General features: G+C 38.1%; 51 protein-coding genes (2 of these 51 running past the window's edge). 33 read left to right on the forward strand and 18 right to left on the reverse strand.

The genetic code is table 11. From position 1 onward, the window contains the following. The 4 genes from BUA72_RS09450 to BUA72_RS09465 form a co-directional block, all read left to right on the forward strand. On the forward strand, positions 1 to 680 hold the 3' portion of the coding sequence (locus BUA72_RS09450) for a prolyl oligopeptidase family serine peptidase (RefSeq protein WP_072922736.1). Its footprint begins 1,507 nt before the window's first position; only the last 680 of its 2,187 coding nucleotides appear in the window; its start codon lies off the left edge, out of view; its stop codon occupies positions 678 to 680. After that, positions 681 to 2,891 carry a lantibiotic dehydratase family protein gene (locus BUA72_RS09455; RefSeq protein ID WP_072922737.1) on the forward strand — a complete coding sequence of 737 codons (2,211 nt, stop codon included), beginning with the start codon at positions 681 to 683 and terminating at the stop codon, positions 2,889 to 2,891. Continuing rightward, a complete protein-coding gene (locus BUA72_RS09460) occupies positions 2,881 to 3,747 on the forward strand; it encodes a thiopeptide-type bacteriocin biosynthesis protein (RefSeq protein ID WP_072922738.1) in 867 nt (288 codons plus the stop codon). The genes BUA72_RS09455 and BUA72_RS09460 overlap by 11 nt, the downstream gene beginning before the upstream one ends. A 144-nt stretch (positions 3,748 to 3,891) precedes the next feature. Beyond that, positions 3,892 to 4,719: an XAC2610-related protein gene (locus tag BUA72_RS09465; RefSeq protein WP_072922739.1), complete on the forward strand. Its 828-nt coding sequence runs from the start codon at positions 3,892 to 3,894 to the stop codon at positions 4,717 to 4,719. Between the two features lie 499 nt (positions 4,720 to 5,218). Here BUA72_RS09465 and BUA72_RS09470 read toward each other — a convergent pair whose 3' ends face one another. Beyond that, entirely contained in the window at positions 5,219 to 5,605 is a 387-nt protein-coding gene (locus tag BUA72_RS09470) for a hypothetical protein (protein WP_072922740.1), read from the reverse strand. A 160-nt stretch (positions 5,606 to 5,765) separates the two neighbouring features. Between BUA72_RS09470 and BUA72_RS09475 the strand changes: the two genes are divergently transcribed. Then, positions 5,766 to 6,524 carry a response regulator transcription factor gene (locus tag BUA72_RS09475; RefSeq protein WP_072922741.1) on the forward strand — a complete coding sequence of 253 codons (759 nt, stop codon included), beginning with the start codon at positions 5,766 to 5,768 and terminating at the stop codon, positions 6,522 to 6,524. Positions 6,525 to 6,637: 113 nt separating this feature from the next. Further along, the gene (locus tag BUA72_RS09480) at positions 6,638 to 7,672 is read left to right on the forward strand and encodes a L,D-transpeptidase (protein WP_052202622.1); all 1,035 of its coding nucleotides are present in this window, start codon (positions 6,638 to 6,640) and stop codon (positions 7,670 to 7,672) included. Here the strand turns inward: BUA72_RS09480 and BUA72_RS09485 are convergent. The 3 genes from BUA72_RS09485 to BUA72_RS09495 form a co-directional block, all read right to left on the reverse strand. Further along, on the reverse strand, positions 7,665 to 8,192 hold the full coding sequence (locus tag BUA72_RS09485) for a hypothetical protein (protein WP_072922742.1): 528 nt from the start codon (positions 8,190 to 8,192) through the stop codon (positions 7,665 to 7,667). The two genes, BUA72_RS09480 and BUA72_RS09485, sit on opposite strands and share 8 nt — an antisense overlap. A gap of 3 nt (positions 8,193 to 8,195) precedes the next feature. Then, entirely contained in the window at positions 8,196 to 9,518 is a 1,323-nt protein-coding gene (locus BUA72_RS09490; RefSeq protein ID WP_072922743.1) for an aspartyl protease family protein, read from the reverse strand. A gap of 123 nt (positions 9,519 to 9,641) precedes the next feature. After that, positions 9,642 to 10,280: an alpha/beta hydrolase gene (locus BUA72_RS09495; protein WP_047456300.1), complete on the reverse strand. Its 639-nt coding sequence runs from the start codon at positions 10,278 to 10,280 to the stop codon at positions 9,642 to 9,644. A 225-nt stretch (positions 10,281 to 10,505) separates the two neighbouring features. Here BUA72_RS09495 and BUA72_RS09500 point away from each other — a divergent pair, with 225 nt between their 5' ends. Continuing rightward, on the forward strand, positions 10,506 to 10,928 hold the full coding sequence (locus tag BUA72_RS09500; protein WP_034730009.1) for a hypothetical protein: 423 nt from the start codon (positions 10,506 to 10,508) through the stop codon (positions 10,926 to 10,928). A gap of 233 nt (positions 10,929 to 11,161) precedes the next feature. Here the strand turns inward: BUA72_RS09500 and BUA72_RS09505 are convergent, their stop codons facing one another. Together BUA72_RS09505 and BUA72_RS09510 are read right to left on the reverse strand one after the other, a co-directional pair. Continuing rightward, complete coding sequence (locus BUA72_RS09505; protein ID WP_047456302.1) at positions 11,162 to 11,800, reverse strand: response regulator; 639 nt, start codon at positions 11,798 to 11,800, stop codon at positions 11,162 to 11,164. Next, a complete protein-coding gene (locus BUA72_RS09510; RefSeq protein WP_072922744.1) occupies positions 11,790 to 13,787 on the reverse strand; it encodes a sensor histidine kinase in 1,998 nt (665 codons plus the stop codon). The genes BUA72_RS09505 and BUA72_RS09510 overlap by 11 nt, the downstream gene beginning before the upstream one ends. A gap of 174 nt (positions 13,788 to 13,961) precedes the next feature. Here BUA72_RS09510 and BUA72_RS09515 point away from each other — a divergent pair, with 174 nt between their 5' ends. After that, a complete protein-coding gene (locus BUA72_RS09515; protein WP_072922745.1) occupies positions 13,962 to 14,468 on the forward strand; it encodes an outer membrane protein in 507 nt (168 codons plus the stop codon). 24 nt (positions 14,469 to 14,492) lie between these two features. After that, complete coding sequence (locus BUA72_RS09520) at positions 14,493 to 14,906, forward strand: hypothetical protein (protein ID WP_072922746.1); 414 nt, start codon at positions 14,493 to 14,495, stop codon at positions 14,904 to 14,906. Between the two features lie 285 nt (positions 14,907 to 15,191). Here BUA72_RS09520 and tyrS read toward each other — a convergent pair whose 3' ends face one another. Further along, positions 15,192 to 16,487, reverse strand: a complete 1,296-nt coding sequence (gene tyrS, locus BUA72_RS09525) for a tyrosine--tRNA ligase (RefSeq protein WP_034729997.1) — start codon at positions 16,485 to 16,487, stop codon at positions 15,192 to 15,194. Between the two features lie 145 nt (positions 16,488 to 16,632). Between tyrS and BUA72_RS09530 the strand changes: the two genes are divergently transcribed. Then, a complete protein-coding gene (locus tag BUA72_RS09530; RefSeq protein WP_034729995.1) occupies positions 16,633 to 17,193 on the forward strand; it encodes an RNA polymerase sigma factor in 561 nt (186 codons plus the stop codon). An 86-nt stretch (positions 17,194 to 17,279) separates the two neighbouring features. Here BUA72_RS09530 and BUA72_RS09535 read toward each other — a convergent pair whose 3' ends face one another. Continuing rightward, entirely contained in the window at positions 17,280 to 17,912 is a 633-nt protein-coding gene (locus BUA72_RS09535) for a hypothetical protein (protein ID WP_072922747.1), read from the reverse strand. Positions 17,913 to 18,196: 284 nt separating this feature from the next. Between BUA72_RS09535 and lipA the strand changes: the two genes are divergently transcribed. Beyond that, complete coding sequence (gene lipA / locus BUA72_RS09540) at positions 18,197 to 19,063, forward strand: lipoyl synthase (protein ID WP_034729990.1); 867 nt, start codon at positions 18,197 to 18,199, stop codon at positions 19,061 to 19,063. Positions 19,064 to 19,567: 504 nt separating this feature from the next. Here the strand turns inward: lipA and BUA72_RS09545 are convergent. Continuing rightward, complete coding sequence (locus tag BUA72_RS09545; protein WP_072922748.1) at positions 19,568 to 20,428, reverse strand: AraC family transcriptional regulator; 861 nt, start codon at positions 20,426 to 20,428, stop codon at positions 19,568 to 19,570. A 195-nt stretch (positions 20,429 to 20,623) separates the two neighbouring features. Here BUA72_RS09545 and BUA72_RS09550 point away from each other — a divergent pair, with 195 nt between their 5' ends. Then, positions 20,624 to 21,826 carry an MFS transporter gene (locus BUA72_RS09550; protein WP_175548877.1) on the forward strand — a complete coding sequence of 401 codons (1,203 nt, stop codon included), beginning with the start codon at positions 20,624 to 20,626 and terminating at the stop codon, positions 21,824 to 21,826. 504 nt (positions 21,827 to 22,330) lie between these two features. On the opposite strand, the gene BUA72_RS09555 is transcribed toward BUA72_RS09550, so the two are convergent. Then, positions 22,331 to 22,711, reverse strand: coding sequence for a SpoIIAA family protein (locus BUA72_RS09555; RefSeq protein WP_034730960.1), 381 nt, complete (start codon positions 22,709 to 22,711; stop codon positions 22,331 to 22,333). Positions 22,712 to 22,827: 116 nt separating this feature from the next. On the opposite strand from BUA72_RS09555, the gene BUA72_RS09560 reads away from it, so the two are divergent. Further along, positions 22,828 to 24,033 (forward strand): NAD(P)/FAD-dependent oxidoreductase, encoded by a 1,206-nt coding sequence (locus BUA72_RS09560; protein WP_072922749.1) that lies wholly within the window; start codon positions 22,828 to 22,830, stop codon positions 24,031 to 24,033. 226 nt (positions 24,034 to 24,259) lie between these two features. Here the strand turns inward: BUA72_RS09560 and BUA72_RS09565 are convergent, their stop codons facing one another. The 4 genes from BUA72_RS09565 to BUA72_RS09580 form a co-directional block, all read right to left on the reverse strand. Continuing rightward, positions 24,260 to 25,456, reverse strand: a complete 1,197-nt coding sequence (locus BUA72_RS09565) for a vWA domain-containing protein (RefSeq protein ID WP_072922750.1) — start codon at positions 25,454 to 25,456, stop codon at positions 24,260 to 24,262. A gap of 18 nt (positions 25,457 to 25,474) precedes the next feature. Next, positions 25,475 to 27,076 carry a DUF4139 domain-containing protein gene (locus tag BUA72_RS09570; RefSeq protein WP_072922751.1) on the reverse strand — a complete coding sequence of 534 codons (1,602 nt, stop codon included), beginning with the start codon at positions 27,074 to 27,076 and terminating at the stop codon, positions 25,475 to 25,477. A 154-nt stretch (positions 27,077 to 27,230) separates the two neighbouring features. After that, a complete protein-coding gene (locus BUA72_RS09575) occupies positions 27,231 to 27,905 on the reverse strand; it encodes an SIMPL domain-containing protein (protein WP_072922752.1) in 675 nt (224 codons plus the stop codon). Between the two features lie 290 nt (positions 27,906 to 28,195). Then, positions 28,196 to 29,950, reverse strand: a complete 1,755-nt coding sequence (locus tag BUA72_RS09580) for an amidohydrolase family protein (RefSeq protein WP_072922753.1) — start codon at positions 29,948 to 29,950, stop codon at positions 28,196 to 28,198. A gap of 193 nt (positions 29,951 to 30,143) precedes the next feature. On the opposite strand from BUA72_RS09580, the gene BUA72_RS09585 reads away from it, so the two are divergent. The 6 genes from BUA72_RS09585 to BUA72_RS09610 all read left to right on the forward strand — a co-directional run bounded on the left by BUA72_RS09585 (position 30,144) and on the right by BUA72_RS09610 (position 35,371). Beyond that, positions 30,144 to 31,931 carry a histidine kinase gene (locus tag BUA72_RS09585; protein ID WP_072922754.1) on the forward strand — a complete coding sequence of 596 codons (1,788 nt, stop codon included), beginning with the start codon at positions 30,144 to 30,146 and terminating at the stop codon, positions 31,929 to 31,931. 86 nt (positions 31,932 to 32,017) lie between these two features. Continuing rightward, the gene (locus BUA72_RS09590; RefSeq protein ID WP_072922755.1) at positions 32,018 to 32,725 is read left to right on the forward strand and encodes a DUF4386 domain-containing protein; all 708 of its coding nucleotides are present in this window, start codon (positions 32,018 to 32,020) and stop codon (positions 32,723 to 32,725) included. A gap of 19 nt (positions 32,726 to 32,744) precedes the next feature. Beyond that, positions 32,745 to 33,161, forward strand: a complete 417-nt coding sequence (locus BUA72_RS09595) for a DUF6326 family protein (RefSeq protein ID WP_072922756.1) — start codon at positions 32,745 to 32,747, stop codon at positions 33,159 to 33,161. A gap of 101 nt (positions 33,162 to 33,262) precedes the next feature. Continuing rightward, positions 33,263 to 33,982, forward strand: a complete 720-nt coding sequence (locus tag BUA72_RS09600; protein WP_139259582.1) for a PA3715 family protein — start codon at positions 33,263 to 33,265, stop codon at positions 33,980 to 33,982. A gap of 40 nt (positions 33,983 to 34,022) precedes the next feature. Next, positions 34,023 to 34,757, forward strand: coding sequence for a LytR/AlgR family response regulator transcription factor (locus BUA72_RS09605; RefSeq protein WP_072922758.1), 735 nt, complete (start codon positions 34,023 to 34,025; stop codon positions 34,755 to 34,757). 74 nt (positions 34,758 to 34,831) lie between these two features. Continuing rightward, complete coding sequence (locus tag BUA72_RS09610; protein WP_072922759.1) at positions 34,832 to 35,371, forward strand: lipocalin family protein; 540 nt, start codon at positions 34,832 to 34,834, stop codon at positions 35,369 to 35,371. A gap of 296 nt (positions 35,372 to 35,667) precedes the next feature. Here BUA72_RS09610 and BUA72_RS09615 read toward each other — a convergent pair whose 3' ends face one another. Continuing rightward, on the reverse strand, positions 35,668 to 36,147 hold the full coding sequence (locus BUA72_RS09615; RefSeq protein ID WP_072922760.1) for a DUF7832 domain-containing protein: 480 nt from the start codon (positions 36,145 to 36,147) through the stop codon (positions 35,668 to 35,670). Positions 36,148 to 36,264: 117 nt separating this feature from the next. Between BUA72_RS09615 and BUA72_RS09620 the strand changes: the two genes are divergently transcribed. The 4 genes from BUA72_RS09620 to BUA72_RS09635 all read left to right on the forward strand — a co-directional run bounded on the left by BUA72_RS09620 (position 36,265) and on the right by BUA72_RS09635 (position 45,493). Further along, positions 36,265 to 37,515, forward strand: a complete 1,251-nt coding sequence (locus BUA72_RS09620; protein WP_072922761.1) for a CinA family nicotinamide mononucleotide deamidase-related protein — start codon at positions 36,265 to 36,267, stop codon at positions 37,513 to 37,515. A gap of 86 nt (positions 37,516 to 37,601) precedes the next feature. Beyond that, complete coding sequence (locus tag BUA72_RS09625; RefSeq protein ID WP_072922762.1) at positions 37,602 to 41,000, forward strand: polysaccharide deacetylase family protein; 3,399 nt, start codon at positions 37,602 to 37,604, stop codon at positions 40,998 to 41,000. Positions 41,001 to 41,072: 72 nt separating this feature from the next. Continuing rightward, positions 41,073 to 43,130 (forward strand): M13 family metallopeptidase, encoded by a 2,058-nt coding sequence (locus BUA72_RS09630; protein ID WP_072922763.1) that lies wholly within the window; start codon positions 41,073 to 41,075, stop codon positions 43,128 to 43,130. A 266-nt stretch (positions 43,131 to 43,396) separates the two neighbouring features. Further along, the gene (locus BUA72_RS09635; RefSeq protein WP_072922764.1) at positions 43,397 to 45,493 is read left to right on the forward strand and encodes a M13 family metallopeptidase; all 2,097 of its coding nucleotides are present in this window, start codon (positions 43,397 to 43,399) and stop codon (positions 45,491 to 45,493) included. A 66-nt stretch (positions 45,494 to 45,559) separates the two neighbouring features. Here the strand turns inward: BUA72_RS09635 and BUA72_RS09640 are convergent, their stop codons facing one another. Next, the gene (locus tag BUA72_RS09640; protein ID WP_034730899.1) at positions 45,560 to 46,606 is read right to left on the reverse strand and encodes a hypothetical protein; all 1,047 of its coding nucleotides are present in this window, start codon (positions 46,604 to 46,606) and stop codon (positions 45,560 to 45,562) included. A gap of 536 nt (positions 46,607 to 47,142) precedes the next feature. On the opposite strand from BUA72_RS09640, the gene BUA72_RS09645 reads away from it, so the two are divergent. From BUA72_RS09645 to BUA72_RS09690, 10 genes are all read left to right on the forward strand, one after another. Beyond that, positions 47,143 to 47,589: a type VI secretion system contractile sheath small subunit gene (locus BUA72_RS09645; protein ID WP_034730993.1), complete on the forward strand. Its 447-nt coding sequence runs from the start codon at positions 47,143 to 47,145 to the stop codon at positions 47,587 to 47,589. Positions 47,590 to 47,610: 21 nt separating this feature from the next. Beyond that, positions 47,611 to 48,972: a DUF5458 family protein gene (locus BUA72_RS09650; RefSeq protein ID WP_034730895.1), complete on the forward strand. Its 1,362-nt coding sequence runs from the start codon at positions 47,611 to 47,613 to the stop codon at positions 48,970 to 48,972. 30 nt (positions 48,973 to 49,002) lie between these two features. Then, positions 49,003 to 49,512, forward strand: a complete 510-nt coding sequence (locus BUA72_RS09655; RefSeq protein ID WP_072922765.1) for a hypothetical protein — start codon at positions 49,003 to 49,005, stop codon at positions 49,510 to 49,512. Positions 49,513 to 49,631: 119 nt separating this feature from the next. Next, the gene (gene mutY / locus BUA72_RS09660) at positions 49,632 to 50,678 is read left to right on the forward strand and encodes an A/G-specific adenine glycosylase (protein ID WP_047449205.1); all 1,047 of its coding nucleotides are present in this window, start codon (positions 49,632 to 49,634) and stop codon (positions 50,676 to 50,678) included. Between the two features lie 44 nt (positions 50,679 to 50,722). Beyond that, the gene (gene gldD / locus BUA72_RS09665; protein ID WP_072922766.1) at positions 50,723 to 51,280 is read left to right on the forward strand and encodes a gliding motility lipoprotein GldD; all 558 of its coding nucleotides are present in this window, start codon (positions 50,723 to 50,725) and stop codon (positions 51,278 to 51,280) included. 27 nt (positions 51,281 to 51,307) lie between these two features. Continuing rightward, positions 51,308 to 52,231, forward strand: coding sequence for a PfkB family carbohydrate kinase (locus tag BUA72_RS09670; protein ID WP_034730885.1), 924 nt, complete (start codon positions 51,308 to 51,310; stop codon positions 52,229 to 52,231). 87 nt (positions 52,232 to 52,318) lie between these two features. Continuing rightward, a complete protein-coding gene (locus tag BUA72_RS09675; RefSeq protein WP_072922767.1) occupies positions 52,319 to 53,683 on the forward strand; it encodes a peptidylprolyl isomerase in 1,365 nt (454 codons plus the stop codon). Positions 53,684 to 53,764: 81 nt separating this feature from the next. Further along, positions 53,765 to 54,268, forward strand: a complete 504-nt coding sequence (locus BUA72_RS09680) for a hypothetical protein (protein WP_072922768.1) — start codon at positions 53,765 to 53,767, stop codon at positions 54,266 to 54,268. Between the two features lie 166 nt (positions 54,269 to 54,434). After that, the gene (locus BUA72_RS09685) at positions 54,435 to 55,424 is read left to right on the forward strand and encodes an NAD(P)H-dependent flavin oxidoreductase (RefSeq protein ID WP_228407858.1); all 990 of its coding nucleotides are present in this window, start codon (positions 54,435 to 54,437) and stop codon (positions 55,422 to 55,424) included. Positions 55,425 to 55,440: 16 nt separating this feature from the next. Beyond that, positions 55,441 to 56,211, forward strand: a complete 771-nt coding sequence (locus tag BUA72_RS09690; protein WP_083544197.1) for an alpha/beta fold hydrolase — start codon at positions 55,441 to 55,443, stop codon at positions 56,209 to 56,211. A 744-nt stretch (positions 56,212 to 56,955) separates the two neighbouring features. Here BUA72_RS09690 and BUA72_RS09700 read toward each other — a convergent pair. Together BUA72_RS09700 and BUA72_RS09705 are read right to left on the reverse strand one after the other, a co-directional pair. Then, positions 56,956 to 57,573, reverse strand: coding sequence for an HD domain-containing protein (locus BUA72_RS09700; RefSeq protein WP_047449000.1), 618 nt, complete (start codon positions 57,571 to 57,573; stop codon positions 56,956 to 56,958). A 25-nt stretch (positions 57,574 to 57,598) separates the two neighbouring features. Further along, on the reverse strand, positions 57,599 to 57,671 hold the end of the coding sequence (locus tag BUA72_RS09705; protein WP_034730870.1) for a rhodanese-like domain-containing protein. The gene runs 227 nt beyond the window's last position; the window shows 73 of its 300 coding nt (coding positions 228-300); its start codon lies beyond the right edge, outside the window; its stop codon occupies positions 57,599 to 57,601.

Raw genomic sequence — 57,671 nt, forward strand, 5'->3', positions numbered from 1 at the left:
CACCCTTTTTTGCAAGAAGTTATCTCGTATGGGCCAGTGAGGGCGGAATTTTAGCCATTGCCCATGTAAGAGGTGGCGGAGAAAAAGGTGTTCAGTGGCATATGGACGGACAAAAAACCAAAAAATCCAACTCCTGGAAAGACCTGATCGCCTGTACAGAATATCTGATTGATAAAAAATATACCTCACCAAAGAAAATAGGAATCTGGGGAGCCAGTGCAGGAGGAATTACCACAGGAAGAGCAATGACTGAAAGACCGGACTTGTATGGTGCCGTAATCGTAGAAGCAGGGGTTCTGAATGCAACAAGATATGAAGGTATTGGAGAAACTGGTTTTAAGGAATATGGTAATCCGGCCATTGAGGAAGAATTTAAAGGCTTACTGGACATGGATGTCTTTCAACATGTTAAAAAAGGAGTGAAATATCCGGCGACGCTTATTACTTCAGGAGTAAATGACCCCAGAGTCGCTTCATGGGTTCCTACAAAATTTGCAGCTAAGCTCTTATCTCATAATGCTTCAAAAAATCCTGTTCTCTTAAAAATTGACTACGAAGGGGGCCATGGCAATGATATTCCTGTAGCACAGGCATATGCTAACCTGAGCGATATATTTGCTTTTGCATTTTGGCAACTGGGGCATCCTGATTATCAATTCAAAGAAAATAGTCAAAAATAAATGACACCAGTTTCTTATCAGTTTTTTAATGATTTTGTGATCCGGACGCCTTTGTTTTCTTTTCATAAGCTAAAAGAAATTCTTGAAGAGCCGGATACAATCATAAACGGAGTATATCATGATCCTTTATTTCTTGAAGCTCTTTATCTCGCTTCGCCTGATTTGTATGAAGCAGTTAAGAAATGGCAGGATGCTGAGGAGGATAATCCACTAAAGTCGAAAGCTATTCCGAAAGAGCTTTACAATACGCTCCTCAAGTATTTCATCCGAATGAGTACCCGCTGTACTCCTTTTGGCTTATTTTCCGGAGTTGATATCGGGCGGTTTTCAGAAACATCCCAAAAATCCGGTACTGAAGAAAAAAACACACATACATCTTATATACGCGATACCAGGCCGGATATGCATTTTCTGGTTGTTTTAGCAGATTATTTAGGCAGTCTTCCTCATATCAAAGAAAAGTTGCTCTATTATCCCAATAACAGTATTTATAAAGTAGGTGAAAAAATCCGTTATATAGAGTATCAGTATCATCAGGGTAAAAGAGAATACATTATTTCTTCTGCGCCATTATCTGCAGAACTGGCCACGATTATCAATGGACGCTGTGGAATGACCATTGGGCAGTTGAGCAGTCTTCTTACGAATGATGAAATTACCGGTGAAGATGCGAAAGAATTTATTGAAGAATTGATAGACAACCAGGTCATGGTGAATGAATTGGTTCCCAATGTATCCGGAAATGATTTCCTGGAAAACATCATGTCGGTCTTACAGAAAACCGGTGCTGAAACTGAATTTTCTAGGCTAAGTAAAATCAGTAAAAAAATTCATGAACTCGATGCTAAATTAGGAAACTCTATTGAAGAATATAAGGCCATAGAAGATCTAGTAAGCGGTTTTCCTATAGATTTTGACAGGAAATATTTACTTCAAACGGATCTGTATTACAGGAATACCAATGTTCTCAGCCATGTCTGGAGAAAAAAACTCGGAAAAGCATTAAAGTTTCTGAATATAATTACCGTACCTTCGGAAGATTCTCATTTTATACAGTTCAGGAAAGCCTTTTATGAGCGGTTTGAAATGCAGGAAGTTCCTCTGGCTTATGCCCTGGATACCGAAATAGGAATAGGATATTTACAGAATAGCCAAGCAAAAGGGATACACCCCTATCTTGATGACCTTACGATACCTGAACTGAAGGAAACCGAAAAGCATAATATTAAATTATCACCAGTCCAGCAGCTGCTCAACAGAAAAATACAGAAAGCAGGATTCTGTAAAGGAGGTATTATCCGGCTTAAAGATGAAGATTTTAAAGTTGATCATGAAAACTGGGAAAGCCTCCCGGACACGATCTCATTTATATCGGAAATAGCTGCTGAAGACGGAGTGGAGAAATTAATTATTAATGGCAGTGGAGGCGGCAGCGGGGCAAATCTTTTGGCCAGGTTTTGTACAGATAAACATGAAATAAGAAACCATGTCAAAACCATTATCCAAAAAGAAGAAGACCTGAATCCGGATGTTATTTTAGCAGAAATTGTGCATCTTCCACAGTCAAGAGCTGGGAATATATTAAGAAGACATATCCACAGAAAATATGAAATTTCTTATCTGGCAAAATCTTTACTACCGGACGAATATGTGATTTCTATAGACGATTTGTTCATCAGCATCAGGAGAGGCAGGATCATTTTGCGTTCGAAAAGACTGAATAAGGAAATACATCCTTACCTGACCAATGCCCACAATTATCCGGCATCTTCTCTGCCTGTTTATCATTTTTTATGTGATCTCAATACTCAGAACAAGCGCTCCGGTCTTTACTTTAACTGGGGAGATCTGGAGCATATCTATGACTTCCTGCCAAGAGTGGAATATGATGAGATTATTCTCTCAAAAGCAAAATGGAAAGTTGATCAGGAAGAGCTGAAGAAACTCTATTCATTCAAAGAAAACAGTACTGCCTTATTGGGTGAAATCAAAAAATGGCAGGAAAAAAGACATATCCCTGATTGGATTGTATGGGCAGTTTCCGATAATAAACTGGTCATTAATCTACAGAATTATGATATGGTTATCTTATTTCTAAACAGCGTAAAAGAAAATCAACCCGTAACGATAGAAGAGTTTTTACACTTCGATAATGAAGCTTTTATTCATGAGTATATCTTTACAGCCTACAAAAACAAGCATGAAAATTAAACGGAGTTTTTTGCCGGGAGACAATTGGGTTTATCTGAAAATTTATACCGGAATAAAAACAGCGGATCTTATCCTGGAGGAAGTAATATTGCCGCTTACGGATTTATTTCTGCAGGAACAGAAAGTGAACAACTGGTTTTTTATTCGTTACAAAGATCCTTCTTCTCATATAAGGTTGAGGCTGTCTCTCAGCACCCCGGAGTATTATCATCATATACTCACTCAACTGATTGCCGGCATGGAAAAATATGTAGATTCCGGCGAGATTTCTAATATCGTGAATGATACTTACATCAGAGAAATTGAAAGATATGGTGAGACTACAATTGCACATGCTGAAACATTATTTTGCCATAACAGTCTACTTACTCTTCAGTTTTTGTGGGCAGAGGATGAAGAAAAACTGATCATTATATTATTTTATATCGATCAGCTGCTTTCGAAAATGAGTCTGCCGGTCGCACAGAAATTAATATGGATAAAGGATTATAATCATTATTTTAAAAAAGAGTTCAGAGCGGATAAAAAGCTTAACAAGCAGTTGGATAAAAAATACAGGATTTTTTTTCCAAAGTTTTCTGAATTTTTGGAGTCATCAGAATTTACAGAGATCCGGGAACAGATTCTGAATAATATTGCTCTAAGTGAAGCGGAACTGGAGAAAATTGTTGACGAATTTGAAAACGGCCCGGAGCAGAAATCACTGCCAATTTTTTTTCAAAGCATCTTTCATATGGCCATAAACCGGTTGTTCATTTCAGAACAGCGTTTGTTTGAAATGGTCGTATACGATTATCTGCACAGGTATTATAAAACCTTAAACTATCACGATACAGCAGCTAAAAATGCTTATTAATGACAAAATATTATTAATGCGTTGAATGCCATTTAAAAAAAAGCATTTAAAGCATATATTTGATGAGTTGAAAATACCCAACCGTACAATATATAATAATAAATTATCGCAGATCTTTAGTGTGACGGGTTAAAAAATAATTTTATGAAAAAACTTTTTCTACTCATTGTAATTGCTATTTTCGGGACTTTTCTGCACGCCCAGCCTGTCACTTTGAAATACGTTACTGAAATGAAAGAACTCAGGCTGAAGCTGTATTATGGGAATGGCGGGAAAGGAGCTTTTATACAGTATGAAGGGAAGAAAGAAATTATTCCGTTAAAGGTCAAAAGTTACAAACTGGATACCATTTCGCAAGGCCCCGGTCAACCGGCCCATCATTATTTTGTATGGGATGAAATGGTTAACGGAAAACTTAACGGAACCTATAAAATGATGCAAATGAAGAATGTTATTGTAGATCCTTCTTACATCAGAATACGGGATTTCACACATTTTGACCTTGACCTTGTGGAAGAAGAAGGAGGTCCGGACGGCGATGATAAATACCTGCTGCATGATGCCATAATTTCTTTTAATCATTTTTATAATAATAGGCTGCTGATTCAATATCCTGACGGGAAAAAAATGAATGCAGAGCTCCCTTTTCCGGACAGCCCGGATGCAGCTCAGCAAAGCATCATTGATGATTATAATTTTGACGGATACGATGATCTTGCTTTCACCATTCCGGATGCAGGAATGGGTGTTTACAGTATGTTTACTATCTATCTTTATAACCCGAAAACGAAGCGTTTTGATCTGTTTAAAGAACCGGATTACTCCAAGTCAGCCTGTTCGTGCCTTTGTGATGTGTCTCTAGACAAAAAAAATAAACTGCTGTACACCGGATGCAGAGGAGGAGCTTCGTGGCATCAGGATGCTTACCGTTTTGATAAAAATGGAACTTTGAAGTGGATGGGGACAAGGTAGCAGGTAGTAGGGATTAGGGATTAGGGATTATGGATTATGGATTAGGGATTAGGGATTAGGGATTGTGCCGAAGGTTGAAAATAGGGAGCAAGAATGCCAATGTTGAATTTTGCTTCGCAAGTGAATGGTGAATGTGTATTGGAGAATCAATAACAAAGAAATAGACAGATTTCAGACACGAGACTTTAGATTGAGGCAGAGGCTGGAAATGTCAATGGTGAATTTTGCGTTGCAAGTGAATGGTGAATTTGAAAACCAGGAATCAAGAACCAAGATTTCAGATGCAGGACAATAATTCATTAGCTTAATGACTACCAACTAGCAACCAGCAACTGACAACCAAAATTCATCCTCAAACGCTCCAACCCTAAAACCGTCCGACGCTCAAATCCGCACCCGAACAAAAAAAATTACTGCCCAAAAAGACAGTAATAGATGAGGATCAGCTGATATGATGTTTCAAACAGTTTGTAGTTTTTTTTACAGAAAATGAATTCTGTTATAAGGGTAGCTGATCTCTAAGGGCTGCTTTAATTCGGTCGGTGTTATTTATTATTTTCAGTCTGAACAAGCCCTCATGGGCTGAATTATTTACGATAAAAACTTCACGGGCGAAATCTACTCTAACTTTGACCGAATCATTCTTGGGCAGCTCCTTTATTTCATGGTTATTGATTGCATATTGAAGATCGTCTTTCTGTGAAGGGTGATATAAAACCACTTCAGGAATCTCTTTCGACGAATTTTTGATTTTCAGATTTTTGTGAGCAGGAATTTTCCACTGATTGCGGTAAAGATGTCTGCCTTTGGTGATCTGGAAAGAGGACAGGAAAATAACAAGTACTGCAGAAAAAATAAATAGAGGATAAAAACAGATACTTTTCATCTTTGAGCTATTAATTTGTTTTTTAGGTACAGAACTGAGGTTATTTTCAACAAAAGTAGATCACAGTATTTTGATAAGCACTACACTTTTGTGTAGATTTGTATAAGTGATGTAAATACTACACTTTTGGGTAGTGATTTTGCTAATTTATTAAGGATGTATGGAAGAAATTAATAGATTTTTTAACAAAAAAAATGATGTCAGCACCAATGCTGAAATAGACCGCAGCCAGGTGGGGAACTATCTGGAAGCTATAAAGGCTTTTTCCAGACTCACTTATCAGAGTTTATATGTAATCGATTATCAGACCAGAGCTTTTGATTATGTCTCTGAAAATCCGCTGTTCCTGTGTGGGAAATCATCGGAAGAAGTGAAAGCTTTGGGCTATGCTTTTTATTTTCAGAATGTAAAACCTGACGATGTAGAGCTTTTAATAAAGATCAACGAAGCCGGATTTGAGTTTTATGAGAATATTCCTGTAGATGAACGGAAGCTGTATTCCATTTCGTATGATTTTTATCTGATCAACGGGAAAAAGAATAAGGTTCTTGTCAATCATAAACTCACACCCATTTTTCTTACCGAAGGAGGACAGATCTGGAAGGCATTGTGTATCGTTTCACTTTCGAACAATACTTCATCAGGGAATATCGTGATAAGCAAAGAGAGATCGGATGAGTTTTGGAAATATGATGTGGTAGCCAAAAGATGGGAGAAAGAAGAAAAAATAAAGCTTTCCCAGAGAGAATATGAGATACTAAGTTTGTATGCCAGTGGATTGACTATCAATGAAATTGGAGAAAAACTGTTTATTTCTGCCGATACTGTAAAATTTCACCGGAAAAAGCTCTTTGATAAAATTGGTGTCAATAACATTGCTGAAGCCCTTTCTTACGCTAAAACCAATAAACTGCTGTAAAACAATAAAGTCCAATACCGTTTTTTTACGGTATTTTTTACAATGTCTTTTGTGATTCAAATTTAGGTCTGATATTTGCAATGGGTAACCAAACTAAATGGCCTGTTTTATTTATGAAAAACATATCTGTGAAAAAAATATTTTTATATGCCTGCTTTAGCGCTGCAATGCTGGTTTCATGTAAGAAAGAAATTGAAAAAATAAGCGATACTTTTAAAGATACGGTTTCCTCATCAGAGACTCCGGCCGTAGAAAAAGATTCCATTAAAAAAGATTCTGTGGTACAGAAAGAATCCGTTCCGCCGGCCATGCAGGAAAACGGTTTCTATAACGCTTTTGTCCTTCCGAAGGATAAAAAGATGAGAGATTCTGTATACGCAGAATTCAGTAAAAAATACAGCGAAAAGGAACGCTATGCGATTTTAGCATTAAATAGGCTTGATTCTAAAAACAGATTCAATACGGATACCCTGGTGGTTCCTGCTAAAATAGATACTACACTGATGTCTTATTCACCATTCCCAATGCAGTTGGATGTATTAAGCGGCGTGAAAAAGTTTGTGATATTTTCTTATCCTATACAGGCTTACGGAGTATATTCTAATGGGAGTCTTGTAAAATGGGGACCAACCAGTATGGGTAAAAAAGCTGCACAGACAACGCGTGGACTTACTTTTGCCAATTGGAAAAAGAAACTATCCATCTCAACGGTGAGTACTGAATGGAAACTTCCTTATAACTTCAATATCCATAATATCGGAGGAATCGGATGGCACCAGTATGATCTTCCGGGTTATCCTGCATCACATTCATGTCTTCGTTTGTTAATGAAAGATGCACAGTGGCTATATTCATACGCAGATACCTGGATACTGAATCCCGGAGGGGCTACTACCAAAGCGAAAGGGACTGCAGTAATGGTTTTCGGAGATTACAAATGGGGCGGAAGAAAGCCTTGGAAAAAACTTTTGGATGATCCCAATGCCAATAATATTTCAGTAGAAGAAATGACCAAGCTTCTGGAACCTAACGTAGACAGAATGATAAAAGAACAGGACAACAGAGAAAAAGTAGCAGATTCCATTAAAACCGCTAAAGCAATGGCTCCGGTTCAAAGTGAGAAACCTGCAGAAGTTCCTGTTAATTAATTTTCTTTTCAAACTGTAAAGTAGATTCTTCAGCAAATCTTCTAAGCTTAAGCATCTCTTCCTTGCCTTTATGCTGCCCGAATCTGGCCGCCGCATATGTAAGAAGAATACAGAATAACATCATAAATGAAGCGCTCAGGGCCCACGGGAACTCAGCGCTTTTTATTTGTCTTTCCACATAATACATCGTGAAAAAGGTCATCCACAGAATGGAAAAGGAAAAATAAAGAAACATAAAGAACGTCCACACTGCAGAACTGGGCCCGAATACTCCACGTATGGTAATGTCATCATCTTCAATCTCTATTCTTAAAGACAGCCTGGGTTTCCAGTAGTTATCATATTTCGTTTCTACCCAGATAGTGGCCACTTCCTTGTTGATGTTTCCGGAGAATTCGTCTTTGTGCCCGGCGAGGTATTTTTTTAAGTTTTCCGCGTATTCTTCCTTGGTAAGATGGGTAAACATCTTAAATCTCGGGCGGGTTCTTATTTTATCTATTGTGCTTTCTTCGGTTTTCATAAGCTATTCTTGATAGGGTATAGGATCTTCCAGAACAAAATTAAAGGTCAGTTCCATATTTTTTCTCTGGACCACCATGGTGATGTTTCGTCCATCTTCAGATTTCATCAGTTCCATGATTTTTTCCATAGTCATCTCAGAAGTACGGCTTCCGTTAATAACCAGCACACGATCGTCTTTTTTCAGGCCTGCCTTAAAACCGGGTGAGTCTTTTCGTATTCCTGCGATGGAAAATATGGGTTTTAAAGTAAATTTATATTGAAAACTGCCATATGCTAAAATTTCATTATTGGCTTCAGATATTTTTTTCGGTTCAATTTTTACCCGGTCTTCATGCCATTCCAGTCCATCCTGCTTAAAATCTAATCCGCTCATATTAAAATGAAAAGGATCATCAAAATTTTTATTTCTTTTCAGGTATATCTTTCCGGCAGGGTAATCGAAAATAGTGGTAAACCTCCGGATGATTTCTCCGCCTACGGATCCTTTTCGGTCGGCAACCAAGTTCACGTGCTGGATGGAGTATTCATCGGGCATTGCGGTAAGAGGCATCTCGAATTTGAAGTCTCCAAGATAAAAATTATGGATTCTGCTTCTTTTACCATAAATATCTCCATTGAATCCGCGGCCCAGATAATCATCAATATTGGGTCTGTTGTACACAAAATCTTTGATCAGGGTAGGGAATAGCCAGATGGCATCACTGTTACCAAGATCGATCAGAAGCTTGGAGCTTTTCTTTTCATTCGTCATTTCTACATCAGCATTGATGTAAGGTTTGTCCTTTTCTATAGTCATGGGCAGCTCCGTGAACTTTCTAATCTTCCTTTTAAGAACATCAGTATCCTGATAAACCGTTATTTTTTTTGAAACATAATCTATCGATATCGGATGGTTTTTGAAAAAGTGCGACCCGATTACTCCGTTCACAGGAATTCCGATATGGGAGGAGATGTTGAACTCTTCGTCAATAACGATATACAGAAGCATCGTTGAATTGATAAGATGATCTCCTATTTTGGCAATATTGCGGTCCGATTTAAAACCGTCTATACTTACATTTCCACCAAGGCCGGAAAATTTTATTTTTTCGATATTTTCCAGCTTCACTTCCTTATTGTCAAGACTGAAAAGAATGGTTTCAGCGACACCGGTATCCAGCATAAATGTCAGTTCAGCACCATTGACGTTGATTGGGATAAAGATGAGATTGTTGATGAGTTTAAAAGGGATGACTACTTTTTTGGTATTAATGAGCTCGAAAGAGTTCTGGGCACTAAGAAAAATGCTAAAGAAAAATGCCAGTAAAAGAAGCTTAAGTTTCATTTACTGAATTTAGTGAAATTATCATTACTATGCATAAAAAAAACATTCCAAAGGCAGGAATGTTTATATAAACTGCATCAAGCAGCGGGTATTGATTAAATTTATGTAAAATAACGTCTGATGCTATTTTGAGTAAAATTCCATCAGATCCATATAGTTTTTCTGATTAACGCCGTGTCCACTCATATATTCTCTGAACGAAAAATAACAGCTCAGGTCATACAGAAGGTCTGCTGCCTTTCTTCCCCATTCAAGAGGAATAACTGCATCATCTGTTCCGTGGGAGATGAAGAAACGAAGTCTTTCCAGTTTCTTTTTGTCTTTAACGATACCGTCCAGAAGTTTTTCCTCAGGATAGCTGCTCAGACAAGCTACATAATTAAATAGTTCCGGATGCTTTAAAGCCAAAGCATAGCACAATATTCCACCCTGACTGAACCCGCACAAATGCACCTTCCCTTCAGTGATTCCATAATGATTGACTACCTTCAGGATGTTTTCCAGTACGCCATCCAAAGATTCTTTTGCCTGAGCAAGATCAATGAAATTTTCAGCGTTATTGAAATCTATGTCAAACCATGAGTACCCTTCAAACTGAGTATCTCTGGGTGCTCTGAAACTTACGATAAGCCAGTCAGCAGGAAGTGTTTCCCTGAAGCTGAAAAGATCCTGTTCGTTACTGCCATAGCCGTGCAGCATGAAAAGTACAGTAGTATCTGGGGTGATTTGTTCCGGTTCTCTTACTATATAATCTAAATTCATACGGCAAATATAATTAATAAATCACATTGTCAACTTCAAAACCGGAACACGTATATCTATATTTAATATTGACCGGATGAAAGGCGCAAATACGGGCCGATCCTGAAATTATGCTTTTTGCTGATTTGATATTATTTGGAAATCTTTATTGGAAATTTTTCATAAAAGTTATTTTTATATTAATAAAAAACTTATATTTGAAACATTAAAAATCTATTTGGAGAAATGAAGCAATTTTACAAATCAAAAAGTTTACTAAGACTTTCTTTTTTATTCGTTTTATTATTTTCTGTAATTACTGTGGTGAATTCTTGTAAAAAGGATAATGATGACGAGGAGTTTGCAGATCACGTTGTTCAGTTTGAAGTGAAAACAACAACCGGTGGTGTTATCAGAGCAATTGTAACACAGGTGGGAACCGTAAAGACTGATATTTTCGATCCTGTAGGGACAACCTGGACGAGCGGAGAGTTTTTCGTAAATTCAAGCCAGGCACAGTTGAATCTTGATGCTAAAGCAGATCTTCCTGATGCTACTTCCGAACTGGTGGTTAACCTTTGGATAGACGGGGAAATTGTAAAAACCAAAAAGATGGTTGGAGCAGGTCCTTTAGTAGCTTCTATTGACTACAGCTTCTTAGAATTATAAAATATATTTCTTATATATAAATAAAAACCGCTTTTTAAAAGCGGTTTTTTTGTTTTTTACTGGATCACGGACAAAATATATAGACTAAGCAAAAATCTGCATCATCTGATTAATCTGCTTGAATTTTTTAAATCTTAAAAAAAATATAAAGGCATATTTTAGAAAACGAAACCTAAGGTTTGATGGTATCTTATTCTTTTGACTTTTGCGTTTGATTTGAAAGACATTGTTTTTTATTCCTCAATCATATGATGCTGAGTGGCCCGGTTGATCAGCTCGGTAGAATTCCTGGCCTGGAATTTTTGCAGCAGATTCTTACGGTGCGTATCCACAGTAAGCGGGCTGAGGAAAAGCTCTTCCGCAATCATAGCACTTGTTTTTCCATGCGCCACCATTTGCAGAATTTGTTTCTCACGTTTCGTGAGCCTTGGAACTGGTAAGTCGTTTTGAGAAGGCCGGCTGATGATCTGTTTGGTTTCATTACAGAAAACAATATTTCCTGAAAGTGCCCCTTTGATGCAGACTACAAGCTCGTCTATCGAAATGTTTTTCAGAAGATAACCGCTGGCTCCATTTTGTATAGACTGCATGATAATGCTCCGCTCCGAACGGTTACTGAACATAATCACAGAAGTCTCCGGCGATATTTTTTTTATTTCCCGGCATAGTTCCGTTCCGTTGGCATCCGGCAGTGTGATATCCAGAAGAATGATATCCACCTGATGGGACCGGATAAAACTGATGATTTCCGATCCGGAAGTAAAACTTTCTGAAATGTTGAAAAAAGACTGACTTTTCAGCATCATTTTGAGTCCTTCTATGACGATAGGATGGTCGTCTACGATGACAATATTTATTTTTTCATTCACCATGGATGTTGAGTTCGATGTTAATTGTTGTGCCCTGGTTGTCTGAGCTTACTTCCATTTTTCCTTTAAGATAATTGACCCGGTTCTTCAGATTGTGAAAGCCCATGCTTTTCGATGGTTTCTCGATGTCTTTATCAAATCCTTTTCCGTTGTCTTCTATAGTGATCATAAAGTTTTCGCCGGATTGAGAACATTGAAGAAGAATATTGCTGGCTCCGGAATGTTTCACCGCATTAGCCAGAAGTTCCTGTACAATTCTGTAAATGTTAAGCTGGATCGTAAGCGGAAGGTCTTTTTCTATATTGATAGGTTGGAAATAGATATCCAGATCTTTTCGGATATAAAATTCGCAAAGGTCATTCAAAGCGGTTTCAAGGCCAAAATTAAGTAAAGACTCCGGCATCAGGTTTCTGGCCACATGCCTGAGTTCCTTTATAGAAAGGTCAAGATGATCCAGGATCTTATAAAAATCTTTGTGCTGTTCGGCTTCAAGATGCCCAGCAGACCAGGTGGAGAAATTGATTTTAACGCCGGCCAGCATTCCGCCCAGACCGTCATGAAGATCTTTTGCAATACGTTCCCGTTCTCTTTCTTCGCCTTCCAGAATGGCTTTCGTTAATGCCAGCTCTTCTTTCTGATTAATGTCTTCAATCTTTTGTTGAAGGTTGATCTCTTTCTGCTCAGACAGCTTTTTATTGTTCCTGTAAATAATGAATAAAAATACCAGAACGATCATGATAAACAGCAGGAAAAGGCTCAATACCCACAGATAGTAGTTCTTTTTATTAACCTCCATTTCCTTCTGATTCTTTTCCGCATTCAGGAAAGCGATTCTCTTTTCCTTTTCAGAAGTATTGTATTTGGTCTCCAGTTTATTGATCTCAAGTTTGATGTTTTCCGCATTGAGGCTGTCATTCAGTTTAGAATATTTTTTCTCCCAAACCAGGGCTTGAGTGGGATTTCCCATGATCTCATTGATGTTCGATAAATGACTGTACAGCATTTTCTTATTGTTGAGATCTGTAGCAAGAGTTTTCTCTGCAAGAATTTCCTCCAGCAAATCTTTGGCTTCCGTATATTTTTGTTCCTTTTTTAAGATGTCATACTTGTGAAAATAGAACATCTGAATAAGCAGTTTTTGGTTGAATTTTTTAGTATAAAACAATCCTTTTTCTATGGCTGCCAATGCCTGATCATGCTGCTGTTTACTGACATAATACAATGTTTTACTGTAATAAAATAAAGCATTGGACGAAGAATCAGGATAGGGTGAGATCATTTTTTCTGCCTTGTCCAGAAACTTTTTTCCAATATCGGGTTTTACCTGATAACAATAATTGGTGGTGATATTCAGATAATTGTAAAATAACTCTGTAGAATGAGGTGCTTTTTTCTCAAGAATATCGAGCGCTTTTGTGTTATAATTGGCGGCTTTTTCAAATTCAGCGTTGTAAGTAAGCATGATTCCGAGCTGAGTGTATAAAAATCCTATAAGTTTATTGTCGCCATATTTTTCAGCGGTAGGAATGCTTTTTTCAAGCATGGTTTTAATTAAATAAGGATAGCCTTCTTTATTCTTTTGGGTAACGCCGTAGCCATACCAGCACAAAGACTTGTAGAGATCAGCTTTTTTGTCTTTTAATTTTGAAAATTCTTCTATGGCTTTATGATAAAATGTTGCCGCTTTATTTCTATCCTGATCCAGAAAATACTGTCCCTCATAATATTGGTATTTGGCGGCAGTGAACGGATCTTTTCCACCCAGAGCTTTTCCATTATTTAAATATTTTCGGCTTGAAACCGTATCGGTATTTCTGTAATAATTGGATAGCAGAAAACAGGCATCAGCCTTTGAAAGGGGATTCCCATTATTTTTAACCACAAACTCTAAGCTGTCTGTGAATTTTTTCTCATTAAGTGGAAACAGCAGCTGAGCCTGCAGTACAAGGCCTGTCAGCAGGTATAAAAAAAATAATATTCGCTTTATCATTCAATTTAAGACTAAAGGTTGAATGTAATCAAAAAAACACTTAATAAAAATACCTAAAAACCAGTAGAAACAATTACTTTTTTTTAAGGATTGTTTCCTGTTGTCCTGGCTTATAGTTTTGCAGAAGTCTTGTAACAGACCCAAATACTAAACATTGAAAACGATAAATATATAATGAAAAAAAAGATCTTTTTACTGAGCTTAATTTCCTTTTTCGGAATTATGAATGCCCAGAGAGTACAAAAGGGAGAAGCTCAGATCAATGCGGGGATTGGTCTTGCCAATGGATGGGGAATGCCCGTTTATGCAGGCGTTGATTATGGAATCCACAAAGACATCACAGTAGGTGCCGAAGGAAGTTTTGCCACTGAAAAATATTCAGGAGACGTGAAAGGCAGATGGATCTCGGTAGGATTGAACGGGAATTACCACTTCAATACCCTGTTGAAAATTCCTAATAAATTTGACGTATATGCCGGTGTCACTCTGGCTTACAACTCTTTTTCTTACCGTTATAATGGCTCAGACTATGATTATTTCGGAGGAGAGAGTTCAGGAGTAGGTTTTGCAGGACAGGCCGGAGCCCGTTATTATTTTACCGATCATTTTGCCGTGAATGTAGAAGTAGGAGGGGGAAGTATAGCATCAGGAGGAAAAGCAGGAATTTCATATAAATTTTAAACACAAATTAATACATTAAATCAAATGAAAAAATCAAAAATACAACAGATTATCCAATACACATTAGTACTATTAGTAACAGCAGTCCTTCTGGGATTTTCGACTTCGTGCAGCAAAGATGATGACGATGATACGCCGGCCGGAAAAGCGCATAAAGTTGTTTTTAAAGCAACAGCCTCAGCCGGAAGCAATATTGATGTGGCTGTTTATGGATATGACAGCACCATCACCACCGCATCAAGCCTTAGTGGAACTACATGGACGAGCCCGGAAATTACAAGCCCAGCAGGTGCTTACAACGTTAATATTGGGGTGAATGCAACAGGTGCTTCTTCATCATCAACACTTAAGGTACAGATCTACGTAGATGGAGAGTTGAAAAAAGAGGGAACTTCAAGTGGCCAAATACTTTCTGCCAGTGCCAACTACACATTTTAAAAACTGAACTTCCAAAAAGAATTAAAACAATCACCAGACACTTAAACATATCTTTTTTATAATAGTTTTTTCATGGCTCTTCAGAATCAATAATTATGGTAAGAGCATTTTAAAAGTGGTAACTTTCTCTACATGAGCCGTGAACTCCTTTCACGGCTTTTATTTTTTTAGACTGATAACGACCCTGTTGAAAACTCTACTCAACACTTGTAATATCTTTCTTGATATTCAATAAAGAAGAGACTGTCCTGGACAGTCTCTTTTGGTTGTTATATGCTTATATTCTTATTGAGCTTTTACAATAAAGTAGCTTTTCTTACCCTTTTGAAGCAGTAAAAATGTACCGTCAATAAGGTCGCTTTCATTAGCGGTATACGTATCGTTTACTTTTTCTTTGTTGACAGAAATTGCATTTCCTTTGATTTCTCTCTGAGCTTCACTTTTAGATTTTAAGAACCCTGATTTTTCAGAAAGAAGATCTATAATATTTACTCCAATTACATCAGCCTTTGGAAGTTCTTTTTGTGGAACACCGTCAAAAACTTCAAGGAAAGTTTCCTCATCAAGGCTTACCAGATCTTCAGCAGTAGAACGTCCGAAAAGAATTTCCGAAGCTTTCAGAGCTTTTTCATATTCCTCTCTTCCGTGTACCCAAACCGTTACTTCTTCAGCCAGTTTCTTTTGAAGTTTTCTTTCGTGAGGAGCCGTTTTGTGCTCTTCCACTAATGCTTCAATTTCTTCTTTTGACAGGAAAGTATAGAATTTAATGAATCTTTCCGCATCATCATCCGTAGCATTCAGCCAGAACTGGTAGAATTTGTATGGTGAAGTTTTCTTTTTGTCCAGCCAGTAATTTTCACCGCTTTCAGACTTTCCGAATTTAGAACCGTCAGCCTTCGTGATCAAAGGAACCGTTAATGCAAACGCTTCTCCCTGAGCTTTTCTGCGGATCAGTTCAGTTCCTGTTGTGATATTTCCCCACTGATCAGAACCTCCCATCTGAAGCTTCACATTATTATTTTGGTACAGGTGAAGGAAATCATATCCCTGGATCAGCTGGTACGTGAATTCCGTAAAACTCATTCCGTCTGCTCCGCCATCGCCCGAAAATCTCTTTTTTACAGAGTCTTTCGCCATCATATAATTTACGGTGATATTTTTCCCGACATTTTTAGCAAAATCAAGGAAAGAAATATTCTTCATCCAGTCGTAATTGTTCACCAATTCAGCTTTATTGGCACCTTCACCTTCGAAATCTAAAAATCTTGAAAGCTGGTTTTTTAAACAGTCTACATAGTGAAGAAGAGTCGCTTCATCCAGCAGATTTCTTTCTGCAGATTTCCCTGATGGATCTCCGATCATTCCTGTAGCACCTCCTACCAATGCGATCGGCTTGTGCCCGTGCTGCTGGAAATGTGCTAAAATTTTGATCTGGATAAGACTTCCGATATGCAAAGAATCAGCAGTCGGGTCGAAACCAATATATGCAGTAGTTACCTCTTTATTCAGCTGTTCATCGGTTCCAGGCATCATATCGGCAAAAAGACCACGCCATTTTAGTTCTTCTATAAAGGAATTCATCTATACTTTTCTTTAAAATTTTATGGTGCAAAGATAGTAAATTCAGGAGTATAGAGAATAGGTGCCGGAAGGTAAAAAAATGAAAGGATAAAAAGGCTTGTTTGGCCCTTTGCCCTTTCATTTAAAAAAATTATATTTGTTAATAATGAACGACGAACAGCTATTCCTGCTTATTCAAAAGGCCAAAGAAAAGGACCAGAAAGCCCAGACCAAACTCATCAATGTTTTTTGGGTGGATGTCTTCTCTTTTGTCATGAAGAAAGTAAAAGATGAAAATGATGCAGATGAGATCACGGTGAATGTTTTTTCAAAAGTGCTGTCGAAACTGGATATGTACGATCCGCATTTTCAGTTTAAAACCTGGATATTAACCATTGCCCAAAATACGGTCATTGATTTCTGGAGAAAAAGAGCCCGTGAAAACCAGGACCCGACCGAGAATCTTGATGAGGTGAAAAACCAGTTTGCAAAATCTCCGGAAGAGCTCATGATCTCCAATGAAGAGCAAAAAAAGATCATCAAAACCATCGAATCGCTGGATGCCAACTATCAGGATATTATCAAATTAAGGTTCTTCGAAGAAAAAAGCATCAAAGAAATCGCAGAAGAACTCGGGATTTCCGTTGCCAATACCAAAGTAAGGGTGATGCGTGCCAAGAAAGTCCTGGCAGAACTGCTAAAGAATAATGAATTTGATGATAATTAGACTGAGTCCGCAGTGTGGATTTAGTAGTTCAAACCGACAATTAGCAACTCAATCTTAAGAGTATACTATTTACCGGTTCAAAATTTTCACAGATACACTTCCTCCTTCGTTTTTGGAAGAACAATCTTTCTCTGATCCTTTTGATTTCTGTTCTGCAGATCAATCTTTAGCCCTTTTTTGATATAAGTTTCCTGTTTGGATTTCCCATATTCTTTAGTATTTTCCACATCTTTTTTGTAGTTGAGCTGTCCTGTGGAAAGATTAAAATCTACCTCCGCCCAATAATCTCCGGGTCTGCCGGATTCTGAAGAATAACCGATCAGTTCAAAATGTCCGTTCTGAAATCTGTATTTATCTGTATAGCCCCATTTCCAGCTGCTTCCGCCTGCCTGGGTAATGCTTAAAATTCCTTTTGAAATACTTGTACTCTGATACGGATCGCCCATCATACCTCCGCCGGCACTTTCCAGAATCGCATTCCTTGATTTACTCAGGACCATCCATGTTCCTCCACTCTTTTTCTGAATCTGAATTTCACGGATTTTGCCCAGTTCACCTTCATCTTTTGTATTATAAATGACGACTCTTTCAGGAATTTGGTCACCGTCAAGATCTCCCTCCACAGTTTCAATAATCTCTGAACCTACCGGCTGAAGCTCTTTCTGAGCAAAGGAAAATGTACTGATAATAACAGATGCAGTTAAAAGGATCTTCTTCATAGTTTAAATTTGGTCATTTAAAATTACAATTATATTCTGAATTAAGTTTAATGAGGATGGAAACCGGAAGATACTGCTTGATCAAACTTGGTAAAACAGTATTAAATCTGATAAAGAAGACTTAAAATAGTAATTAAACTGTGCTATAGTTGTGCTTGAGACCTTAATAACTTCCCTCTTCCAACTTCTGACTTCCTGACTCCATAAAGATTATCTGTTCCATCAATTTTTCCATTAGATGGTTTCCATGAAAAATTCCTTAACTTTGAACTTCAATTTTAGAGATGGAAAATTTAGTTCAAGATACTACCGTTCAAAAACCAAAGTGGATCCGTGTAAAACTTCCTACCGGAAAAAACTACAGGGAGCTTAGGACTTTGGTCGACAAATATAAATTAAATACCATATGCCAGAGCGGAAGCTGTCCGAATATGGGTGAATGCTGGGGAGAAGGAACGGCAACGTTCATGATCTTAGGAAATATCTGTACCAGAAGCTGCGGATTCTGCGGGGTAAAAACAGGAAAACCGCTTGATGTGAATTGGGATGAGCCTGAAAAAGTGGCCCGTTCTATCAAATTAATGAAGATCAAGCATGCTGTTCTTACGTCTGTAGACCGTGATGACCTGAAAGATATGGGTTCCATCCTTTGGGGTGAAACGGTGAATGCTGTAAGAAGAATTTCTCCGGGAACCACGATGGAAACACTTATTCCGGACTTCCAGGGGCTTACCAAGCACCTTGACAGACTGGTAGACGTAGCTCCTGAAGTGATTTCTCACAATATGGAAACCGTAAAACGTTTAACAAGAGAAGTGAGAATTCAGGCTAAATATGAGCGAAGCTTAGAAGTATTGAGATACTTGAAAGAAGCAGGCCAGAGAAGAACAAAAACAGGAGTAATGCTAGGTTTGGGCGAAACTAAGGATGAAGTTTTACAAACCATTGAAGACATCAGAAATGCAAACGTTGATGTTATTACACTTGGACAGTATCTTCAGCCTACCAAAAAACATTTACCGGTGAAAAAATTCATTACACCGGAAGAGTTTGATGAGTTGGGAGACTTTGCCAGAAGCTTAGGTTTCAGACATGTAGAAAGCTCACCTTTAGTAAGAAGTTCTTACCACGCTGAAAAGCATATACACTAAAAATATAGAAAATATAGCCGCTTCATTTTTGGAGCGGTTTTTTTGTTTTTAAATTAGAAGAGTAAAATATTTCTGATAAAATTCAATAGGGGTGGGCTTTAGCCAAAATTTACATTATTTTCATAAGCGTCTATGAAAATCCGTGTTAAAAAAATAACCACAAAAGTTACAAAAGCTTTTTAACACTTAAGTTATTTTAAGTTTAATTAGTTTGCGAATAAGAAGGTCACATAAGTTTTAAAAAAAAAATCAAAGATTTTTATTCAGAATACTATCCATAAACATCTGTGAAAATCTGTGTAATCTGTGTTTAAAAAAATAACCACAAAAGTCACAAAAGCTTTTTTAACACTTAAGTTATTTGAAGTTTAAAAACTTCATAAATAACAAGAACACATTAGTTTTAAGAAAAAATCAAAGATTTTTATTAATGATATTATCCGTAAACATCTGTGTCAATCTGTGCAATTTGTGGTTAAAAAAATACTAATCGGAAACACAAATCTAACCTCCAATTTCAATATTCTTCAAATATTTTTTCCTGAATTCCGACGGCGTTTCACCCGTATGCTGTTTGAAAAGCTTATTGAAATAGGACAAACTTTCAAATCCCACCTGAAAGCAAACCTCCGTCACAGAATAATCCTTCAGTAGAAATATTTTAGCTTGATTGATCCTGTAATTATTGACAAACTCCGTGAAGGTCATATTCGTCTGCTTTTTAAAATAGCGGCAGAAAGCAGGTGTGCTTAGACTGACGATCTTTGCAATTTCGTTGACGTTTGGTTTTTTATCATAATTTTCATGAATATAATCGTAGATGGTTCCCATTCTGATCTTGTCATTCAGGAACCACTTTATCCTTGTGTCTTCTTTGTTTAGCTCTTTTACTTCGTCTGTGGCGGCGAGGATTTGTAAAATTTCAATCAGCCCCATGAGAGAATCGAACGAGTTTTTATCTTTAATCTCATTGAGCTTCTCGACAACCGTTTTCTTCGTTTCTCCTGAGAAGGAAAGTCCCAGATAGGATCTTTCCAAAAGTTTTTTGATGTTGTCAAACTCAGGAACCGGGAAAATAATGTCCTGAAGAAAATTTTCTCTCATCTGCAGAACAAGCTGTCTGCATTCCGTCTGGATGCCATAATCGAAATTAAGGTGCGGAACATTGGAGCCAATCAGCAACAAATCACTTTCTGTAAAACCTGAAATATCACGGCCTACGTGGCGGATTCCATTGACGGCTTCCACATAGACCAGTTCGATTTCGGGATGATGATGCCAAAAAAAACAGTTCTTTAAAGACGGTGAAAAAAGCTTAAATGATTTTCCTTTTTCAAATTCTATAACCTCTTTCTGGATTTTCATCTTGTTCTCATTTGATTGATTCTGATTTTAAAATTACATAAAAAGGTTAATATGGAGCAAGTTTTTATCATCTCAGGAGAAGTAAAAGCCAATATTTCTTGCCATTTTTGCACTTTCAAAATAAAGGTGGGATACTGTTTTTATTTTTCAGAAAAAATCATTTAAAATTTAATTCGAAAAAGAAGTTTACTCACAATGAAGATTGATAAAAGAATAATACCGCTGGCCATAGGCGGACTGGGAATCGGAACTACGGAATTTACCGTCATGGGACTGCTTCCTGATATTGCGAATACCCTCAAGATTTCCATTCCTGAAGCAGGACATTTAATCTCGGCTTATGCAATGGGAGTGGTGATTGGAGCACCTATCCTGATTGGATATTCCGTGAAATTTCCACCTAAAAAAGTACTGATGGTCTTAATGATCCTCTTCACCCTATTCAACGGACTTTCTGCAGTAATGCCGGATTACACGAGCATGCTGATCATGAGATTTATGTCCGGCCTTCCTCACGGAGCATTTTTCGGAGTAGGAACAGTAGTAGCATCCCGGATGGCTGGAAAAGGGAAGGAGGCATTTTATATATCCTTAATGTTTACCGGGCTTACGGTGGCCAATCTGATTATGGTTCCGCTCGTTACCTATATCGGACATGCTTATCACTGGAAACTTTACTTTGCCATTGTAGCGTTAATCGGCCTTTTCGCGATATTATTCCTGAAATTATGGCTTCCTGCCATCGAATCAAATCAGGATACGCATTTTCTGGAAGAACTGAAATTCCTTAAAAATAAACAGTCGTGGCTGGTATTGGGAATTACAGCGATCGGATTTGGTGGACTTTTCACCTGGTTTAGCTATATCACACCGTTAATGACCATTGTTGCCGGAATCCAAAGCAATCAAATGGCCTATGTCATGATTCTTGCCGGCGCAGGAATGGTGGTTGGGAACCTTGCCGGAGGATTTATTTCCGACCGTCTCGGGCCTGAAAAAACATGTGCATTATTGATTTTCCTGATGATGATCTCTCTGGGAGGGGTGTTTTTATTTGCCGAACATCAGAATATAGCGCTGATTCTGACATTTATCTGCGGAGCGCTGTCAATGTCGGTTGCCGCACCTATTAATATCATGATGATGAAAGCGGCCCCAAAAAGTGAAATGATGGCTGCAGCGTTTATGCAGGCTGCTTTTAATATTGCCAATGCGATGGGTGCCTTTTTAGGAGGAATTCCTTTAGAATATGGATTCTCATTCAAATACCCTTCACTGGTAGGAGTGGGGATGACGTTCATAGGTCTTGCCATAAGCTTAAGATACAGATATCTGTATGGCAAAGAAACTCCTGATAATGACGACACGGCTGTAGAATGTGTGCCTTGTGATAAATAAGAAATAGATAAAAAGTGAAGTAGATACATGGAATAATGGGATCAATTTCAAAAATTGGGGAGCGGATACGTTTTTTTAACGCAAAGAAATTGATTATCCTATTGATAAAGGGAAGCAAAGGTAGAATCAATTTCATTGATTCGATTAAGCAGACGTTATATCTGGAAGCTTCATCAGCGACGAAGTCGAACTCTTTGCCTCCTTCAACTCAAAAGCATTTTTCATAGAACTTTGCGTAAAAAAACCATCTATCCCCCAAGTTTTGTATATGATCCGAATAATATAGTATTTAATGTCACTGACACATACAAAAAGAGACTTTGCACATTCATTTGAGCAAAGTCTCTTTTTTATTATAATATGGTCGAGATGAGAAGACGTCAATGGTGAATAAATATTTGTTTTAATGACGACGAACTAGCAACCGTCAACCAGCAACTTCCTTCTACAGGCGGATACTCTATCCCCTCAAACACTCATACTTTCATACTCTAATGCATAGCGTCACACTTCTACTTCGTTTCCGTTTTTACACCAATACAGTGCGTTGTATAAATTTTCTTTAGGAAAAGATTTAAATTCTCCCGGCATCAAGACACTGAAAATATCGGTAAAGTTTTGTACGGCCTCTTTGTCTGTCACAATAGCGGTACGGTTCCATTTGGTAAGGTTTTTTAATCCTAAAAGAGCATCCTGAAGCCATGCTCCCATGGTAAACTTATCCAGATCCGTGTCCAGATATAAGAGATAGTTGAGCTCACCAAACTGGTCTACTTTATCTTTTACATGAGGGATGACAAGGTTTTCAAAATCTTCTCTGGTTATTTCTCCGGTTGCATTGAATGCAGCAACATTTTCCGGAGCTTCTGGAATAATCGTTATCATATAATTTATTTTTAATGTGGTTGGATTTTAAACTGGGTACAATAATTGCACCATAATTTGATAATAAATCGTTAAAATACTTATAAAGATTAGTGTTTTTAATATAATATTCAATTATGGATTTAAAATCGAACGAACCTTTCTGGCTGATAAAGAATGGACTTATAGAGTCTTATCCTTCCCTGAAATCAAATGAAAACTGTGATGTTTTAATTATCGGTGGCGGTATTACCGGAAGCCTTATTGCCCATCAGATGATCAGTGACGGATACAAAACAATCCTGATTGATAAACGTGAAATCTGTAATGGAAGCACTTCTGCCACGACATCCATGCTACAGTACGAAATAGACGTTCCTCTTTATGAACTGATTGAAAAGATAGGTGAAAAAGGAGCTGTAGCAAGTTATAAAGCCTGTTCCGAAGCAATAGATAATCTTGAAAAGCTTACGAAGCTGATCAAGTCTGATGCCGGTTTTAAACGAAAAAAATCGTTGTATTTTGCTTCAAAAAAGAAAGATGTAAAGTGGCTTCAGGAAGAATGTAAAGCCAGAAAAAAAGCAGGATTCAACGTAAAATGGCTTGAAGCAGAACAAATTGTAGAACAGTTTGGATTTGAAAACACCTATGGCGGTATTCTGTCGAAACAGGGAGCCAGCATTGATGCGTTTAAATTTGCCCATGAATTATTTGAGCATAATGTAAAAAAAGGATTAAAAATATTCGATAAAACCGAAATGAAGAAGGTAGAATATCAGAAAGGCTTTAATGTGATAACCGTAGATAGCGGATTTCAGATCAAGGCTAAAAAGGTGATCTACTGTATCGGCTATGAAAGCAAAAATCTATTGAAGGAAAACTTTGTGGATTTGAAAAGTACTTTCGCCATCGTTTCAGAAATTGATGATGAGAAATTCAAAAATATCAGCAGTACATTGGTCTGGAATACCGATGATCCTTACATCTATATGCGAACTACGGATGATGGAAGACTCCTGATCGGTGGAGGAGATGAAGATTTCTATGATGCCGAAAAACGGGATGCTCTTCTTGGTAAAAAAGAGAAAGAAATTCTCAAAAACCTCAAAAAAATAAAACCAGATTATCATTTCTATACCGATTTTGTCTGGGCCGGAACTTTCGGGGAAACCAAAGACGGACTGCCTTATATCGGAGAGCATAAAAAATTTAAAAACTCATACTTTGTCCTGGGTTTCGGAGGAAACGGAATCACTTTTTCCGTGACGGGAATGGACATGGCTTCTCAGTTTATGAAAAACAAAAAGCATTTGTTGTCTGACTATTTTCAATTCGGGAGATAAAAAACTGGTGACCTCGGAAACCTCGGCCACCAGAGGTATGAAAAATAAAATTGAGATTAAGGCTAGGATCGATAGGAACTGGTGGCTTCGAGTTCCTCAGCCACCAGGAGTAGATAAAGATTTGAAGCAAGATTAAAGATAAGATCTAGACTTTGATTAAGATTTACATGAATTTCTAAATATGACAAACTGGTGGCTGAGGCACTCGAAGCCACCAGATTAAAAACTATTTCGAAGTATATCCACTCGTTTTTGCCTGCTCCAGAATAGATCTTTCAATCGCTTTTCCAAGGTCATCGGAATCTGCATTGCCCCGTTTTTTCATTTCGGCATCAATGTATTCCTGACGTTTTCTGGACAGCTCTTCAATCTCCGTCTGAATTTTTCCACGCTCTGCAGATTTTACAGCAACGGCTTTTTTAATTTCTTCCTTGCTTTTACCTTTTAGTTCGGCCGGAAGGGCATCGTCTTTTACTGTGGCGATAAAGCCTGCATCTTTTTCTGCCTTGTCTACAAGGTCCCAGTGATCATTTTTATAGGCATTCTTCTTAGACTTGGCAACGGTTCTTTCAACATAATTGGAAACCGACTGTACCTCAGCATTCCTGTCCTGTGCAGCCTGTTTTAGTTTATATTCAGAGCCGTGATTTCCGTAGAAAATGTAAGTGTCATTCAGTCTGGTGTTGCATTCTGAAATTCTTACATCATAAGGCGTTTCAATATAAATTACTTTTCTGTCGCTGTCGATATTGAAATATTTTCCTCCGCCTACAACCGCTCCGTTCTGCCAGAAGGTTTGGGTGCCTTCCTCTCGGCTTCCGCAGAAAATGGTATTCGTGTATATATTTTTGCTTTTTGCTTTGGAGATCACGTCTTTATAATTCACTTTTCCTTGATCGAATGGTTCATTACCAGCAATATAGATCAGTTTCATGCTTTTTTCGTTGCCATCCCAGTTCAGGTTCATCGAGGCGTCACGGATCACCGCACCGCAGTATTCATTACCACCGTTGGTTCTCAGAGCAAATAATTTCTCGGAAACCAGATCGAGATCCTGGGTAAGCGGAGTAACCTGGCGGATGTAATTTTCATCACGAATACCATCATTTCCGTATTCATACAGGGCAATTTCTACCTGAGGAGCTTTTCCGTTGTACTTCAGTGTAGTCAATGTGTTCACAATATTCCAAAGCCTGGATTTAGCCTGATCAATGAGTCCGTCCATACTGTTGGACGTGTCCAGAAGAAGGGCAACCTGGATTTTATTATCCTTTGATGGCGTTGGAATCTCAGGTACGGAAGCATTCTGTACCACTGCGGCTCTGTCTGCTGTCATGCTGTTTGAACAGCGGATGTCTGAAAAACTGCCGGAGCTTAAAAAAGCGGTAACGGCTGTCATTGTTAAGATTTTTAAAGTTGTCATACTGTTATTTTTTATTGGTTATCTGCTGTAATACTGAATCTGCATTTCTTTCGGATACTTCACTTCATAAGAGAAATTGATTTTGTCCGAACTACCACTGCCGATGTTTCTGTTCCAAAGAATACTTCCTGTTTTTTCATCAAAACTTCCGTTTCCAATTTCCAAGGCTTTAACCTGAATTTTAGAATTTTCGCTGATCGGAAGCTGGTCAAGGATTTCCAGTTCAATGCTTTCTTTGGTGTTGTTTCTGATGCTGATCTGGAAGGATTCTGTTTCCCACTTATTGCTGTTGAAGTTTTTCTGAGACGTTTTGTCCTCCAGTTTGATTCTTTTTACGGTAATTCTTTCATCCACACCCAGAGAAATAGGGAATTCATCTTTTACATAATTGCTTGCAATGCTGGTTTTCCCGATATAATTATCTTCAAAATAGATATTGGCTTCTCCGGAGATCAGATTAAGATTCTGCCAGTTTTTAATAAATGCCATCAGAAATACCTGGTTGTTCAGTTTCGGAACGGTGTGGTATTTATAGGTAGCATCGATTTGTTTTTTATCGAGGATGACATACTGTTCTTTTTCCTGACTTAAGATCGTTTGGTTATAATTAAGTTCATAGATGACGTTCATCTGGCTGTCTGAAACAGTGGCTACAGGGATTTGACTTTGTTTAACCTCTACTTCAGCTCTCATCTGATAAGAATTCACTTCTTTTGCAGCAGCTTTCAGTCTGTAATTGGCGGTTTCATCCTGTGCATTGTGTGGCGTATATTCAGCAACATATAATGGAGAAAGAATAGGTCTGTCCTGATTGTAAGATGGTCTATAGGTGGAAACAAATAATTTTACATTTTTCCAGTCCTGACCTGTTTTCTGGTAGATTTTTCCTTTATAAACCATTTCAAGCGGCTTCTTCACCGATTCTGCGCGAAGATCATAAGATGGAACCCAGCCTGCGTCAGAAACGATATAGCTTACGCCTAAGTTCAGATTGGTTTCATGGTCTGCAAGGATTTCCAGAAGAAGTTCTTTTCTGTTGGTGTTTTTGTTCGTCTGTTCTTCTGCGAACTGATTGCTGATCTTAGCAATACCTTCGTCCAAAACCGTTTTCTGCTCATTCAAAACAAAAACCTGATTGTCGATTTCCAGCATTCTTTTTCTGTAGAATTCAGTCAGTTTGATCAGTTGCTCCTGCGGAGTAGATTTATCGTTGGTAGAGATCTTTAGATTGTCATTGATGATATTCTGCTCACCCGTGAGGTTCTTGATCTGAATATTAAGTAAATTGACCTGTCTCTGCAATTTTTTTCTTTCATCATCCAGTTTCTTTTCTCCTGCAGAGAAATCTTCATCTTTCAGAAAGTTACTCTGTGGCGTGATGGAAAGAAGTGTTGTATTTTTTTCAAGATTGATCCTGTAGGTATTTTCGTCCAGATTGTTGGGAAGGTTGATGATTCTTACCATATTCCTTCCTTTCTGCAGGGTAACGGAGGTACTTCCGAAAACTTTGGCACCCTGAAGGAATACAGTGGCCTGTTTCACTTCAATTTCCTTCTTGATTTCCTGTCCTTTTAAAAATGAAACAGAAAATGCGATGAGTAGTAATAAATAGCGTTTCATAGTGTATTATTTTAATTCCTGTAGTAAAATTATCCCTATTTAAAGCTGAAAATGGGAAGACTTGGTGAAACCTGACTTTCACTTGGTGAGCTTAAACGTCAGCCTTAAAAAAGAAAAACAGCCCTTTCGGACTGTCTTTTTAAATCTGTTAATTCTAAAGGATTTCGTATCTTGTTTTGATGCTGTATTTCAGCTTGATGTTTTCGATATTGTCAAAAGAAAAATCTATTGTAGCGTCTGCTGCTTCCATCTGCATATTTCTCACGCTGCTTTTGTAGGCTACAGGAAGAACCATATCGCTGGTGTAATCTTCAATTTCGATGATCTCAAGTGGAGCTCCTGTTTTTTTACCCATACTTTCCAACAGGTAATCTGCCTTTTCCTTGGCTGCCTTTAAAGCATTGATCTTAACCGTTTTTCTGAAGTCTGCTATCTTAGTACTCTTCACTTCGGCAACATTCAGGTTGCTTACCCATTTCTGGTTCAGGTCTTCAAATATTTTGCTGATGTTCGCTTTCGTATTCACTTTGAACTGGTAGCTTTTCGTGAACTTTCCGTTTTTAGCATATATATTCTGGTACATGGATTTGAATTTGATGTCTTCATTCTTTACACCTCCATTCTTCAGTGTTTCAAACAGTTTCTTTTCATTATCTGCCAGATCGTTTTTGTTATCTGCCTTAATGCCTACGCTAAAGATGATTTCATCCGGTTCCACTTCCAGTTCTGCAACCCCTGTAACTTCAATTGCATTTTTCTTTACTTCCTGTGCATTCACAAAACTTCCCAGGGTAAAGATTCCGATCAATAAAAAATGTCTCAATTTCATAATTTCTTGTTTTAAATTCTGATGTAAAATTACTTCGATCCGAAACCCGAAATAAAGAGACTTGGTGAAATGAGGTTTTCACTTGGTGGATGCCCATAAAAAAGGCGATCCCTGTGAGAATCGCCTTTTCAAGCTTTTTAAAATTTGATTTTAAACCATTAAGATCAATGAAGGATAGAAGATAGTTAGGAAAAAATCATTTGATTTTTTATGCTCTACGTCTTAAAGCATAGCTAAAACTTAATATTCTTAAAAGCTTAACAAGAATCTTAATGGTTCAAAAAAAAGGTTTAATAAATAAAATAAACCTTTGAAATTTTATCGTTTTTGATCTCATAAATAGCGGTAGCCTCTGTCTTTACGCCAGGTCTCAGCCCTGAAACACTTTCTTTATCAATAACAGAATTAAGATTGACAATCCTCTGTTTGATCTCACAGTGCAGGTCCGGATATTTTTCAAACATAGCGGAATAGGTTTTTCTCATAGCTTCTTTTCCTTTACTGATTAACTTTCCGGGGAACTGATAAAGCTCCACATCGTCTGCATAAGGTTCGAGAAAAGCATCAATATTTCTTGCGTTATAAGCATTGAGCTGCTGCTGAGCCAGGGATTCCGGTGTTACTTTTACAATTTTTGCGAGATCTACAGGCAATCCGTTTTTCATGACCACATCGATTTTTGTAAGGTTATCCAGATTATCAATGGGATTGGCATTCAGTAAAACAAAATCGGCGGTTTTGCCTGCTTCTATGCTGCCGTATTCATTGTCTTTATTCAGGATCTTCGCAGGAATAATTGTAGCTGACTGAAGGATCTGCCATTCGTTCATACCGCTTTCTTTCATCGCTTTAAGTTCTGCGAGAAAGGATGACGCATGCTGAGTTCCTATATTTCCGGCATCGGTACCGGCAGCAAGCATTACGCCTCCATCAGCCAGTTTTTTGAGATTGACTTTTCGGATGGAGTCTGTTTTTGAAATGTAGGCTTTTACTTTAGGGTCACTGAAACGGACTTTACGTTTATTGAGCATCGCAGAATCTGAGGTTTGCGTAAGATGCTTCAGGTCGTACATAGAGCCGATGCTTTCAGGATTGGCGTTTTCCAGTTCATAGGTATTGTAAACTTTCTTTTGTCCGTAGGTATCATAATAATTATCCATAACCGTAAGGGTAGGACTTACAATGACTTTTTTTGATTTTAAAAGCTTTACAAAATCATCAGAAACAATTTCATCTTCTATATTATGAACCAGGAAATCGGCACCGTTGAGTACTGCTGTTTCTGCGGTTAAGCGTTCTGTAGCGTGAATAGCTACTTTTAAATTATTCCTGTGTGCCTCATCAATCACCGCTTTTATAGTCGGTTCCAGCTTCTTTGTCTGTTCTTTCTTTTGACCGGGATCTCCCGTGATGATATACCATATTTTGATAAAGTCTGGTTTGTAAGGAATCTGTTCCTGTACCAGTTTTTTAGCATCATCAATGGATGTTAGCAGCCTGAAAGGTTCATTTTTACTGAGGTTTTTAAATACTTCAGGTTCATAGGTCGTAATCAGCGGTCCGGACATATAGACTGAAGGAAGACGGTCATTGACTTTCAGGGAATCCCGAAGTTTCAGCAAATTATAAGTCGCTCCAGGATCAATAACCGAAGTGATCCCCATTTTAAGATATCGCTGCATAAGATCTTCCATATGACTGTGGCTCCAGCTGATCTCCTTTTCGTAGGGAACGTGTTTCCTGAGATCAAGGGCATCAGGTCTCGTATACAAACCTCCGCTTTGGAAAAAATGAACGTGTGAGTCTGTCATTCCGGGGATCAGAAATTTTCCTTCACCATTAATGACATGGGAATTCTGAGGGATTTTGATCTGCTTGCTGGGTTTTACGGCGGTAATGGTTTTTCCTGTCATGATAACAGTCTGGCCCGGAATCATCTTTTTATGGACCACATCGGCAACCGTTACATTCTGAATATAGATCTGTGCATGGAAACTGCCTGCACAAAATAAAGCGACAAGTATAATCCGGAGTTTTTTATTCATAATTATGGTATCAAATCGTCCTACAAATATAAAGAAAGACTCACGCTTCTGTGGAATAATTTTATGAACCGTTCAAAAATCAAAGGATTAATTTTTGGAAGGAGCAGACTTGGTGAATTGAAGTTTTGACTTGGTAAAGAATAGAAAAGGATACATAAAGTTTTAGTTACTTTGCATTAAAGATCTGAAATCCGTGAAATTAATTTTTAAAATACTTATTGTCTTCATTCTTGCTGCAGGAAATTTCTGTACAGCACAGGATTCTACACGGGTTACTCAAGCTTATAAATCTGCGGCAAGACTTAAAAAAGCAGTCGATAATAATGATAATAAAGGCGTAGCTGATTCTTATGTAGGCATTGCCAACGATTATTACAACCAGGGAAATTATGCCAAAAGTGAAGAGTTTTTGGCGAAAGCCCGAACCATCTATAAAAACCTCAACGATAAAAAAAATCTGGAATCCGTTACCCGGAAAATTGCCCAGTCACAGGAAAAGCAGAACAAAATAACGCCGGCTATCAGCAATTATAGTAAGGCTGCCGAGATCAGCTACAGTGAGAATAACAGAATGGTGAATACCAATGATGCGGCAAGGCTTTCTTCTCCTACCAATGAGCAGAAAGTGGAAGCCATTCAGGATAATATCAATCTGGGCCTTAAAACAAAAGACAAAGGAGATCTGGCCGCAAGTTACAGTCAGATGGCAGATGTGAATATACAGCAGAAAGATATTCCCAGAGCGGAAGAAAATCTGAATAGTGCATATGCCATTTCTAAAAAAGAAGCCCCTCAGCAGGCATTAGAAATCAATCAGAAACTGACCAATTTCTATGTTGAAAACAGGAATTTTGACAAAGCCATTGAAGCCAAAAAGAAAGTACTGAAAGAAGATTTTGTCAAAGAGAATTCTCAGGAAAAAGTTAACCAGATTCAGGAACTGGCCGATATTTATATTAAGAAAAATGATCCGGAAGAAGCTGTGATATTATTAAAAAATGCCTACGGAATCGCTTTGGAAAAAGGGCACACGCTGGAAGCCCAGAAAAGTGTAAAAAGGCTGGACAGCCTCTACAGCATAACAGGAAATACGGAGGCTTCAGTTTCGCTGTACCGTGATTTTCTCGGGAAACTTCCTGATATTGTGTCCAAAGACCGAAGTCTTGTCGATAATAAAATTCTGGAAGATACCGAACAGAGAATTTCACAGCTTGAAAAAGAAAAGGAACTGAAAGACCAGCTTATCCGTAAGAAGAATGTTTTTAATTACTATCTGATCGGGGTTCTGATTGTGTTGACCGGACTGATTATCTTTATTTTCAGAATGCTGAAGAAAGTTCAGATCAAAAATAAGAAGATCGCCCTTCAGTCGCTGCGCCGTGAAATGAATCCGCATTTTATCTTTAACAGCTTAAACAGTGTCAATCATTTTATCGCAACGAATAATGAATTGGAAGCCAATCAGTATTTAACGAAATTCTCAAAACTGATGCGCGGGGTCATGGAAAATTCTGCCGAAGATTTCATTCCCTTTCAGCAGGAACTGGATCTGCTTCAGAATTATCTGGCTTTAGAGAAAACCCGTTTTGCCGATAAATTTGATTATGAAATTGATGTAGACGAAAGCCTGAATATGCAGAGTCTGAAAGTTCCCGGAATGCTTGTTCAGCCGTTCCTTGAAAATGCGGTATGGCACGGATTGCGCTACAGAAGCGACAAAGGATTTCTGAAATTAAGTTTTGAAAAAGAAGACCAGCATTTAAAAATCACGATCGAAGATAACGGAATAGGCATTGAAGAAAGTAAAAAGCAAAAGACCCAGCATCAGAAGACCAGAGAAGGGCGTGGGATGAAAAATACCCTTGAAAGAATTAAACTGCTGAATGACCTTTATCATCAGGATATTCAATGCAAAGTCACCGATAAAAAAGAAGAACCCGGGGTTTTAGTTCAGATAAGTTATAAAAACATCAATGTTTAAAAGACTTGTTTGGTTTTTAATTGGTTAGCCCTGTTTTATTGTAACAATTTGTCAATAGTTTCGTCTTATTAGTTAAAACTAAACAGATGACTATTGAAAACAAAACAGCCCGGTTCGCAGGATTTATATATCTTATAGTCATACTTACTGGTTTTTTCAGTTTAATGTATGTACCTTCAAAGCTGATGGTCTGGAAAGATCCGGCGCTTACTTTCCAAAATATTTCTTCCTCTGTACAATTGTTCAGATTAGGTATTGCCGGCAGTATGCTTTGCTATATTGCATTTACCCTGCTTCCTCTGGTTTTATATAAATTGTTGAAAAACGTTAATGGAACCTATGCAAAGCTGATGGTTATTTTGGCATTGATCAGTGTTCCTGTTTCATTGATGAATTTGCAGAGTAAATTTTCAGTTCTCACTATTATTGAGGGAGCCGATTATTTAAAAGCATTTAACACAGAACAACTTCAATCTCAAGTGATGGTTCTGCTAAACTCTTATAACAAGGGGATCTTAATCGTTCAGATATTTTGGGGGCTTTGGCTGTTTCCATTCGGTTATCTTGTGTATCGATCCGGATTTTTACCGAAAATTTTAGGCATTTTCTTGATGTTGGGCTGTTTTGGCTATCTGCTCAATGTATTTGGAAGAACTATCATTCCTCATTTTTCAGACTATTCAGTATCGGATTATATAACACTTCCAGCTTCTATTGGAGAAATTGGGACTTGCTTATGGCTATTAATTTTTGGAGTGAAAAACAAAACCAGAGAAATTGTAGAAGTCGATTAATTTTTAAATACAGATAATCATGAATAATTCCACACCATTTGAAGATATCAAAGTAAATGTTAAGGTTATACTTTCAGGGCTTTGGGCTGCCGTTACCCTGTGTTATCTTTATGGTGACTATTTCGAGCTTTATGTTCCTGATAAAGCAAAAGGACTTGTAGAAGGAACCAATCTACTGGATACTCCTTTGAAGCTGTTTATGGCTGCTGTTCTACTGTCACTTCCTGCTGTGATGGTGTTTCTTTCACTCATTTTAAAACCAAGAATCAATAGAGTACTCAATATCGTTTTAGGTATATTTTTTACTGCAGTGATGCTGCTTATAGCGGTTACTTCTCTTAGTTTGTGGCGTGCATTTTATGTTTTCTTAGCCCTGTTGGAAAGTTTGATCACCCTACTGATTGTGTGGTATGCGTGGAGATGGAAAAGACTTTAGAAAGGGAAAGACTTTGAGTTTTATGAATCAAAATTGCCCTGTAAGCTAAATATTTTTTACTTTTACTTGAATGCCGGATATGTTCCGGACGATATTGAAAAATGAACAAGCATTTATTTACAGGAATATTGATGTCTTTATGGGTAGGAATCTTACACGGACAGGAGATCAACACCACACGGTTTGATAAGGTGGTGAAAAGCTTAAAGCTCAATAAAACCACCATCAAAGAGGAATTCTGTACCGAAAAGAAAATGCCGAATGAGGAAGATTCCTATATTGCTGTTTTGCCGATTCTGCAGGGAAAAGAAGAGGACGACTTTTTTGTGGTCAGGAATTATATTGTGATCACCAATGAAAATGGTGAAATCAAAAATCAGTATTTTGATCCGGTTGAAATTACTTCAGATGCTATCATGTTAAGAAGTATTGTGATAGATACAGGTCTGTACAATATCAGCAATGGAATCCGTGCTTTTGGGGTCAAAGTGAGTGCTCAGAATGGCAGCCAGCCCAATCCTTATTCTACAGAAACAATTTCCCTGTATTATCCGACCGGGCAGACCCTTAAAAAGATTTTAAACGAATTTGAATTGAACAGATATGGCGCAGAATGGGATACCCGGTGTACCGGAGAAGCTGATGATGACCAATCCGTGATCATGATGGATAAAACGAAAACAAATGATTTCACCGACCTTAAAATCAAAACCATTTCAATTCACAGAAAAACCAAAGAAGTAAACGGCGACTGCAAAGAAAACGAAACCTCAAAAACCTCCTACCGCATCTTAAAATTTAAAAACGGAAAATACCAATAAACCCCTATCATCTGCTACCTAATCCCTAATCCCTTCCAAAATGAAAATACAATCCGTAATCGTAGACGATGAGCTTATTGCAAGAGAAGTTCTCAGAAATTATATCACAAAATATTGTCCACAGATCGAACTTGTGGGCGAGGCGGAAAATATCAAAGAAGCCGTTCCGTTGATTGCTGAAAAGCAGCCACAACTTGTGTTTCTGGATGTGGAAATGCCTTACGGAAATGCTTTTGACGTGTTGGAAGCCACCAAAGAGTTTTCCTATGAAACCATCTTTATAACGGCCTTTTCTCAATATTCACTGCAGGCGCTTAATAAATCGGCCAGTTATTATATTTTAAAACCGATTGATATTCAGGAACTGATTTTAGCCGTAAATAAAGTTGCGGAAAGTCTTGAAAAGAAAGAAGAGCTCAACCGTAATAAAATCCTCCTAGAAAATTTAAAATTAAAACCTGAAAAGCAACAACTGATCCTTCCTACACTTCAGGGATTTGATGTGGTTAAAACTGAAGATATCTTAAGACTGCAGGCAGATGGAAACTTTACACAGGTATATCTGACCGACGGTTCTAAAAAAATGGTCTGCCGCTTTTTGAAACATTTCGATGATCTGCTGGAAAACCCTTTTGTAAGAGTTCACCGGTCGCATATCATCAATGCAGGATTTGTAAAATCTTACCATAAAAGCGGAACGGTCATGCTTTCTGATGATACCGAAATTGAGGTTTCCGGCAGTTTTAAGGACAATTTCCTGAAGGTCTTTTCCTAGAATTTATTGTTCATTAACAGCGTAAAGGCATTATTTTTGAAGTTTTCAGGGCAGTCACACAAAATATTCCCATTATGAAAACTCTTCAGAAAATTGCGATTCCGGTTACATTAGGTGTTTTAGGACTTATTATTTACAATTCGTGTTCTGCGGGAATTCCGAAAGGAGCAGTAGCAGTCAGTAATTTTAATGCTAAAAAATACCTCGGAAGGTGGTATGAGATTGCCCGTTTCGACTACAGATTTGAAAAAAACATGGACAATGTCACCGCCGAATATTCTGAAAATCCAGACGGCTCCATCCGTGTCAGCAACAAAGGCTATAATTACGTTAAAAAAGAATGGAAAGAAGCCATAGGAGAAGCCAGGTTTGTAAAAGATAAAACCGAAGCACGTCTTAAAGTTTCCTTTTTTAAACCAATCTGGGCAGGCTACAATGTAATTGATATCGATGAAGATTATCAATACGCGCTGGTAGCGGGAAACAGCTTGAAATATCTGTGGATCCTATCCAGAACAACTTCTATTCCTGAAAGCATCAGACTGCGTTTCATTGAAAAAGCAAAAAGAATAGGGTATAGTACGGATGAATTGATCTGGGTGAAGCATAATTAGTTGGGAGAGCCAGGAATCAAGATTTTAGATGTCAGATGTCAGACGTCAGATTTCAGATAGTATGACTGGTGGCTTCGAGTACCTCAGCCACCATTTTGTCATATTTAGAAATTGTGGTCTATCTTAAGTTTCAGTGTAAACTCTGATCATGGGACACCATTTTATTCTTAATCTATCTCTGGTGGCTGAGGCACTCGAAGCCACCAGAAATTTGTTGTTTATTCAATAGTACTCACTCCCCGAAACTCGCACCCCGTATCACACAACTACTCTAAAACACGCAAACGCTACGACTCTCAAACACTCTGACGCTCAAACTCCCTCCACTCCTCAAAACGCTGATCAATCACAGGTTTTATCAGATCATAGTTTTCGTAGGTGTCTTCCACGTGGTAGAACGATTCATATTCGAAGTCGTTTTCTTCTGCTTTCCGGTCGAAGGTTTCTGAATAATCGTCAGTAAATGAGTTGAATTTTTTTCCGAAAGCAGTATCATCATTGTAATAAGCTTTTGCAAAGCCGTTGCCGAGATCGTTGAGGTCGTGTTGGCTGAACTTTTCATCGCACAGATCGATCAGAAATTCTGCTCCGGTCATCTCACGTCTTTTTACACTTTGGATCTCATCTTTGGTATCTTCTTCCAGTTCTTCAGATAATAAATTGTTGTTGATACACCACGTCAGAAACATACCGATATGGGTCGCTGCATTTTCATTGGATAAATTTTCCGGATATTCTCCGCCATAGTGCCAGGAAGCATCATCATATTTTGCCATTGCCGAATAATTATAGTTTTAAACAGTATCAGCCAAAGATAGAAAAAATCATTTTATGTTGTCGCAGCCGTAGATTTTTACGTCATTTGCAGGACATTTTCTTTCAAGAATTTATATATGGAAAAAGCTGTTCTGATTACTATCGGGGATGAAATCCTTTCCGGAAATACCGTTGATACCAATTCTAATTTTATTGCCACGGAACTTAAAAACATTGGCATACAGGTGACACAGATCTTCACCATATCCGATGAGATCGAAATCATTAAAAATACTTTGAAAGCTGCTTTTGAGCTGGGTGATCTGATCATAACGACCGGAGGTTTAGGCCCGACAAGGGATGATAAAACAAAAAAAGCACTGGCTGATTATTTCAATGATGAAATTGCTTTGGATGAGGTGACTTTCAACCATCTTAAAAATTATATGGAAAGACGCGGCCGCGCAGATATCCTTGAAAGAAACAGAGAACAGGCCTTTGTTCCAACAAAATCTGTTGTTTTTCAGAATCATTTTGGAACGGCACCGTGCATGATGATGGAGCAGGATGGTAAATTATGTTTCAGCCTTCCGGGTGTTCCTTATGAAGTTAAACCATTGATCAGAGACCAGATCGTTCCTTATTTAAAAGAAAAATTCAATCTGTATTATATTCATACCAGAATTGTTTCCGTGGTGGGAATTCCTGAGAGTATTCTTGCGGATACCATTGAAGACTGGGAACTGGCGCTTCCTGAAAATCTGGCGTTGTCTTATCTTCCGGTAGGAACCCGTGTCAAACTGAGACTAACGGCTTCAGGAGACAATGAAATGGCTCTGAAACAGCAGGCAGAAGAGGAGATCCAGAAACTTCTTCCTTTGGTCAAAGATCATGTGATTGCAGTCACCGAAGATAAAATTGAAAAGATCCTGGCGGAAATTCTTACGGAAAGACAACTGACGATTTCCACGGCAGAAAGCTGTACGGGCGGTGAACTGGCCAAAATGATTACATCCATTTCCGGAAGTTCAGCCTATTTCCTTGGAGGAATTGTGCCTTATGCTACGGAGAAGAAAATTGAGATTTTAAAGGTTTCCAAAGAGACGGTGGATCAGTTCACCGTGGTAAGTGAGCAGGTAGCAAGTGAAATGGCGGAAGGTTGCCAGAAACTATTTGGAACGGATATTTCCCTTTCTACAACAGGGGTTGCAGGTCCGGGTAAAGGTGAGGACGGTAAAGAAATAGGAACTGTTTTTTACACAATCAGGATTAATGATCAGGAAGTTACTTCAAAATTATACATGCCTCATTTAGACCGGCTTGATTTTATGAATTTTGTTTCGCAGAAGATTATTCAGGATTTGGTAGGGTTGCTTATAAATGCTTAAGAATCAGTTGATTTTTTTAATTTTATTTTAATAAAAATAATTGAGTTTTTCACGCTTTTTGGAATCCATCATATAAATTTCATTACGTGGAAAACTCAAAACAGATTTTTCAGACTGATAATAAAAAACGCTGGAGAAGCGTACAGTGGGGGAGTCGTATCTTTATTTTTGTGGCCGTATTACTCATCTTGGCTTTAGGGCTGATGATGAAGCTGGAAAAAAGCCCGAAAATTCCTTTCAAAGAAGATTATAAAGCGGTTATTACTGCCAGTAAACCTTATCTTCAGGAAAATAAAATATCCAAAGAATACAAAGGTTTCAGGAACTTTATTTCTGAAAAAACCATGCATACCAGCCTTGCGAAAATTCAGCAGGCAAGAGCAGAAAGACTTAAAAATCAAAACCGAAGCTGGTCCATGTTTCCCGGTGGGATTCGTTCTGCGTTCTATGTGGCCTGGGATCCGCAGTCGCTGATGTCTCTGAAAAGAAATATCAGACACATCAACCTCGTTTTTCCGGAATGGTTTTTCCTCGATCCCAAAACAGGGGATTTAAAGACCAATATAGATCCGGAAGGCTATAAAATCATCAAAAGAACCGGAGTGGCTGCGATGCCGATTTTAAGTAATAATTCCGATCGCGAGTTCCGTTCAGAAGGACTTGGAAAGGTTTTAAAAGATCCACAGAGAAGAACGAAACTGATTCAAAAGCTTACGCAGCAGTGTCAGAAATTTCACTTTAAAGGAATCAATATTGACTTTGAAGATATGAATCTGGATTCTGATGAATACCTGATTGCTTTTATGAAGGAACTTTCAGACACATTCAAACAGAATAAACTGCTGGTTACTATGGATATCATGACGGATAATGATGATTACAATATCCAGAAACTGAATCCTTATGTAGATTACTTCATCCTGATGGCTTATGATGAATATGCCGTAGATAGCGATGCCGGACCGGTTTCCTCACAAAAATGGATCGAAGCACAGACTGAGAAAATCCTTAAAAAAACAACGGCTGAAAAAATAATTCTTGGGTTGGGAGCATACGGCTACGACTGGAGTACCAACAAAGAAGATAATACTTCCGTTACGTATATGCAGGCTATTACAAAAGCCAGTGCGAGCAAAGCAGTCATTAATTATGATGACAATACATTCAATTTAAATTACTCCTACACAGATTCTAAAAAAAATACCCACACGGTATTCTTCAACGATGCAGCTTCCATTTTCAATACCATGCGTTTTTCTTCTGAATATCCACTGGCGGGAACTGCCGTTTGGAGACTGGGAAGTGAAGACAGCAGAATCTGGAATTTCTATGATAAAGATTTGACAACTGCCGGTATGTCAAAACTTAATTTGAAAATGTTGGAGAATGTAAAAGGGCAAACGATGGTCGATTACATCGGGGACGGAGAAGTTCTGGATGTTTTGAATACGCCTCATGACGGAAAAATAGCTTTGGAAATAGATCCCAAAGAAAAAATAATTACCGATGAGAACTATATCACCTATCCAAGTTCTTATGAAGTGAAAAAATATGGTGAAGCTCCACAAAAAGAGCTGGTCCTGACCTTTGACGATGGTCCGGATGAAACATATACGCCACAGATTTTAGATATCCTTTCAAAATATCACGTTCCTGCCGCATTCTTTCTTGTTGGATTGAATGCTGAGAGAAACCTTCCGTTGGTGAAGAGAATTTACCGGGAAGGTCACGAGATCGGAAACCACACGTTTACGCATGAAAATGTAGCGAAAGTAAGTCCTGAAAGAGCTTTAATGGAGATGAAACTGACAAGACTGCTGATCGAATGTATCACAGGGCACAGCACCATTCTCTTCAGAGCACCTTACAACGCAGATTCGGAACCGACCACTTCTGAGGAAATTATTCCGGTAGCACTGGCGAGACAGCAAAATTATCTCGATATCGGAGAAAGCATTGACCCGGAAGACTGGCAACCGGGAATCAAATCAGATGAAATTATCAAACGTGTTATGGCAGGCATTAAGCTGCAACGGGGAAATATTATTCTTCTACACGATGCAGGTGGAGATACCAGAGAAGAAACCGTGAAGGCTCTTAAAATTCTGATCCCGACTCTTCAGAAACAAGGCTATCATTTTACGAATCTGGCCAGTATTCTGCATAAAAGCAAAAGCGTGCTGATGCCGGAAGTTCCGAAAACAAGATCCTATTATATTATGCAGCTCAATCTGGTGCTGGCAACCGCGATATATGGAATCAGTCATTTTCTGGTAGCGCTTTTCACTATATTTATCGGGCTTGGCCTGATAAGATTGATATTGATGATGTACTGGGCTTTTAAAGAAAGAAAAAAAGAAAAACTATTGGGTGAACTTCCTGTTTTGGAAACCTATCCGAAAGTATCCATCATTGTTCCTGCTTATAATGAAGAAGTGAATATTATTTCTTCCCTGAATAATTTATTAAAACAGACTTATCCCAACTTCGATATCATCATGGTAGATGACGGAAGTAAGGATTCAACCTATAAAAAAGCCAGTGAAGCATTTCCCAACCACCCGAAACTGAAAATTTTCACAAAATCAAATGGTGGAAAAGCGACTGCCCTGAATTTTGGAATTTCCCAGACCGATGCAGAATATGTTGTGTGTATTGACGCAGATACCCAACTTGAACACCATGCTGTAAAATATCTGATTGCAAGATTCTTAAATTCAGATCCGGAGGAAAAGATCGCCGCTGTAGCAGGGAATGTAAAAGTAGGAAACACCGTGAACTGGCTTACCAGATGGCAGTCCATAGAATATACAACGAGTCAGAATTTTGATAGATTAGCCTATGCTTACATTAATGCTGTGACGGTAATTCCCGGGGCAATCGGGGCGTTTAAAAAGTCGGTGATCATCGAAGCAGGAGGATATTCTACTGATACCTTGGCAGAAGACTGTGATATTACCGTGAAGATTTTAAGAGCAGGATATACAGTGGCCAATGAAAACAGAGCCGTCGCTGTGACCGAAGCTCCTGAAAGCGTAAAACAGTTTTTAAAACAACGTTTCCGCTGGACTTACGGAATCATGCAGATGTTCTGGAAACAACGTCAGACTTTCCTGAATCCAAAATACAAAGGGCTTGGACTTTGGGCGATGCCGAATATTTTACTGTTCCAGTATATTATTCCGTTCTTTTCGCCATTGGCAGATCTGATCATGTTTTTTGGAATTTTATCCGGAAACGGCGGGAAAATATTCACGTATTACCTCATCTTCCTGTTAGTGGATGCTTCCTTGGCTCTTGCCGCATTTATCATGCAGAGAGAAAAACTCACCGGTTTATTTTATGTGATTCCGCAGCGTTTCGGCTACAGATGGCTGATGTATATTGTATTATTCAGAAGTTTAAGAAAAGCATTGAAAGGAGAAATGCAGTCCTGGGGATTTTTAAAAAGAACAGGAAATGTAAAAGAGATCGTGACTTCTTAATATTTGTTTAAATTTGTTTATTGTAACAAAACTTAAAAAAAACAGACTTATCATCTAAAATTTGCTATCATAATGAAAAAATTAACGCTTTCTTTGTTTTTATTGGCAGGTGTTTGTTCACTTAATACGGTGAACGCACAGGCAAAAGCCGTGAAAACAGCAGTTAACAGCACAGATAAAGGCTTGGATATTAGCCTTATGGATACTTCAGTACGTCCGCAGGATGATTTTTATAACTACGTAAGCGGAACTTGGATGAAAACAGCCAAAATTCCGTCCGATAAACCAACCTGGGGTAGTTTCAATAAACTGGCTGAAGATACAGACAACAACTCAATGACTATTTTGAACTCTCTTCTGAAAGACAAATTTGCAGACGGAAGCGAGGGTAAAAAAATTCAGGATCTGTATGCTTCTTACATGAATATGCAGAAGAGAAATGCAGACGGAATCAAGCCTATTCAGGATAATCTGAATAAAATTGACGCGATCAAAAACCTTACTGACCTTCAGAATTATCTGATCTCTGTAACTAAAGACGGCGAAAATACATTGTACGGATGGGGTGTAGATGCAGATCTTAAAGACTCTAAAATGAATGCTGTTTACTTAGGTGACGCTTCTTTAGGGTTAGGAAGAGATTACTATCAGAAAGTAAACGAAAAAAATACGGAAGCTATCGCTGAATATCAGAAATATGTAGCTTCTATGCTTAAAGAATTAGGCTACAAAAATGCTGATGCAGCTGCAAAAGGTATCGTAGACTATGAAAAAAGCATTGCACAGACTTACCTTACCAACGAGCAAAGCCGTGACAACACGCTTCAGTACAACCCAAGAACAATGGCTGAGCTTTCAACATTGGTAAAAGGCGTTGATATTCCTGCTTATCTTAAAAAAGTAGGGGTGAATACAGATAAAGTAATCATCGGGGAAATCGGGTATTATAAGAACTTTGATAAATTGGTGAATGCTCAGAACCTTCCTGTGATCAAGGATTATTTAAAATTCCACATGGTTCACGGAAGTGCTTCTTACCTAAGTGAAAAGTTAGGGGATATGAGATTCGGTTTCTATGGTAAATACTTAAGAGGCCAGCAGGAGCAGAGAGCATTGAACAAAAGAGGGTTTGAATTAATCAACGGTTCTCTGGGTGAAGCTTTCGGTAAATTATATGTTGAAAAATATTTCCCGGCTGAAGCAAAAGCTCAGATGGTAGAATTGATCGATTATTTAAAGAAAAGCTTCGCAGTTCACATCAACAACCTGGCGTGGATGTCTTCTACAACGAAGGAAAAAGCAATGACCAAACTGAACAAGTTTACAGTGAAAGTGGCTTATCCGGACAAATGGAAAGACTATTCAAAATTAGAAATTCTTCCGGAAGCTAAAGGCGGAACTTTATACAAGAACCTTCAGAATGTAGCGGCTTGGCAGTATAATAAAGATTTAGCAAAAATCGGTAAAGCTGTAGATAAAACAGAATGGGGTATGACGCCACAAACGGTGAATGCTTACTACAACCCGGTAAATAACGAAATCGTATTCCCGGCTGCCATCCTTCAGCCTCCTTTCTTCAATCCTAAAGCTGATGCTGCTGTGAATTTCGGAGGAATCGGTGCGGTTATCGGTCACGAAATGAGCCACGGATTTGATGATTCAGGTGCTCAGTTCGATGCAGACGGAAACCTTGTAGACTGGTGGACTCCTGAAGATAAAGCTAACTTCGAAAAAGCAACAAAAGCTCTTGCTGCTCAGTATGACAAATACGAGCCGGTAAAAGGAACTTTCGTGAACGGTACTTTCACAAACGGTGAAAATATCGCTGACTTAGGTGGAGTAAACATCGCTTACGATGCGCTTCAGATGTATTTAAAAGATAAAGGAAATCCAGGGAAAATCAGTGGATTCTCTCAGGATCAGAGATTCTTCCTAAGTTGGGCAACCGTTTGGAGAACTCTTTCCAGTGAAAAATATATGGTAAACCAGGTGAAAACAGACCCGCACTCTCCGGGATATTTCAGAAGCTTTGGTCCATTGATCAACGTTGACGCTTTCTACAAAGCATTCGATGTGAAAAAAGGAGACAAACTATACAAAACGCCGGAAGAAAGAATTAAAATCTGGTAACAATAAACAAACCGTTCAGCAATGAGCGGTTTTTGTTTTTTTAGGGGGTAGGTAGCAGGTGGCAGATGTTAGGTTGCAGGTGTTAGGTTGCAGCTAACTCATAGACGTATTTCTTTTTACCCTCAAACCCTACAACACTCATACTCTCATACTCTCAAACTCCGCAACTCACTACAAAGTCTTCATCATTTCTCAATTATCATTAATCACTTATCATCAAAGTTCGTATATTTGGTAAGTTTGTATACAATCAAAATTTTTTTTTAATGAAAAAGCTAAATATTGGAATACTTGCCCTTTCCGGCATTGTATTTTTAAACTCATGCGGAACGGCTAAAACTGCTGGTACAGAAAAGAAAACTGAAACTACGGTTGCCGTTGCAGAACCTGTGAAAGAAGAAGCAAAAGAAGAGGGGATCAATTTATCTTATATGGATAAAAGCGTTCGCCCGCAGGATGACTTTTTTAGCTATGTGAATGGAAATTGGGTGAAAACTACTCAGATTCCTTCAGATAAAGCGAGCTGGGGGTCTTTCAATGCTTTGAGAGAAAATGTAGATGATGCTTCTTTGGATATTCTGAACAAGATTTTATCCGAAACGTATTCTGAAGGATCAGAAGGACAGAAAATCCAGAACCTGTACGCATCTTTCATGGATGTGAATAAGAGAAATGCAGATGGATTGGCTCCTGTCAAAGGAGATCTGGCAAAAATTGATGCGATCAAAAACCTTAATGATCTGCAGAAATACCTTCTCGAAGCAACCAAATTAGGCGATAATTCTTTCTACGGATGGAGAGTAAGCGCAGATATGAAGAATTCTAAAATGAATGCGGTATATCTGGGCGGTCCGGACCTTGGATTGGGAAGAGACTACTATCAGAAAGTAAATGAAGCCAATACCAAAACTTTAGCAGAATACCAGACTTATGTAGGGAAACTGTTTGGAGTTTTAGGGAATAAAAATGCAGGACAGGCTGCACAGAATGTAGTAACATTTGAAAAACAGCTTGCCAATTATCTTCTGACTCTTGAACAGAACAGAGATGCCAATTTGAGATACAATCCAAAAAATGTAACTGAACTTTCAGGATTGGTTAAAAACGTTAATCTGGCTAAATACCTTAAGGAGGCAGGAGTAAATACGGATAAAGTAATCATCGGCGAACTGAAATATTACCAGAATATGGATCAGTTCATCACGGAAAAGAACCTTCCGCTTCTGAAAGATTATCTGAAATATCATTTGATTAACGGTAACGCCAGCAACCTGAATGACAGTCTGGAGGCGATCAGATTTGATTTCTATTCCAAATACCTTCAGGGGCAGAAAGAGCAGCGTCCGATGGACAAAAGAGGACTTGCCCTTGTGAATGGAGTTTTGGGTGAAGCTTTCGGTAAATTATACGTTGAAAAATATTTCACACCTGAAGCAAAAGCTCAGATGGAGACCTACATTGATTATATCTTAAAATCATTCAAGACCCACATCAATGACATGGATTGGATGTCTCCGGCTACCAAAGTGAAAGCTCAGGAAAAGCTGTCTAAATTCACAGTGAAAATCGCTTATCCGGACAAATGGAAAGATTACAGCCAGTTAAAAGTGGGATCTCCAAAACAGGGATCAACATTATATTCCAATCTTCAGAATGTGTCTGCGTGGCAGTATCAGAGAAGTCTTGATAAAGTAGGAAAACCGGTAGACAAAACAGAATGGGGAATGTCTCCACAGACTGTCAATGCGTATTACAACGGTTCAAACAACGAAATCGTTTTCCCGGCAGCTATTCTTCAGCCTCCTTTCTATAACCCTAAAGCTGATGCAGCTGTTAACTTCGGAGGTATCGGAGCGGTTATCGGTCACGAGATCTCTCACGGATTTGATGACAGCGGTTCACGTTTTGACGGTGACGGAAACCTGAACAACTGGTGGACAGACGAAGACCGTAAGAATTTTGACGCCAAAGTTGGACAACTGGCTGCTCAGTACAGCGCTTACGAACCGGTAAAAGGAAGTTTTGTCAACGGTAAATTTACGAGCGGTGAAAACATCGGTGATCTTGGTGGAGTAGCGGTGGCTTATGACGCGCTTCAGATGTATTTAAAAGATAAAGGAAATCCGGGGAAAATCAGTGGGTTTACTCAGGATCAGAGATTCTTTATGAGCTGGGCAACGGTGTGGAGAACCAAAGCTACTGACCAGTATATGATCAACCAGGTGAAGACAGATCCGCACTCTCCGGGAGTGTTCAGGGCTTTCGGTCCACTGGTGAATCAGGATGCATTCAGCAAAGCATTTGATATAAAACCTGGAGATAAAATGTACAAAGCTCCTCAGGACAGAATAAAAATTTGGTAAAAAACAACCAAAAATTGTTAGAAAAGAAAGAATCCGTCTCCATTCAATGGGAGACGGATTCTCTTTTTAATACGCTTTCTTATAATTCCGGAGAACAAAATTGATTCCCGTTTCTATAATGTCTCCCATGGTTTTACAATACTTGAAATTGATATCATAAGTGAGTTTCTGCAAAGCTGTTTTCAGCTCTGTAACATTAGCTTCCGGCGCAATATTATCTTTTTTCATAATAGAAATAAGTTCATCGAATCTGTTTTGACTGCTGGTCACTCTTTTTACGATTTGTGAACGCACTTCTTTACGGTACTGTTCTATAGAATTGGGCTTCAGTTTTTCCAAAACCATATTCACCATGATATTGTTTTCTTTGAAATACTGGGGAAGATATACTTTCAGATTCCCTTCATAACTTTGTTGATCAAAATCGATAGGGCGGATTCTATAAATCACCTGATCGAAATCGTGGATAGGAATAATAACATAATTATAAGAGCGCATATCCCCAAGCAGCCCGATGAGGCAGCGTTCATTGAATTTTACAAATTCCTTGGAAATTTGTGCCTTTTCCGGTTCTGAACAGTTGTGTAAATGTTTCTGAATAAAAACATCTCCTGGAATTCCTAAGATATGCTCTTCTATTAAGGTGTTTTTGTAAATCAGAAAATTGATCCGGTTGGGAGAAAGCAGGTCTTCTATTTCCAATCCGTAGATCCTTGAAGCATCAGCCTGTTTAATATAAAAATTAGTATAATTGTCGTTCAGAATATTTCTTACCCGGATTCGGAAAGGTTTAGAGTTTCCGAAGGTACAGAAGTCAATCGTATCCACTTTCAGATAGGGTAAAGTAGCCTCATCTCCGTCGGAATGAAGAAGGGTGTAAATCTTATTTAAATTAGCTTCAATTTCTTTAAACTCATACTCAGGATACAGGACACCGAGCCATAAAGTATCCTTGCCTTCCTTATCCAGAATATTCACACTGTCGCTGAATCTTAGCAGGTCTTCATACAGAAACTGAATCTGGGTCGTTCTGTTATGTTTTTCCAGATACTGCTGTAATGCTTCCGAAACAGGATATATGGGTTTTCTGAATGCGATCTTTACATCTTTCATGACTCTTTTACTTTAATTAAAATATAAAATGAATTCGGAGTAGGCCTGTTTATTTTAATGATGCTCAGGAAGTGTTACCTGGATATGAGCAGTCCTGCTATCCTTGTCAAGGTTTTAAACCTTGACAAGGATAATTAGTAACTCACATTCCCTCTTTTCCAGTCTTATCATCTGAATTTTCTAATCCCGAACTCATGTTAAATATAGATAATTTTTTTTCCTTACATCGGAGGAATTCCGATTTTAACATGTGTTCGATGCTTTTTTATCAATTCAAAATGCCCCCGGATTTTATTTTATCTGTCTTTCACTTTTTTTATTTATTTTTTCATAGTTTAGTGATATCGTAAAGCGATGATTTTACGACATATATATTATGGGTTAAATTAAATATTTCAAGAAAAATCTTGACAAAATTTTGTATGTTACAGTTTTTTTTTAAATTTAAACATTGGATTGGTAATTTATTTGATTCATCGGTAAATTACTCAAAGACAGATCCAAACCAAAATCAAAAATCTCAAAATAATAATAATATGGCAATGTTTAATTATGGTGTTGGCGGTAACGAAGTAAAAGTAGACGCTAATGAAGCTATTCAGGAAATACAGGAAAATAAATCACTGATAGTAAGCCAGCTTACAACTGACGAATCTTATACCCCTGAAATCGTAACAGGATTAAAAACAGTGGATGACGTTTTCAGACATTTTCAACCTTCCGTAGCAGTACAGCACGAAACAGAAGAAGGAAGTGTCGTAGAAGAGGAATTCCGTTTTCAGAATCTTGCAGACTTCACACCCAAAAATCTTACTCAGAAATCCGACTATTTACAACAGCTTAGCATGGAACAGGAGCAGTACAATAAAATCGTACGCCAGCTGAAAACAAATAAGATTCTGCGTAACATGCTTGAGAATGAGCAGACCAGAGCTGCATTCATCGAAGTATTGAAAGATGTGGCACAAGAACTTGAAAAATAATTATTTACACTAAATCAAATCATGGATAGCAAATTACAGGCACAAGAAAGCCAACAGCAGGGTCAGCAGCAACACTCAGGGCAGCCGAAAGGCAACCCGCTTGCAGAACTTAATAAAATAGGAGGTTTTGGCTTTGTTGAATCCGTTGTAGACGGTATCGCCAATATGAACCCTACAAGAAAAGCCAGGAAAGAAATTTTCCTGACAGACAGCAATAAAACCGACGAAAGAAAAGAACTGGCTCAAAAATTAAACCTTTGGGTAAGTCTTTTGGAAGGTAACGAATCTGCAGATAAAATGGCAGATACCTGCAAATCTAAAGCGCAGGCGGCAGACCAAAACTTAAAAACAAACTTAAAAAATACACTTGACGCAGTACGTCTGTTGGAAACCAACTATAGAACTGTAGCCCAATTCTACAAAAACACGGAACTGGATAAAGTGGACAACGTAAGCATCGTAAACGCAAGTCTTGAACAGGTTTCAGATCTTGACAATCCTTTATTTATTGATGCTATTTCCAACGAATTCAAAAACTATTACGACCGTTTGGATCTTAGAGACAACTATTCTATCCTGGCAATACCTGGATACTTAGGCTCAAATAAAGTCATTGAAAAATGGGCAAAGATCTGTAACGAAAACAAAGTAATGATGGTGACCGACTTCGCCAATCTGGATAAGCCGGATGACGTAGTAGACTTATTCCATTCTGCCAACCTTACCGGAGGCGAGCTTCACAGAAGTAACGTTATTATGACGTGTAACTGGCTGGTAGGTAGAGGAAGAGCTGAAGAAGTAGGTGAAGAAGACAACGTAGAACTTCCACCTTCCACTTCATTGGCAGGAAAAATCCATAAAACACTGATGTCTCAGGTAGCAGCAGGTAAAAAACACGGTAACATCAACGAAGTAGACGCTGTAAAATTCGAATTGAAGAAAAGTGAAATTTCTCAGTTGGAAAAAATGGGTCTTGTTCCAATGGTGAACGAATATGGAAAGATCATGGCTTTCTCTGCTAAAACATTGTTTACAGGAGATAACATCGGTCTTCAGACCTATTCCGTAGTACGTGTATTCGACTATGTAACTAAAGTTTTACTTGACTTCCTGAACAGAAGAGCGTTTGAAAACTGGAATGCCAAGAATGAGGACGATTTGAGAAGACAGATTGTAACGTTCCTTGACAATATCAAAGGTCCGGATAAATTGATTGAAAAGTTCAAAATTGTTCGTTTCGAGCAGGACAGAGTCAATAAAGACAGAGTATGGCTGGATATCCGTATGACGCCTTATTTCCCTACAAAAAGTTTCGTTATTAAACTGGACGGACACAAAGGAGATGATGGCAACGAATGGGATGCACAGTATACTCAGGAATAAGTAAGAACCCAATTTAAAATAATAAAACCGATGCATGAGTACATCGGTTTTTTACTGCCAATTCATATGAAAATTAATGTGATCAAAAAAAGTTTAAGCTTCGTTTTGCCCGTACTCCTGCTTATTGTATTGTCAGGATGTGAAAAGAAATATCAGCGGCCGGATCATTATGAGGTAGATCTTTTTAAAGACGAACGCCAGCAGGGGAAAGCTTATATAATGGACCGTGAAGAATGCTTTGACGGCAGCGAGCTCGTTATTGCAAGTTCCAATGTAAAAATTGCCGACAGTTCAAAAGGAAGAGGAAAAACATTTTTTCTCTATAAAGTAAAATCAGGAAAAGTGATGAAAACGATAAGGGATTCCATTGTGGATTATCCTTTCATGTTCCTTTCCCATCAGAGATTGAAACTGGAAAACGACTCCATTTATCTCTATCTTAAAAAACTGGATGGCTACCGCTTTATCGCTGCAGACAGAAACCTTAAATATGAATGGCTGAAAGCAGCTCCGGTATACACTGTTAAAAAGGATAATTAATTTTATCTTTGCAGAGAAGAATTACAAGTCTGTAAATTCAGATGCTTCGACTCCGTTCAGCATGATGTTTCTAACACTTTAGGGTACATGTCATGCTGAACGGAGTCGAAGCATCTATAATGAAGAAGAAACCTTTGGAAAAAATAGAAAACGACAACTTCAGACACATAGGAAACAAGCTCCTCAGCTGGTACGGAAAAAATGCAAGGGATCTGCCTTTCAGACAGACAAAAGACCCATATAAAATCTGGATCTGCGAAATTGTTTTTCAGCAGACCAGGATCAGTCAGGGACTGAATCATTATAATAATTTTATCAAAAGATTTCCGGATGTAAAAACCCTGGCCAATGCAGAAGAAAATGAAGTATTGCTTTGTTGGAAAGGACTTGGCTATTATTCCAGAGCCATCAATATTCATAAAGCGTCACAGCAGATCATGAATGATTATCAGGGTTCTTTTCCTGCAGATTATGATGAAATTCTGAAACTGAAAGGAGTAGGGAAGTACACTGCTGCTGCGGTATCCAGTATCTGCTTTGGAGGTAAGATGCCGGCTGTGGATGGTAATTTTTACCGCGTTTTAAGTCGCATTTTTGCTGATGACTTCGATATTTCCAATTCCAGAGCTTTTTCTTATTTCTCTCAACTTGCGGAATTGGTGATGCCCGACAATGTAGGTGATTTTAACCAGGCTATGATGGATCTAGGCTCGGAAATCTGTAAGCCTAAAAATCCACTTTGTGGGGAATGTCCGGTCAATGATGACTGTTTTGCATTTTCTCTTGATAAAACATCAGATTATCCCGTTAAAACAAAGAAAGTTAAAACAGAAGATCTTGCGCTGACCTATTATTTTGTACATAGAAACGGTCAGTTTTTAATCCAGCAGAGAAAAGATGATTTTATCTGGAAGAAATTATTTGAGTTTCCACCGACAATTTCTGAGGATCTGGAACCATTTATCAAAAATGTAAAAACAGTTACCCATAAGCTTACCCATAAGAATCTGACGATTGAAATTTCAAACGTTGAGGTAGATTCTGAGGTGGTCTGGAACAGCTTTATTGCAGAAAATCAGTACATCATTACAGATTTTGAAGCTTCTCATGATAAATCTTTTCCCAAGCCTTTGGAAAACTACATCCAAAACTCACTGAAAGACTGAAATTTGTCTCCCAAAATCTGAAATCTAATTTGTACTTTTGCAAAATGATAAAAAACGTCATTTTTATTTTTGTATCACTGCTTTTAATTTCGTGCGGAAAAGATCATGTTCCGAAACCTTACGGGGAGCTTCGTCTGGAGTATCCGGCACCGAAATACCATAAGTTTGAAAATAACTGTGCTTATACCTTTGAATACTCAGATTTTGCATCCATCGCTGATGCCAAAAAGCCTTGCTGGTATTACATCAATTATCCGAAAATGAAAGCCAAGCTTTTTGTGACGTATTATCCGATACAGAATGATCTGGCAGACCATCTCAAAGAAACTGAGAAAATGGTCTACGAGCATACCATCAAAGCGAGCTCTATTGAAACCAAGTCATTTGAATACCCTGACAAAAAGGTGTACGGGAATTTCTACGAACTGAAAGGGCAGAGCGCTTCCAATCTTCAATTTTACATTACGGACAGCACGAAACACTTCGTGACTGCTTATTTATACTTTAACACAAGACCGAAACCGGATTCTTTGGCACCGGCGGTGAACTATATCAAAAACGATATGAAACACCTGCTGGACACATTTGAATGGAAAAAATAATTGACTTTAAAATACATTGAAAAATATATGAAACTTTTAGTTGTAGGAAGCGTTGCATTTGATGCAATCGAAACACCATTTGGTAAAACTGATAAAATTTTAGGAGGTGCAGCCACTTATATCAGCATCACTTCTTCTATTTTAGGCGTTAAATCTGGTATTGTTTCTGTTGTTGGAGGAGATTTCCCACAGGAGCACCTTGATATGTTCACAGACAGAGATGTAAATATTGAAGGTATTGAGATCGTAAAAGAAGGAAAAACATTCTTCTGGTCCGGAAAATACCACAATGATTTGAATACCAGAGATACTTTGGTTACAGAAGTGAACGTTTTGGAGAACTTCGATCCTAAAATTCCTGATTCTATGCAGGATTCAGAGATTCTTTTATTAGGGAACCTACACCCTGGAGTTCAGTTGTCTGTACTGGAAAAAATGAACAACCGTCCTAAACTGGTCATCCTTGATACGATGAACTTCTGGATGGATTCTGCTTGGGATATCTTAATGGATATGATCGCTAAAACAGACGTTATTACGATCAATGATGAAGAGGCAAGACAGCTTTCAGGAGAATATTCTCTGGTAAAAGCAGCTAAAAAGATCCACACCATGGGTCCTGACTATGTGATCATCAAGAAAGGAGAGCACGGCGCATTACTTTTCCACGACAGTAAAGTATTTGCTATCCCTGCACTTCCACTGGAAGACGTTTTCGATCCTACCGGAGCAGGAGATACTTTTGCAGGAGGTTTTGCAGCGTATCTTGCTAAAAAAGGAAAGGTAGATTTCGAAACCATGAAGTCTGCTTTGATCGTAGGTTCAGCGATGGCTTCATTCACTGTTGAGAAATTCGGAACAGAAAGAATTGAGGAAGTTACCGAATCTGATATGTTCGAGAGATTGAGACAATTTAAAGAATTAACGACATTCGATGTCGAACTGCAATAAATAAGTCTTTTTAAGAAATATTTATAATAAAAAATTTAGACTAATTCGTTAAGAATTCTAAATTTGCAACTTGTTTAAAATAGTAAAATGACAAATAAACTAAAAATCACTTTTCTTCTTGGGATTTTCATGATGATATTCTCTTCAAACATGAATGCTCAGCTTAAACCGGGAGAATTAGTGGATGGTATTGCTGCTGTTATCGGTGATGAAATTGTTTTGGAATCGGATGTGAATGAGCAGATGAATTATGCCAAACAGCAGGGAGCTTCTGACACAGACAAGTGTGAGTTCCTTGAAAACCTGATCAGCAACAAGCTTCTTGTATACGAAGCCAAAAAAGATACATTGATTGAAAACCGTTCTGCTGCGATTAAGGAGCAGGCCAACGCAAAATACCGTCAGTTACTTTCTCAGTTCCCGGATGAAAAAACAATGCTTACCGCATATAAATTCAGAAACGGATTTGAAATGAAAAATGCTATCGAGAAGATAGACATCGATCAATATTACGGACAGGCTAAATATCAACGTATTACTGAAAAAGCAGACGTAACACCGAATGAGGTAACAGATTTCTACAACCTGTATAAAATGCAGCTTCCTGAAGTAAAAGATGAAATTTCTTTAGCACAGATCATGATGTACCCTAAGCTTACAGAAGCTCACAAGGAAGATCTTATCAAAAGATTAAAGAAAATCAAACAGGATATTGCAGGTGGAGAAACCTTCGAAAGCCAGGCAAGAATCTATTCTGAAGATGAAGGATCTGCTGCCAACGGAGGATTGTACAAGAACATCTATAAAGGACAGATGGTAAAGCCATTTGAAGCGGCTGCCTTAAACCTTCAGGAAAATGAAATTTCAGATCCTATTGAATCTGAATTCGGGTACCATATTGTACAGCTGATCAAAAAATCAGGAAAAGTATATGATGCAAGACACATCCTTTTGAAAGCTACGCCTACAGACGAGGAAATTAAAACAGCAAAAGCAAAACTGGACAGTATCAAAGGTCTTATCCTTGAAGGTAAGATGACATTTAAAGATGCTGCTTATAGATTCTCAGACGATAAGAAAACGAAGTTCAATGCAGGAATTATTGCAGGAGCAGACGGTTCTGATAAAATTGAAAGAGAAAGTATTCCGGGATCTATCAGCTACGAGCTGGCTGGTCTGAACAAAGGAGACATTACTATTGCTTTCGAAGATGAAGACAACAAAAGAAAAGTTGTAAAGATTATCAAAGAAGAAGATGTGATTCCTGCTCACCAGATTACACTGGAAACGGATTATAACAGAATCAAGCAGATGGCGCTGAATAAAAAGCGTAATGAAATGATTGAAAAGTTTGTCAACGCTCAGTTGCCGACAACCTTTATATCGATTGACGGACGCTATGATAACTGTAAATTCAAAGCCAACTGGAAAAAAGAATCGATCAAAAAATAAATACTAAACCTTCAGAATTTCTGAAGGTTTTTTTTATGCTCTGTCTGAAAAAATTATATATTTAAATAAAACTTTGAAGCGATGGATGAACCTTTTTACAGACAAAAATTTCAGGAAGCCGTTGATATGCTTTCGGGAAAAGAATTTATAGATTCAGGCCTTCGACTATCTGTAGACACTATTCTTGAATCCGTTGCATTAAAGATCTACAAACCCGAATGGTCCAGTATTCCCGAATCTCCGATTGATGCCCCAGGCAGGATTTTTTTTTCAGTTTGGATTAATGATCAATCCATTAAGGAAGGAAGGCTGTACTATAATATTCATGCGCTGAAACTGAAAAACCTTAAAGGCTATAAAATACCGGCCAGGAATTTTGCAGAAGACTTTAGAAATCGTTTTGCAGAAGATCAGAAAAATTGGGAAAATGTAAGCGTACAATACGGCCCTCTGACGCTTATGGAAGGCTGGATAGAACTTAGACCTGATCATATTCAGAACGACCTGTGCGGACTCGCCCGGAAATTTTTGAACCTAAGCCCAGTAATAGATGAGGTATTGACTACGTACCGATTGAAGGCATAACCCATTACGAGATACGGGTTTTTAAAGGTGCGAGGTGAATTGATAATGAAATTTGTTTTTATTTTCAACATTCAAACCGCGTATCCCGAATCCCAAACCTCGAAACTTCCCAAGATTTTACCCATTTTTTCCCCGCTGAAAACCGTTGTTTTTAGTATTTTTACGCATGAGCAATTTTATAGATTTCAATTCAGCAAAAAAACTTCAGGAAATGCAGACAAGTCAAAATAGAATTACAGAGCTTTTTAATATACAATATCCTATTATCCAGGCCGGTATGATCTGGCACTCAGGCTGGAAGCTGGCTTCGGCGGTTTCAAACTGTGGCGGACTGGGAATTATCGGGGCAGGAAGTATGTACCCGGACATCTTAAGAGAAAATATTCAGAAGTGTAAACTGGCTACAGATAAGCCTTTCGGAGTTAATGTTCCGATGTTATACCCCAATCTTGAAGAGATCATCCAGATTATTCTTGAAGAAGGTGTGAAGATTGTTTTTACTTCTGCCGGAAATCCAAAAACTTATACAGAAAGCCTTCAGAAAGAAGGAATAAAGGTAGCACACGTGGTGTCTTCCACTAAATTTGCCGTAAAATGTGAAGAAGCGGGAGTAGATGCTGTTGTGGCAGAAGGCTTTGAAGCAGGCGGACACAATGGAAGAGACGAAACCACTACATTCTGTCTTATTCCCAATGTGAAAAATCATATCTCCAAACCATTGATTGCAGCCGGAGGAATTGCTTTGGGTTCACAAATGAAAGCGGCTATGCTCCTTGGAGCAGACGGTGTACAGATCGGTTCGCGTTTCGCAGCTACTTTGGAGGCCAGCGCTCATGATAACTGGAAAAAGAAAATTACAGAGCTTAATGAAGGAGATACACACCTTACTTTAAAAGAACTGGCACCCGTAAGGATGGTCAAAAACAAGTTCTTTGGGGAGTTGGAAGACATCTACCAGTCCGGAAGAGATAAAGAGGCTTTAATCGCATCGTTAGGTCGCGCAAGAGCAAAACGCGGAATGTTTGAAGGTGATATGGAAGATGGCGAGCTGGAAATAGGGCAGGTTTCTGCATTAATCAATGACATACTTCCGGTAGAAACCGTATTCACTAACTTGTTAAAAGAATTTGAAGCAGCAAAAGTACCGGTGTTGTAATTGAGGAATGAATGTAATGGAAGAGAGATTAATTGAAGTAAGAGGTCAGAAACTTTATACCGCATATCACCAATCATCAGAAGAAAAACCGGTTATTATTTTTCTTCATGATTCTTTAGGCTGTACCCAGCTTTGGAGAGATTTTCCGATGAAATTGGCTGAAGCCACTGGTTGTAATATCTTAATGTATGACAGGTTGGGCTATGGAAAATCCGGACCCATGCTTACGCACGAAAGACCGGTCAATTATATGGAATGGGAAGCAGATGTACTGAATGATTTGCTTGCCGAACTTAACATAAGCAATGTCATTTTATTTGGTCACAGTGACGGTGGAACTATTGCTTTGATTGCAGCTGCAAAATATCCGGAAAAGGTCCATTCAGTGATTTGTGAAGCAGGACATATTTTTGTAGAAGAAGTTACCCTGAAAGGAGTTTATGACGCCTGGGATGCTTACAAAACAACCAATCTTGCTGAACGTTTACAGAAATACCATGGTGATAAAGTAGAAATGCTTTTCAAAGCCTGGACAGAAACCTGGACCCGCGAAGACTACAGAAGCTGGAATATCGAATACCTTTTGAAGGATATTCAGTGTCCATTGCTGTTCATTCAGGGAGAAGCCGATGAATACGGAACTTTGGATCAGGTGGAGAAAACAGTTTCTCAGGTAAGCGGAACCGCAGAAAAATATATCATTCCGGAAGCAGGACATACACCCCATAAAGAAGTTCCTGAACTGGTTCTGAGCAGAGCCTCAGTTTTTATGAAGCAATACGGTTGATTACAGAATAATATTTACTATTAAAAGCATCCTGAGTGATCAGGGTGCTTTTTTTCGTGTTTTTGAGATGTTTTCATGTGTACATATTTTAGAACCTTTCCAGCTGTTTGTATAAAATATACACATTATAAAATCATTCAGATCCATTTTTAAGGTTCTGTGATCGTGATATTAAAAGTCCTTGTATTCACATTTGTACAGATTTTAACGAAAATCAAAAATTCAAAAAAATATTTTGGAGATAAATTTTGATATCATTTGATTAAAATTTTAAAATATTTAACCGTTGTGAAATTATGGTAAACCGTAATTATCAGAGGCTTTTATAGTAATTACTTTCCTGAAAATTACACAAAATAAACATTACAAATCACATATAGGTGATTTGATAATTTTTACATTTAATGCATCAAACAATGGATACATAACCACAGAAGATTGGTTTGGTGAAATGTGCGAAAGTTGTGTTTGAAATGGATGTTTTTCATGTTGGGGATGCAGTTTTACTGCATCTCCTTTTTGTTTTAATATTTTCTCTCGCAGATGATACGGATCAAGCAGATGAGCAAAAGTAAAAATCTGCATCATCTGACTAATCTGCGTGAAATTTTAAAATCATGTGGTTTGTATCCATTCCCTTCACCAGAATCAACGTCATTATCTTTGTACATCCGTGCAGTTTAACTTCTACAATGTACTTTGTGTGGTAAAATAAGCTTTATTTGCTCCTCTAGTTTTATAGGTCTACAGAAGCTGAAGCTCTGCAGTTATATTTTGTTTAGCCTGCTGTTCGTAGCACTCCCTGAAATCAGTTGTTTTGAAAATGCTTTCAAGCTCCAGAAAATGTTTAAGCACTTTCCTTCTTCCAGGTTTATACAGTAGATCCGGATAAATGGAGTATTCCTTTCTGATCTTTCGGGTATAGTCCAGATAAACCTCCAGATCTTTTCCAAGGATAGAAAGATCAGCATCAAGAAGATAATTGGTATCGGAATCATCAGAAAGCTGATGTGATTTTGTAGCTAAGATCTGCGATGATATTTTTGAAATCATTTCTGCATTTAAACCCAGCTGTTGAAGCCTTTCCTCGGCGCGCAATGCACTTTTTTCTTCATTCGATTTTGAAGTGGCATCATAAATAATATCATGGTAAAATACAGAATATGAGACGGCAACAGGATCTTTAATATGTTCTTTTACAGTTTCCAGTTCCAGAAACATATTTTCCAGATGAAAAAGATCATGATAATGCCTGCCTTTTTCAGAATATTTCTTTTCAATTTCCTGCCAAAAGCGGTTGATAAGATCCTGATCTTTTGAAAACGCAAGACAGAGATCTGTGAACTTTTCTTTCAGATTCATAGTGAATGAAGATAAAAAAAGGAACTTAAAAAGTTCCTTGATTTGCTTCCAACGCAGCTTTCAGTTCAGCCCAGCCTCCGCCGTTATGACCATCCTTC

Origin of the sequence: Chryseobacterium sp. OV279, from assembly GCF_900128945.1 — a bacterium.
Taxonomy (GTDB): domain Bacteria; phylum Bacteroidota; class Bacteroidia; order Flavobacteriales; family Weeksellaceae; genus Chryseobacterium.

Bases quoted from the DNA above. Each gene is read 5' to 3' on its own strand.
- BUA72_RS09595 (WP_072922756.1), top strand. From the start codon at position 32,745: ATGAATAATTCCACACCATTTGAAGATATCAAAGTAAATGTTAAGGTT.
- BUA72_RS09580 (WP_072922753.1), bottom strand. From the start codon at position 29,950: ATGAATAAAAAACTCCGGATTATACTTGTCGCTTTATTTTGTGCAGGC.
- BUA72_RS09495 (WP_047456300.1), bottom strand. From the start codon at position 10,280: ATGAATTTAGATTATATAGTAAGAGAACCGGAACAAATCACCCCAGAT.
- BUA72_RS09685 (WP_228407858.1), top strand. From the start codon at position 54,435: ATGAGCAATTTTATAGATTTCAATTCAGCAAAAAAACTTCAGGAAATG.
- BUA72_RS09490 (WP_072922743.1), bottom strand. From the start codon at position 9,518: ATGAAACTTAAGCTTCTTTTACTGGCATTTTTCTTTAGCATTTTTCTT.
- BUA72_RS09570 (WP_072922751.1), bottom strand. From the start codon at position 27,076: ATGAAACGCTATTTATTACTACTCATCGCATTTTCTGTTTCATTTTTA.
- BUA72_RS09480 (WP_052202622.1), top strand. From the start codon at position 6,638: ATGAAAAACATATCTGTGAAAAAAATATTTTTATATGCCTGCTTTAGC.
- BUA72_RS09605 (WP_072922758.1), top strand. From the start codon at position 34,023: ATGAAAATACAATCCGTAATCGTAGACGATGAGCTTATTGCAAGAGAA.
- BUA72_RS09640 (WP_034730899.1), bottom strand. From the start codon at position 46,606: ATGAAAGATGTAAAGATCGCATTCAGAAAACCCATATATCCTGTTTCG.
- BUA72_RS09535 (WP_072922747.1), bottom strand. From the start codon at position 17,912: ATGAAGAAGATCCTTTTAACTGCATCTGTTATTATCAGTACATTTTCC.
- BUA72_RS09590 (WP_072922755.1), top strand. From the start codon at position 32,018: ATGACTATTGAAAACAAAACAGCCCGGTTCGCAGGATTTATATATCTT.
- BUA72_RS09565 (WP_072922750.1), bottom strand. From the start codon at position 25,456: ATGACAACTTTAAAAATCTTAACAATGACAGCCGTTACCGCTTTTTTA.
- BUA72_RS09680 (WP_072922768.1), top strand. From the start codon at position 53,765: ATGGATGAACCTTTTTACAGACAAAAATTTCAGGAAGCCGTTGATATG.
- BUA72_RS09460 (WP_072922738.1), top strand. From the start codon at position 2,881: ATGAAAATTAAACGGAGTTTTTTGCCGGGAGACAATTGGGTTTATCTG.
- BUA72_RS09670 (WP_034730885.1), top strand. From the start codon at position 51,308: ATGAAACTTTTAGTTGTAGGAAGCGTTGCATTTGATGCAATCGAAACA.
- BUA72_RS09620 (WP_072922761.1), top strand. From the start codon at position 36,265: ATGGAAAAAGCTGTTCTGATTACTATCGGGGATGAAATCCTTTCCGGA.
- BUA72_RS09470 (WP_072922740.1), bottom strand. From the start codon at position 5,605: ATGAAAAGTATCTGTTTTTATCCTCTATTTATTTTTTCTGCAGTACTT.
- BUA72_RS09500 (WP_034730009.1), top strand. From the start codon at position 10,506: ATGAAGCAATTTTACAAATCAAAAAGTTTACTAAGACTTTCTTTTTTA.
- BUA72_RS09520 (WP_072922746.1), top strand. From the start codon at position 14,493: ATGAAAAAATCAAAAATACAACAGATTATCCAATACACATTAGTACTA.
- BUA72_RS09655 (WP_072922765.1), top strand. From the start codon at position 49,003: ATGCATGAGTACATCGGTTTTTTACTGCCAATTCATATGAAAATTAAT.
- BUA72_RS09610 (WP_072922759.1), top strand. From the start codon at position 34,832: ATGAAAACTCTTCAGAAAATTGCGATTCCGGTTACATTAGGTGTTTTA.
- BUA72_RS09550 (WP_175548877.1), top strand. From the start codon at position 20,624: ATGAAGATTGATAAAAGAATAATACCGCTGGCCATAGGCGGACTGGGA.
- BUA72_RS09690 (WP_083544197.1), top strand. From the start codon at position 55,441: ATGGAAGAGAGATTAATTGAAGTAAGAGGTCAGAAACTTTATACCGCA.
- BUA72_RS09555 (WP_034730960.1), bottom strand. From the start codon at position 22,711: ATGATAACGATTATTCCAGAAGCTCCGGAAAATGTTGCTGCATTCAAT.
- BUA72_RS09455 (WP_072922737.1), top strand. From the start codon at position 681: ATGACACCAGTTTCTTATCAGTTTTTTAATGATTTTGTGATCCGGACG.
- BUA72_RS09545 (WP_072922748.1), bottom strand. From the start codon at position 20,428: ATGAAAATCCAGAAAGAGGTTATAGAATTTGAAAAAGGAAAATCATTT.
- tyrS (WP_034729997.1), bottom strand. From the start codon at position 16,487: ATGAATTCCTTTATAGAAGAACTAAAATGGCGTGGTCTTTTTGCCGAT.
- BUA72_RS09560 (WP_072922749.1), top strand. From the start codon at position 22,828: ATGGATTTAAAATCGAACGAACCTTTCTGGCTGATAAAGAATGGACTT.
- BUA72_RS09515 (WP_072922745.1), top strand. From the start codon at position 13,962: ATGAAAAAAAAGATCTTTTTACTGAGCTTAATTTCCTTTTTCGGAATT.
- BUA72_RS09650 (WP_034730895.1), top strand. From the start codon at position 47,611: ATGGATAGCAAATTACAGGCACAAGAAAGCCAACAGCAGGGTCAGCAG.
- lipA (WP_034729990.1), top strand. From the start codon at position 18,197: ATGGAAAATTTAGTTCAAGATACTACCGTTCAAAAACCAAAGTGGATC.
- mutY (WP_047449205.1), top strand. From the start codon at position 49,632: ATGAAGAAGAAACCTTTGGAAAAAATAGAAAACGACAACTTCAGACAC.
- BUA72_RS09575 (WP_072922752.1), bottom strand. From the start codon at position 27,905: ATGAAATTGAGACATTTTTTATTGATCGGAATCTTTACCCTGGGAAGT.
- BUA72_RS09465 (WP_072922739.1), top strand. From the start codon at position 3,892: ATGAAAAAACTTTTTCTACTCATTGTAATTGCTATTTTCGGGACTTTT.
- BUA72_RS09635 (WP_072922764.1), top strand. From the start codon at position 43,397: ATGAAAAAGCTAAATATTGGAATACTTGCCCTTTCCGGCATTGTATTT.
- BUA72_RS09505 (WP_047456302.1), bottom strand. From the start codon at position 11,800: ATGGTGAATGAAAAAATAAATATTGTCATCGTAGACGACCATCCTATC.
- BUA72_RS09510 (WP_072922744.1), bottom strand. From the start codon at position 13,787: ATGATAAAGCGAATATTATTTTTTTTATACCTGCTGACAGGCCTTGTA.
- BUA72_RS09600 (WP_139259582.1), top strand. From the start codon at position 33,263: ATGAACAAGCATTTATTTACAGGAATATTGATGTCTTTATGGGTAGGA.
- BUA72_RS09630 (WP_072922763.1), top strand. From the start codon at position 41,073: ATGAAAAAATTAACGCTTTCTTTGTTTTTATTGGCAGGTGTTTGTTCA.
- BUA72_RS09485 (WP_072922742.1), bottom strand. From the start codon at position 8,192: ATGAAAACCGAAGAAAGCACAATAGATAAAATAAGAACCCGCCCGAGA.
- BUA72_RS09530 (WP_034729995.1), top strand. From the start codon at position 16,633: ATGAACGACGAACAGCTATTCCTGCTTATTCAAAAGGCCAAAGAAAAG.
- BUA72_RS09615 (WP_072922760.1), bottom strand. From the start codon at position 36,147: ATGGCAAAATATGATGATGCTTCCTGGCACTATGGCGGAGAATATCCG.
- gldD (WP_072922766.1), top strand. From the start codon at position 50,723: ATGATAAAAAACGTCATTTTTATTTTTGTATCACTGCTTTTAATTTCG.
- BUA72_RS09475 (WP_072922741.1), top strand. From the start codon at position 5,766: ATGGAAGAAATTAATAGATTTTTTAACAAAAAAAATGATGTCAGCACC.
- BUA72_RS09645 (WP_034730993.1), top strand. From the start codon at position 47,143: ATGGCAATGTTTAATTATGGTGTTGGCGGTAACGAAGTAAAAGTAGAC.
- BUA72_RS09675 (WP_072922767.1), top strand. From the start codon at position 52,319: ATGACAAATAAACTAAAAATCACTTTTCTTCTTGGGATTTTCATGATG.
- BUA72_RS09700 (WP_047449000.1), bottom strand. From the start codon at position 57,573: ATGAATCTGAAAGAAAAGTTCACAGATCTCTGTCTTGCGTTTTCAAAA.